This window comes from Paenibacillus cineris (assembly GCF_018333335.1).
Lineage (GTDB): Bacteria > Bacillota > Bacilli > Paenibacillales > Paenibacillaceae > Paenibacillus_AQ > Paenibacillus_AQ favisporus.
On sequence record NZ_BORU01000003.1, the window covers coordinates 460,217 to 517,887 of the forward strand.

The 57,671-nt window shown below is 48.4% G+C and carries 63 protein-coding genes (2 of these 63 running past the window's edge); 8 read left to right on the forward strand and 55 right to left on the reverse strand.

Annotation, left to right across the window (positions count from 1 at the left end; genetic code table 11):
* Together KI379_RS26270 and KI379_RS26275 are read right to left on the reverse strand one after the other, a co-directional pair.
* Positions 1-448 carry the 5' end (the start) of a WG repeat-containing protein gene (locus tag KI379_RS26270; RefSeq protein WP_212985442.1) on the reverse strand. 653 nt of this gene lie to the left of the window's left edge, so the window shows 448 of its 1,101 coding nt (coding positions 1-448); the start codon lies at positions 446-448; its stop codon lies beyond the left edge, outside the window.
* 281 nt (positions 449-729) lie between these two features.
* The gene (locus KI379_RS26275) at positions 730-1,629 is read right to left on the reverse strand and encodes a LysR family transcriptional regulator (RefSeq protein ID WP_212985443.1); all 900 of its coding nucleotides are present in this window, start codon (positions 1,627-1,629) and stop codon (positions 730-732) included.
* 195 nt (positions 1,630-1,824) lie between these two features.
* On the opposite strand from KI379_RS26275, the gene KI379_RS26280 reads away from it, so the two are divergent.
* Positions 1,825-2,295, forward strand: coding sequence for a DinB family protein (locus KI379_RS26280; RefSeq protein WP_212985444.1), 471 nt, complete (start codon positions 1,825-1,827; stop codon positions 2,293-2,295).
* A 284-nt stretch (positions 2,296-2,579) separates the two neighbouring features.
* On the opposite strand, the gene KI379_RS26285 is transcribed toward KI379_RS26280, so the two are convergent.
* The 12 genes from KI379_RS26285 to KI379_RS26340 all read right to left on the reverse strand — a co-directional run bounded on the left by KI379_RS26285 (position 2,580) and on the right by KI379_RS26340 (position 12,201).
* On the reverse strand, positions 2,580-3,116 hold the full coding sequence (locus KI379_RS26285; RefSeq protein ID WP_212985445.1) for a dihydrofolate reductase family protein: 537 nt from the start codon (positions 3,114-3,116) through the stop codon (positions 2,580-2,582).
* A gap of 175 nt (positions 3,117-3,291) precedes the next feature.
* The gene (locus KI379_RS26290) at positions 3,292-3,960 is read right to left on the reverse strand and encodes a Type 1 glutamine amidotransferase-like domain-containing protein (protein ID WP_212985446.1); all 669 of its coding nucleotides are present in this window, start codon (positions 3,958-3,960) and stop codon (positions 3,292-3,294) included.
* 24 nt (positions 3,961-3,984) lie between these two features.
* Positions 3,985-4,590, reverse strand: a complete 606-nt coding sequence (locus KI379_RS26295; protein ID WP_212985447.1) for a dihydrofolate reductase family protein — start codon at positions 4,588-4,590, stop codon at positions 3,985-3,987.
* Positions 4,591-4,818: 228 nt separating this feature from the next.
* Positions 4,819-5,433 carry a YdcF family protein gene (locus KI379_RS26300; RefSeq protein WP_212985448.1) on the reverse strand — a complete coding sequence of 205 codons (615 nt, stop codon included), beginning with the start codon at positions 5,431-5,433 and terminating at the stop codon, positions 4,819-4,821.
* 47 nt (positions 5,434-5,480) lie between these two features.
* On the reverse strand, positions 5,481-5,996 hold the full coding sequence (locus tag KI379_RS26305) for a GNAT family N-acetyltransferase (protein WP_212985449.1): 516 nt from the start codon (positions 5,994-5,996) through the stop codon (positions 5,481-5,483).
* Positions 5,997-6,044: 48 nt separating this feature from the next.
* Complete coding sequence (locus KI379_RS26310; RefSeq protein ID WP_212985450.1) at positions 6,045-7,037, reverse strand: hypothetical protein; 993 nt, start codon at positions 7,035-7,037, stop codon at positions 6,045-6,047.
* A gap of 19 nt (positions 7,038-7,056) precedes the next feature.
* Complete coding sequence (locus KI379_RS26315; protein ID WP_212985451.1) at positions 7,057-7,758, reverse strand: RNA polymerase sigma factor; 702 nt, start codon at positions 7,756-7,758, stop codon at positions 7,057-7,059.
* A 249-nt stretch (positions 7,759-8,007) separates the two neighbouring features.
* Positions 8,008-8,463, reverse strand: a complete 456-nt coding sequence (locus KI379_RS26320; RefSeq protein ID WP_212985452.1) for a ParB N-terminal domain-containing protein — start codon at positions 8,461-8,463, stop codon at positions 8,008-8,010.
* Between the two features lie 106 nt (positions 8,464-8,569).
* On the reverse strand, positions 8,570-9,073 hold the full coding sequence (locus tag KI379_RS26325; RefSeq protein WP_212985453.1) for an AAA family ATPase: 504 nt from the start codon (positions 9,071-9,073) through the stop codon (positions 8,570-8,572).
* A gap of 345 nt (positions 9,074-9,418) precedes the next feature.
* Complete coding sequence (locus KI379_RS26330; RefSeq protein ID WP_244879443.1) at positions 9,419-10,411, reverse strand: NADP-dependent oxidoreductase; 993 nt, start codon at positions 10,409-10,411, stop codon at positions 9,419-9,421.
* A 39-nt stretch (positions 10,412-10,450) separates the two neighbouring features.
* Positions 10,451-11,350 carry an oxidoreductase gene (locus KI379_RS26335; RefSeq protein WP_212985454.1) on the reverse strand — a complete coding sequence of 300 codons (900 nt, stop codon included), beginning with the start codon at positions 11,348-11,350 and terminating at the stop codon, positions 10,451-10,453.
* A 92-nt stretch (positions 11,351-11,442) separates the two neighbouring features.
* A complete protein-coding gene (locus KI379_RS26340; protein WP_212985455.1) occupies positions 11,443-12,201 on the reverse strand; it encodes a glucose 1-dehydrogenase in 759 nt (252 codons plus the stop codon).
* Positions 12,202-12,460: 259 nt separating this feature from the next.
* Between KI379_RS26340 and KI379_RS26345 the strand changes: the two genes are divergently transcribed.
* Positions 12,461-13,045: a TetR/AcrR family transcriptional regulator gene (locus KI379_RS26345; protein ID WP_076176557.1), complete on the forward strand. Its 585-nt coding sequence runs from the start codon at positions 12,461-12,463 to the stop codon at positions 13,043-13,045.
* A 188-nt stretch (positions 13,046-13,233) separates the two neighbouring features.
* Here the strand turns inward: KI379_RS26345 and KI379_RS26350 are convergent, their stop codons facing one another.
* From KI379_RS26350 to KI379_RS26440, 19 genes are all read right to left on the reverse strand, one after another.
* On the reverse strand, positions 13,234-14,034 hold the full coding sequence (locus tag KI379_RS26350; RefSeq protein ID WP_212985456.1) for an SDR family NAD(P)-dependent oxidoreductase: 801 nt from the start codon (positions 14,032-14,034) through the stop codon (positions 13,234-13,236).
* Between the two features lie 94 nt (positions 14,035-14,128).
* Complete coding sequence (gene csaA, locus KI379_RS26355; protein WP_212985457.1) at positions 14,129-14,461, reverse strand: chaperone CsaA; 333 nt, start codon at positions 14,459-14,461, stop codon at positions 14,129-14,131.
* A gap of 45 nt (positions 14,462-14,506) precedes the next feature.
* A complete protein-coding gene (locus KI379_RS26360) occupies positions 14,507-14,830 on the reverse strand; it encodes a putative quinol monooxygenase (RefSeq protein WP_212985458.1) in 324 nt (107 codons plus the stop codon).
* Positions 14,831-14,946: 116 nt separating this feature from the next.
* Positions 14,947-16,035: an FAD-dependent monooxygenase gene (locus KI379_RS26365; protein WP_212985459.1), complete on the reverse strand. Its 1,089-nt coding sequence runs from the start codon at positions 16,033-16,035 to the stop codon at positions 14,947-14,949.
* 14 nt (positions 16,036-16,049) lie between these two features.
* Positions 16,050-16,901: an SDR family NAD(P)-dependent oxidoreductase gene (locus tag KI379_RS26370; protein WP_116233630.1), complete on the reverse strand. Its 852-nt coding sequence runs from the start codon at positions 16,899-16,901 to the stop codon at positions 16,050-16,052.
* Between the two features lie 273 nt (positions 16,902-17,174).
* Positions 17,175-17,750: a TetR/AcrR family transcriptional regulator gene (locus tag KI379_RS26375; protein ID WP_089548919.1), complete on the reverse strand. Its 576-nt coding sequence runs from the start codon at positions 17,748-17,750 to the stop codon at positions 17,175-17,177.
* A 247-nt stretch (positions 17,751-17,997) separates the two neighbouring features.
* Complete coding sequence (locus KI379_RS26380) at positions 17,998-18,360, reverse strand: Rieske (2Fe-2S) protein (protein ID WP_105444790.1); 363 nt, start codon at positions 18,358-18,360, stop codon at positions 17,998-18,000.
* Positions 18,357-19,451 (reverse strand): amidohydrolase family protein, encoded by a 1,095-nt coding sequence (locus KI379_RS26385; RefSeq protein WP_212985460.1) that lies wholly within the window; start codon positions 19,449-19,451, stop codon positions 18,357-18,359. The genes KI379_RS26380 and KI379_RS26385 overlap by 4 nt, the downstream gene beginning before the upstream one ends.
* A 32-nt stretch (positions 19,452-19,483) precedes the next feature.
* Positions 19,484-21,046: an extracellular solute-binding protein gene (locus KI379_RS26390; RefSeq protein WP_244879444.1), complete on the reverse strand. Its 1,563-nt coding sequence runs from the start codon at positions 21,044-21,046 to the stop codon at positions 19,484-19,486.
* 63 nt (positions 21,047-21,109) lie between these two features.
* Positions 21,110-21,970 (reverse strand): carbohydrate ABC transporter permease, encoded by an 861-nt coding sequence (locus KI379_RS26395; protein WP_145141318.1) that lies wholly within the window; start codon positions 21,968-21,970, stop codon positions 21,110-21,112.
* A 13-nt stretch (positions 21,971-21,983) separates the two neighbouring features.
* Positions 21,984-22,841 carry an ABC transporter permease gene (locus tag KI379_RS26400; RefSeq protein ID WP_084204339.1) on the reverse strand — a complete coding sequence of 286 codons (858 nt, stop codon included), beginning with the start codon at positions 22,839-22,841 and terminating at the stop codon, positions 21,984-21,986.
* A gap of 295 nt (positions 22,842-23,136) precedes the next feature.
* Positions 23,137-25,458, reverse strand: coding sequence for a helix-turn-helix domain-containing protein (locus tag KI379_RS26405; protein ID WP_244879445.1), 2,322 nt, complete (start codon positions 25,456-25,458; stop codon positions 23,137-23,139).
* Positions 25,459-25,712: 254 nt separating this feature from the next.
* Complete coding sequence (locus tag KI379_RS26410) at positions 25,713-25,940, reverse strand: GNAT family N-acetyltransferase (protein WP_212985462.1); 228 nt, start codon at positions 25,938-25,940, stop codon at positions 25,713-25,715.
* Between the two features lie 18 nt (positions 25,941-25,958).
* Positions 25,959-26,447 (reverse strand): NUDIX hydrolase, encoded by a 489-nt coding sequence (locus tag KI379_RS26415; RefSeq protein ID WP_212985463.1) that lies wholly within the window; start codon positions 26,445-26,447, stop codon positions 25,959-25,961.
* A 59-nt stretch (positions 26,448-26,506) separates the two neighbouring features.
* Entirely contained in the window at positions 26,507-27,115 is a 609-nt protein-coding gene (locus KI379_RS26420; protein WP_212985464.1) for a peptidase E, read from the reverse strand.
* A 62-nt stretch (positions 27,116-27,177) separates the two neighbouring features.
* On the reverse strand, positions 27,178-28,002 hold the full coding sequence (locus KI379_RS26425; RefSeq protein WP_212985465.1) for a copper amine oxidase N-terminal domain-containing protein: 825 nt from the start codon (positions 28,000-28,002) through the stop codon (positions 27,178-27,180).
* 140 nt (positions 28,003-28,142) lie between these two features.
* A complete protein-coding gene (locus KI379_RS26430; protein ID WP_212985466.1) occupies positions 28,143-29,111 on the reverse strand; it encodes an SDR family oxidoreductase in 969 nt (322 codons plus the stop codon).
* A gap of 216 nt (positions 29,112-29,327) precedes the next feature.
* A complete protein-coding gene (locus tag KI379_RS26435; protein WP_145141333.1) occupies positions 29,328-30,266 on the reverse strand; it encodes an AraC family transcriptional regulator in 939 nt (312 codons plus the stop codon).
* Between the two features lie 124 nt (positions 30,267-30,390).
* Positions 30,391-30,849 (reverse strand): hypothetical protein, encoded by a 459-nt coding sequence (locus KI379_RS26440; RefSeq protein WP_212985467.1) that lies wholly within the window; start codon positions 30,847-30,849, stop codon positions 30,391-30,393.
* Positions 30,850-30,935: 86 nt separating this feature from the next.
* Between KI379_RS26440 and KI379_RS26445 the strand changes: the two genes are divergently transcribed.
* Positions 30,936-31,109, forward strand: coding sequence for a hypothetical protein (locus KI379_RS26445; RefSeq protein WP_167372965.1), 174 nt, complete (start codon positions 30,936-30,938; stop codon positions 31,107-31,109).
* A 188-nt stretch (positions 31,110-31,297) separates the two neighbouring features.
* Here KI379_RS26445 and KI379_RS26450 read toward each other — a convergent pair whose 3' ends face one another.
* Entirely contained in the window at positions 31,298-32,149 is an 852-nt protein-coding gene (locus KI379_RS26450; RefSeq protein ID WP_212985468.1) for a helix-turn-helix transcriptional regulator, read from the reverse strand.
* 143 nt (positions 32,150-32,292) lie between these two features.
* Here KI379_RS26450 and KI379_RS26455 point away from each other — a divergent pair, with 143 nt between their 5' ends.
* Positions 32,293-33,087 (forward strand): SDR family NAD(P)-dependent oxidoreductase, encoded by a 795-nt coding sequence (locus tag KI379_RS26455; protein WP_244879446.1) that lies wholly within the window; start codon positions 32,293-32,295, stop codon positions 33,085-33,087.
* A gap of 355 nt (positions 33,088-33,442) precedes the next feature.
* Here the strand turns inward: KI379_RS26455 and KI379_RS26460 are convergent, their stop codons facing one another.
* Positions 33,443-34,312 carry a phosphotransferase gene (locus tag KI379_RS26460; RefSeq protein WP_212985469.1) on the reverse strand — a complete coding sequence of 290 codons (870 nt, stop codon included), beginning with the start codon at positions 34,310-34,312 and terminating at the stop codon, positions 33,443-33,445.
* Positions 34,313-35,128: 816 nt separating this feature from the next.
* On the opposite strand from KI379_RS26460, the gene KI379_RS26465 reads away from it, so the two are divergent.
* Both KI379_RS26465 and KI379_RS26470 read left to right on the forward strand, forming a co-directional pair.
* Positions 35,129-35,890: a helix-turn-helix domain-containing protein gene (locus tag KI379_RS26465; RefSeq protein ID WP_244879447.1), complete on the forward strand. Its 762-nt coding sequence runs from the start codon at positions 35,129-35,131 to the stop codon at positions 35,888-35,890.
* Positions 35,891-36,095: 205 nt separating this feature from the next.
* Entirely contained in the window at positions 36,096-37,046 is a 951-nt protein-coding gene (locus tag KI379_RS26470) for an aldo/keto reductase (protein WP_212985471.1), read from the forward strand.
* Positions 37,047-37,105: 59 nt separating this feature from the next.
* Here KI379_RS26470 and KI379_RS26475 read toward each other — a convergent pair whose 3' ends face one another.
* From KI379_RS26475 to KI379_RS26490, 4 genes are all read right to left on the reverse strand, one after another.
* A complete protein-coding gene (locus tag KI379_RS26475) occupies positions 37,106-37,747 on the reverse strand; it encodes an HAD family hydrolase (RefSeq protein WP_212985472.1) in 642 nt (213 codons plus the stop codon).
* A gap of 205 nt (positions 37,748-37,952) precedes the next feature.
* Positions 37,953-39,137 (reverse strand): serine hydrolase domain-containing protein, encoded by a 1,185-nt coding sequence (locus KI379_RS26480; protein ID WP_212985473.1) that lies wholly within the window; start codon positions 39,135-39,137, stop codon positions 37,953-37,955.
* Positions 39,138-39,344: 207 nt separating this feature from the next.
* Positions 39,345-40,022 (reverse strand): pentapeptide repeat-containing protein, encoded by a 678-nt coding sequence (locus KI379_RS26485; protein WP_244879448.1) that lies wholly within the window; start codon positions 40,020-40,022, stop codon positions 39,345-39,347.
* 114 nt (positions 40,023-40,136) lie between these two features.
* The gene (locus tag KI379_RS26490) at positions 40,137-40,802 is read right to left on the reverse strand and encodes a TetR/AcrR family transcriptional regulator (RefSeq protein WP_089548946.1); all 666 of its coding nucleotides are present in this window, start codon (positions 40,800-40,802) and stop codon (positions 40,137-40,139) included.
* A gap of 354 nt (positions 40,803-41,156) precedes the next feature.
* Between KI379_RS26490 and KI379_RS26495 the strand changes: the two genes are divergently transcribed.
* Positions 41,157-42,518 (forward strand): DJ-1/PfpI family protein, encoded by a 1,362-nt coding sequence (locus KI379_RS26495; RefSeq protein WP_212985474.1) that lies wholly within the window; start codon positions 41,157-41,159, stop codon positions 42,516-42,518.
* Positions 42,519-42,687: 169 nt separating this feature from the next.
* Here KI379_RS26495 and KI379_RS26500 read toward each other — a convergent pair whose 3' ends face one another.
* The 14 genes from KI379_RS26500 to KI379_RS26565 all read right to left on the reverse strand — a co-directional run bounded on the left by KI379_RS26500 (position 42,688) and on the right by KI379_RS26565 (position 55,258).
* Positions 42,688-43,332 (reverse strand): HAD family hydrolase, encoded by a 645-nt coding sequence (locus tag KI379_RS26500; protein ID WP_244879460.1) that lies wholly within the window; start codon positions 43,330-43,332, stop codon positions 42,688-42,690.
* A gap of 201 nt (positions 43,333-43,533) precedes the next feature.
* On the reverse strand, positions 43,534-44,130 hold the full coding sequence (locus KI379_RS26505; RefSeq protein WP_212985476.1) for a chloramphenicol phosphotransferase CPT family protein: 597 nt from the start codon (positions 44,128-44,130) through the stop codon (positions 43,534-43,536).
* A gap of 183 nt (positions 44,131-44,313) precedes the next feature.
* A complete protein-coding gene (locus tag KI379_RS26510) occupies positions 44,314-44,847 on the reverse strand; it encodes a GNAT family N-acetyltransferase (RefSeq protein WP_212985477.1) in 534 nt (177 codons plus the stop codon).
* A 124-nt stretch (positions 44,848-44,971) separates the two neighbouring features.
* The gene (locus KI379_RS26515; protein WP_212985478.1) at positions 44,972-45,694 is read right to left on the reverse strand and encodes a nucleotidyltransferase domain-containing protein; all 723 of its coding nucleotides are present in this window, start codon (positions 45,692-45,694) and stop codon (positions 44,972-44,974) included.
* A gap of 68 nt (positions 45,695-45,762) precedes the next feature.
* Positions 45,763-46,038 (reverse strand): hypothetical protein, encoded by a 276-nt coding sequence (locus KI379_RS26520; protein ID WP_076177101.1) that lies wholly within the window; start codon positions 46,036-46,038, stop codon positions 45,763-45,765.
* A 153-nt stretch (positions 46,039-46,191) separates the two neighbouring features.
* Positions 46,192-47,175 carry a tRNA dihydrouridine synthase gene (locus tag KI379_RS26525; protein ID WP_212985479.1) on the reverse strand — a complete coding sequence of 328 codons (984 nt, stop codon included), beginning with the start codon at positions 47,173-47,175 and terminating at the stop codon, positions 46,192-46,194.
* A gap of 522 nt (positions 47,176-47,697) precedes the next feature.
* Positions 47,698-48,339 (reverse strand): peroxiredoxin-like family protein, encoded by a 642-nt coding sequence (locus KI379_RS26530; RefSeq protein ID WP_212985480.1) that lies wholly within the window; start codon positions 48,337-48,339, stop codon positions 47,698-47,700.
* A gap of 100 nt (positions 48,340-48,439) precedes the next feature.
* Positions 48,440-48,958 carry a hypothetical protein gene (locus KI379_RS26535; protein WP_244879449.1) on the reverse strand — a complete coding sequence of 173 codons (519 nt, stop codon included), beginning with the start codon at positions 48,956-48,958 and terminating at the stop codon, positions 48,440-48,442.
* 506 nt (positions 48,959-49,464) lie between these two features.
* The gene (locus tag KI379_RS26540) at positions 49,465-50,046 is read right to left on the reverse strand and encodes a TetR/AcrR family transcriptional regulator (protein WP_089548955.1); all 582 of its coding nucleotides are present in this window, start codon (positions 50,044-50,046) and stop codon (positions 49,465-49,467) included.
* Positions 50,047-50,353: 307 nt separating this feature from the next.
* The gene (gene rlmD, locus KI379_RS26545) at positions 50,354-51,904 is read right to left on the reverse strand and encodes a 23S rRNA (uracil(1939)-C(5))-methyltransferase RlmD (RefSeq protein WP_212985481.1); all 1,551 of its coding nucleotides are present in this window, start codon (positions 51,902-51,904) and stop codon (positions 50,354-50,356) included.
* Positions 51,905-52,372: 468 nt separating this feature from the next.
* Positions 52,373-53,254 carry a diacylglycerol kinase gene (locus KI379_RS26550; RefSeq protein ID WP_076176778.1) on the reverse strand — a complete coding sequence of 294 codons (882 nt, stop codon included), beginning with the start codon at positions 53,252-53,254 and terminating at the stop codon, positions 52,373-52,375.
* Between the two features lie 48 nt (positions 53,255-53,302).
* A complete protein-coding gene (locus KI379_RS26555; protein WP_212985482.1) occupies positions 53,303-54,082 on the reverse strand; it encodes a sirohydrochlorin chelatase in 780 nt (259 codons plus the stop codon).
* A gap of 1 nt (position 54,083) precedes the next feature.
* Positions 54,084-54,374, reverse strand: coding sequence for a YerC/YecD family TrpR-related protein (locus KI379_RS26560; protein WP_076176780.1), 291 nt, complete (start codon positions 54,372-54,374; stop codon positions 54,084-54,086).
* Positions 54,375-55,021: 647 nt separating this feature from the next.
* Entirely contained in the window at positions 55,022-55,258 is a 237-nt protein-coding gene (locus tag KI379_RS26565; RefSeq protein WP_212985483.1) for a hypothetical protein, read from the reverse strand.
* Between the two features lie 237 nt (positions 55,259-55,495).
* On the opposite strand from KI379_RS26565, the gene KI379_RS26570 reads away from it, so the two are divergent.
* On the forward strand, positions 55,496-56,089 hold the full coding sequence (locus KI379_RS26570; protein WP_076176782.1) for a hypothetical protein: 594 nt from the start codon (positions 55,496-55,498) through the stop codon (positions 56,087-56,089).
* Between the two features lie 383 nt (positions 56,090-56,472).
* Here KI379_RS26570 and corA read toward each other — a convergent pair whose 3' ends face one another.
* Together corA and KI379_RS26580 are read right to left on the reverse strand one after the other, a co-directional pair.
* Positions 56,473-57,432, reverse strand: a complete 960-nt coding sequence (gene corA, locus KI379_RS26575) for a magnesium/cobalt transporter CorA (protein WP_076176783.1) — start codon at positions 57,430-57,432, stop codon at positions 56,473-56,475.
* Positions 57,433-57,652: 220 nt separating this feature from the next.
* A protein-coding gene (locus tag KI379_RS26580; protein ID WP_076176784.1) for an inorganic phosphate transporter crosses the window boundary here: on the reverse strand, positions 57,653-57,671 show its end. Its footprint extends 971 nt past the window's final position; 19 of the gene's 990 nt are visible here — the last part of the coding sequence; the start codon falls outside the window, past its right edge; its stop codon occupies positions 57,653-57,655.

The following is a 57,671-nucleotide window of genomic DNA, read 5'->3' on the forward strand; positions in this document are numbered from 1 at the left end:
TATACGCATTGGCGTAGATGGGCTGTATGATCACCTTGCCATGGCTGTCTATATATCCGTACCGTGTCGCCGTACCTCCGTCAGCGTTCTGAACCTGCGTCGTATACAGCGCACGGTCATTAAAAAGAACGCTGGCACCTCTCAGCTTGTATTCGAACAGCTCACTGCCCGCCGAACTGAAGTAATATTGCTTTTTAGCCGCATGGTCCTCGACATACACCTTCCCTCCGGATACTCCTGAATATCCGTATCCGTCGTACAACGGCTCGATAATCTCCTTGCCTCTGCCGTTGATGAAACCGTATTTTCCGTTAACTTCAATCGGATACAGTTGATCGCCTGTCTGCGCCTGTATAGCGGTCGCACTGGCAGCTTGAGATTGCCCCGCCACGTTTGTACTGAATACCATCGTCGTAAATATAAGAGTAACAGCCATCTTTTTAAGCAACTGTTGTCCACGCTCCCTCAGAGACTATTTTCCATTCTTTAGTATTGACGACGCTTGTACCAGTTTTGTTGTGAGTGACTGGGAATAAATCACAAAAACATTCGCTTAATCCCACATGTCTCCCGCCCACATATTGCTGATCAGAAAATGCTGTTTCTTTCCGGAGGCTTACGGACACAGGAGCTGCTATTTGGTGAAATATGATGATTCCTTACTTATAGGACCCAGCTCTCTTAGCTGTAACTCATCGTAGGCCGGATCAGGTCAAACCCAATGCTGCATTAAGACTTCGAATCATTGATAGCGGTCTCGATGTAGGCTCTCAAAGTCTTGATGAACGTGCGCATGGCGTATCCGACATATCTGTCGTTGCGGTAAATCAGACAAAAGTCCTGAGATGGCGTAGGATGCCTCAGGTCCAAGACTTTGATGTCTGAATGGTGAAGATTGTCCAGCAGCATTTTCGGCAGAATGCAGGAGCCAAATCCGCTCTGGACCATCTGGAGGAGGGAGGATAACGTTGTCGTCACCATATGCGGCTGCAAAGTAAATCCCTGGTCCATGCAAAAGCGGTCAATCAGCATGCGGTATTGATGATCGGGCGGGAACATGACCATCTTCAAGGTCTGCAGTTTGTTTAAGGGGATGAAGCTTTCCGTGGCAAGAGGATCATTCTTGCTTACCGCCAATGAGAACTCCTCGTGATACAGGGGAATAGACGTGATACGTGTATCGATAACAGGGCCAACGGTTACGCCGAAATCGATGCTTCGGTCCAGAACTTGTTCTGTTATTTTCATGGTTTCCAAAAGGGACAGTGAGATGGTGGGATAGGTCTGATGGAAGTTCAGTATAAAGGCTTTAAACATGAATTCCGCGTCACCGGGCAAAACGCCGATGGATAACGATCCGCCTTGCATATGCTTCAAATCAACAATAGCGTCGGTCGCTTGTTGTAGATGCCCGAACATGGCAGCAGCATGTTTTTGAAGAATCGTTCCGGCTTCAGTTAGTACTATTTTTTTCCCCACGCGATCGAATAATAGCACCCCTAACTCTTCTTCCAATCTCCTGATCTGCTGGCTGATGTTGGGTGGGCTGACTCCCATCTTTTCGGCTGCTCTCGTGAAGTGAAGCTCCTCACAAATCGCCATAAAATACTGTAGTTGTTTTAACTCCATGACTAACACCCGCTCTCACATTGCATGGCTGAATGAATATTCAATGATTATTGTCTTGCCATCTTATTTGTCTGTCAATGAACAATCGTTAACTCATACTTAACGTTTCGGTAATGCCCACTGCATTGATGGTAATCTTCATGAGACCTAAACTAGGAACGTATCAAGCGTCTCACTATAAAGGAGGGAATCGACGTGTCTGAAATGATTATCAACACGGCAAAAACCGGACGTCAATTGGTGCTGCAGCAGGTAAAAGCAATCCCTGAGGAATTGTTCGACATTCAAGTGGGAGGTTTCAACAATACAATCCGTTGGAATCTCGGCCATATGATTTATTGGATGGATAAGTATTCTCCTTTGGTTTTTGGCTCCCCATCGGCCATACCGGACTCGTATGAAGCGCTGTTTAACACAGGAACAAAACCCTTGGACTGGACGTTTGATCCTCCATCGAAGGAAGAGTTGGTCGAAATGTTAACGGCGCAGTTGTCCCGCATAATATCTGATCTGACACCTGAAATGCTGGGCGAGAAGCTTTCTAATCCGTTTTCCCTGGGACCGTTCCAATTCAGCACCCCAGGCGAGCTGTTAAACTTCACTCTAATTCACGAAGCTTTTCACCTTGGAACGATATCAAGCCAGGTAAAGGTCCTGTCGCGCTAACCAAGGAATTTTCGGTCATTGGTATCCCGACTTTTGGCCCCCCTACCTTTGCTAACCTATAGGTTGTTGAACAAAAAATGTAAGGAGCACTTCACCATAGCGAAATGCTCCTTGCAGATTGAACTATCGTTTCTCGTTAGGTCAATTGTCAATTCCTTAAATAACTATGTCATTTCGCATAACTGAACAAATTTTAAAGAATAAAGGATCCTCTGACTGCCTCTACACCCGGAGAATCCCTATTTAAGTAACGTGCCCTTTAGGCCGCTGGGCCAACCTCACAACTAAACTGGAACGTAGGTCAACCTGATCACGTTCTCGCCAATTCGATCGCTTGCCACGAGGCGCAGCGGCGGACGCGGACCGGCGAAGAACGGCTTGCCGCGACCCAGCACGACTGGATGGAGATAGAGTCGATACTCATCAACGAGACCGAGCTCCGTTAGACTATGGGCCAACTCCGACCCGGCAACTTCAATCTCCCCTTCATGCTGAGCCTTCAGCCCACGTATGGCCGCTGCGAGGTCACCCTCGATCAGAGAAGCGTTCGGACTGACGGTTTTTAATGTCCTCGACACCACCCACTTCGGTTTGCTTTGCCACGCCGCTGCGTATTCCCGTTCCGGCGCATCCCATTCAAAATGGTCTCCGTCCCAATACCGCATGGTCTCGTACATGCGGCGCCCGTACAAGCAGCCCGCCAGGCCGCTTACGTCGTCGATGAAATGACGGAATAGCACGGGGTCGGGCTGAAATGCCGGGTGGTCGTGGTCGACGAATCCGTCCAGAGACTGGTTCAATGCGAAAACGATCTTTGCCATGCGACTAACTCTCCTCCCTGGTTTTCTCGCACATTCATCATCAAGATTGCACGTTCCCTATGCAGGGCTCCTTTATGTCTGCATCTTATCATCCAACAGCATGTCCGGATTCTCATGGATTGCTGATGTGTACAGGTCCTGGCCTGACCCAATACAAATTTAATTTAATGAAGGATCAGGGTGAAAACAGTTTCCAATGCCCTTCGGAGACAACTTCGACTGCTCCGTCAATCACTTTGATGGCTGTCTGGTCATCCATCGCATATGCTGGCCCTTGCATCCCGGCGGCCCATCTCTCAGCAGCAGCCATGGTGTTTCCCGGCAGCATCTCGTGATCCAGGTGCGGAAACATAGCAAAATCAACCAGTCCCAGCGTTTCATCACCACCGTTGGGTGGAGTCCAGCCAACGAAGTCTTCCCCAATGTTAGGGGCCATCACCATGCTCCCCGCACTCATTCCCACATAAACTGCGTGCAGCGACGGCAGGAGGTCTGCCAGCCCGGATTGCCGCATCCAGTGACACAGGTAGAGGGCGTCGCCGCCAGCCACCAGCAGTACGTCCGTCTCCCGGACCAGCGGCACCCAGCGGTCTTCGGCGATGCTTGGCAGCGCTGTGAGCTCCAGCACGCCGACGGACTTCCAGCCCAGTTCGACCATGGAATTCTCGGAATTCCCGCTGATGAACTGCCAGGCTTTGACGCCGGGGCCGACCCAGGGGTGTCCGTACATCGCTGTGGGAATGCAGAGGGCGCTAGACTCGGCAATGGGCTTGCCCAGCATGTCAACCAGCGCGTCCTGTATGCTGTTATTATTGATGCCTGCAGATGTGAGCAGAAATTTCATAACCCCACTCCTTTTTGTAGCATCTCACGCCATGGTGCCAAAAGACGGTTTTCCCGCAAGCGCGTAGCGCAATAGAACCGTGCCTTTGGAGAACGCTCTGGATTCAAGTAATTCCAGATTCGTCGGTATCGTTCCATCGCCGAAGAATCGTTTTCCCTCTCCGAGTATTACTGGAAACTGCCAAATGTTCACTCGGTCAATCAGCTCGTGACGCAACAATGTCTGGACCAGGTCGCTGCTGCCGACGACATGCACCTCCTCGTAACGCTCCTTCAGCAAAGGCACACTTGTGGCCACATCCGCGTCGAGCAGTTTTGTATTATTCCAATCGACACTGGTCAATGTCCGGGATGCGACATATTTCGGTTTCTCGTTCATCAGCTTGGTAAACGGGTTGGTGTCTGGTGCCTGCGGCCAGTACGACGCAAAAATTTCGTACGTTTTACGTCCGATCAACATAGCGTCAAGGCTCGCATAATCAGCCGCGATCCGTTGTCCTGTCACCGGATCCCGAAACGGTTCCTGCCATCCGCCGTAGCCGAAACCGCCTTCACGATCTTCGTTCGGCGACCCGGGAGATTGAACTACGCCGTCCAAGGTCATGAACATGTGCACAACTAGATTTCCCATTTCGCTTTTCATTCCTTTCAGATTTAAATTTGTTCACAGGTGGGTTGTCTCTTAAACTAAGTTTAGGACATTTCAGTTCGGATTGTTTCTTACAGATTGCTATCTAATCTGCCGGTGGCTTAATAAATAAAAGAAGCAGCTGCCGCCGGCAAACTGCTTCTTCATTTAGTTATTACATTAACGTTTACGTTAGTGAAATTCTCGCTCGTTTAGGTGACTTCAAAATAATCAACGATCTAACTCCACTTCGTCGTCTACGAAATATTTCCCTTTCACACCGTTGATGACTTTATGCAGTTCAGCTCTGACCCTGATAACTTCCTGCTCATCCTGCCACCAGTTGTTAGCCTGCCCTATAACTCGATCATCAGGGCACCACACATATTGATACCATGGTGGCATAAATGTTTTTAACATCAGTAGGCATCTGCGCATGTGCCCAGGCGAACTAACTAACAACAACCGATTGATGTTTTCTAAGCCGATTGCTCGATCAAGAACGGTGAGTGAACACAGTATATTTTCTTTCGTATGATTAGACTGTGTCTCTATTAAAATTGATTCATTAGGGACGCCCAGTCTTCTTGCCTCGTTCTGCAGGACAATTGCCTCTGGCGGATGTATTTGTCCAAATTTATCCCCACCAGTAAACAAAATATAAGGGGCTCGACCATTCTTAAACAATTCAACCGCCTTTACCGCTCTTGATAAATACGACCCACCAAAAACAAATATGCAATCTCCATTCGCAGCTCCGTCATCGGTGTACTTACCATCACCAAACACCACTTTGGTAATTTGATCTATAGTTAATTCTGCTGGGTTCATCTTGGAAATAAGCATAGAACTAACCCCCAATCACTTTGAGTGGTACTAATGTCTGTATGGTTTTATAACTCTTTTACTAAATATATTAGCAACTCATCATCAACCATCACTGATTTTCCAGGTTGCACTTGAACATTATTATAAGTCACACCATTTCCATCCATTATATACCCACGCTTGCCATACATTCGTTGGGCGTTTCCGTAATCTTTATACAGTCCAACACCCAACCCAATATACTTAGACGTTTTCGAGGCTCTGCTTTCAAGCTCATCTAGTATTTTGCTTGCTATCCTCTTCCTTCGAAATTCTTGAAATACATTCAAATCGTTTACTTCAGGTATATTATTTCTGATGAAATAGGGATAATGTGAGTTGTAGATCAGGTGACAACAACCAGCTAATGAGTTTCCGTAAAAAGCCATCACAGTTATGCGTTTACCTTCACGATTCTCCTCTAGGCATCTGATGAAATACTCACCTTGTTTATACCATGGAAATTGAGTGGAAAATTCATGATCTAATAAAAGGGCTTCATCTATATCAGAAAGTTGTTTTAAAGTAATAATATCCTCCACTCTCTTTTCCTCCTTGTCTCACTGCCTTAACCGTGCGCTTACCAATAATTAACCCATTAGTTTCGCCGAAAGCAGTTCACGCATAGCCTCAAGCTCCAACAAGCCCTTCTCTTCGGCTGCTTTTGCCGCATTCAGTTGAGTAATGGCTCGTTCGGCATGAACGGGATCGTTGGGAGTTCCTCCGTCCGGGAAAGGAAACATTTCATTTAATGCCGCTAGCGATTGTTCAACTTTCGCGTAATGTTCAGCCGCACATTCCGCGCGTTTCCGCACTTCTTTTTCTAAAGTGGATACTCCGTTCCAATCTATGGCTAGACCGCGCAAGAAGCGGTAAGCATGCTTACGAGCATCATAGACAACCGACGTGTTGTAAGAGTTACCAAAGGCATCTACAGTCCGGTTTGTAAAAGCTTGAATCCATGCATCATAAGCTTTTAGACCGTTTTCATATTTCGGCAATTCGTATTTGTGCTGACGCCTACGGGCATGGTCAATGATCATATCGAGCGCTCCGGAAAGCATCAATTCTTTGCTAATATCAAACGAATCTGTGAGGGTGAGCACAAAAGTCTCGGTAGCCTGCCCTCGACCAAGCTTTTCATAGGGTAGCTTTCCATCCCCCCGTGGATCCTTCACATGAAGTACACTCTCGCCGTCATCATATCCATATATGATCCCGAACTCCGGTATAAGCAAATCCCATCCGACAGCGGGTATTCCCCGATCAATGCTGTCTTGGATCATTTCAAGTGCTTCGGTAAGCATCTCTGGTGTTGGCGGTGTAAAATTTGGTGTACGCAACCATTTACAACGGAATCCTAGATTCAACAATCCCTTCGGCAAAATGTCTTCCCATTCATAACCGGTTGGACCGGCGACATCGACATTGTCTCCATTGATGTTAATGCGGAACGCATGACTCGAGTATCCCATAAATTCGGTGAGGCTTATCTCCCTTTTCTTTACTATTGCCCAATGCGCCGCCCGCCCCGCAGATGTCCACGTCCCTTGCAGTTCTGTCTTCCAATCCTCTTTGGCCATGACACAAAACTCCTTTTCGTTAAAATCGCTTTCCGAATTCGTCCAGTATCCGTTTGTTGGGCTTTCCAAGAGCTTGACGGAACTGCACGTATCCGGCAATATGGACTCGGATGCGCTCACGTTGAAGCTTGGTACGAGAACGGAAGAGATGATTGTTTACGTTCGTGACGGTCATTCCAAACAATTCGGCGATTTCTTTCGGTTTCAGCTGCCGGTAAAAATGCGCCTCGAACACACCCCGCTCTCGTGGGCTGAGACAGTGTAACATATCCCGTAGACCGCGAAGCATTTCCTCACGAACAAGACGCTCCTCTGGGCTTAGATCCCGTCTTACCGAGACCGACCGAGTCAGGTGAAGCAACACGGCTTCTGCGTCTCCCCAGTTGCTTTCACTGGTAGATGGTTTATAACTAGAAAGAGGCTGTTCTTTGCCGTAAGGACCACCACGGCGCAGGCGCATGTATGTCTGGTTCCGAACAATACGTCGCAGCCACGGCCCGAAACTTGAGGGCTCGACTAAACTGCTGAGATGTATAAATGCACCGACCAAAGCTTCCTGGACTATATCATCGGCTAAATAAGTGTCCTGCGACATCGAATATGCAAAGCCGTAGGCTTTGGCTCGGTGACGGCGTACCAGTTCACCAAAAGCTGCTTGATCGCCTTCCCTAGCGCGACAGACAAGCATATCGTCCGCTTCATTGCTTTGGCCGGCTCTCATCTTTTCATGTACATCTCCTACGCTCTCCCGCACGTTATCCCTCCATTTCCCGCACCTCTTATGCGTTCCTCACCGATGTATGTATTAATGATGCCAACCCTAACCAAAACATATCTGTCTTGTAGAAAAAAATATTCAGCTTCGTGTTCCAACTCGATTCCGTTATCCTGCCCGTTTGTTAGAAGACGGCAGTCATTTCACGGCTGCCGTCTCTTCTTTCTTATAGAGCTATCGATCTCCGTTAGCGAGTCATCCAAGATTCATTCCCATAGATGAGGTATGCTCGATCATATAACGAAAATCTTCCTCAGTATCGGTCCAAAAAATAACCGGTACTTGTTTTATGTTCATTTGTCGAAACGCTTCATTGCGGTGACGCCCATCAGCGATTTCATATTTGCCGGCGGAATAAAAGACGATTAGCGGCGGAAAGTCCCAATCACCATAGGCGATTTTCATTTTATCCACGACATGGAAAAACCATGCTATATCATTCTCCTTAGTCAGATACGATGGAGCTCCCTCTTCAATTCCAAACTCCGATATATCCATTACGACAGGACCGATATAGTATCTCTTCTTCTCCAATAACCCGTCTGCCAATGCAACATTGTCTCCGTCATTTCTAAGAAATAACTGAATCCACTCATCAATGGCACTACGTTGGGAGTATTCAATTGCACATTTTGTACTGCCGTATAGCATTAGGTTCACACTCTCCTCGATTGGGCTAGTACAACCTATTGTATACCACTTCTAAATGGGACAAAATGGTACTTAACAGATATAACTAAACTGTCCGTTACTTACTTCAAGCATATTGGAGAACCCACTCTTTTATCCGAGAAGCAACTTCGGCTACATCAGTATCCGTTGTATCAATAGTAGGCATAGGCGGGTCATAGACATCATCAGCGATTTCAAGCAATCGTTTAGCAAAGTTTTTGTGGTTTTGGATCTCTTCCTCTGACCAATTCCTTTCACGCAGACGTTTCTCGCGAGTTTCTTCATCACAATGTAGGTTCAGGTAATACACATGCTTAAAAAAAGGATAGTCCGCACATTTTTCAATATCCCAAGGCATCATGGTTCCGCATATGATAGTCATGCGTCCACTTTGAGCGATATTTCGTGCAACCCGAAGCCGAAGCCAAATATTTCGAATTCCCCCCCAATCATGCCCAAGAAATTCAACAAGATCATCAGGGTCAAAAATATCAACGTCAGGCATCATTCTCCGTAGCTCCTTAATGACATATGTTTTCCCTGACCCACTTGCACCTGTTACGATAAACAAAGGAATTTTATGATCCATTAGTTGTACCCCACCCATGCTTATTTTCTCAATTATAGCAACAATCCTGAATAAGGCTGTGGTACTTCCCGCATGCTAAACTTTGCCGCAAAAAAACCGGAAAGCCCCAATAGGGCCTTCCGGTTCATTATTCACCATATCATTCGCCTAATCCTCGGCGCCATTAAGCTTCCCGCCCCTCTACCACACGCCCGGCCAAATCCTACACATAGACTAGGTCCTTGCAGATATCAGGTTACAAACGAGACCAACTCGTACATCTTCAGCACATTTGCGCACCGACTATATCCATCAATCATGAATTCGATAAACCGAACCAGAGGTGTGGTCCCGATCTTCTCTACATCAGTTGCCGGCAGGCAGGAGGATCAGTTTGCCACGGGCATGTCCGCTCTGGCTGATGTCGAGTGCTCTACGCCAGTCCTCAAGGGCGAAAGTCTGGGCGACCGGAACGGTGAACTTGCCGTCTGCAGCATACTGGGCGAACTCGCCGAGAACATCATAGCGTAAGGTCTGGTCTTCTCCGCTGCTGGCGCGGACGCCGAGTTTGGCAGCTGCGCCGAAGTCGCTGATGGTTAGAACACGGCGGGGATCACCACCGGCGATCCGGATAAGGTCGGGCAATATGCCGCTGACCGGAGCAGTGTCCAGAACCAGGTCCACCGGATGTCCGGCCAGCTCGGTTACCCGCTCGACCATTCCGTCACCGTACGAGGTCACCGCCGCTCCCATCGAACGGAGCCGGTCGGCGTAAGTGTCACCGGCGGTAGCGATCACGTTAGCGCCGTCCATGAGGGCGATCTGGACCGCAGCGAAGCCCATCATTGTGCCTGCTCCGTGCACCAACAGAGTGTGGCCCGACTTAACACCAAGTGCTTTAAGGTGGTTGTATGCAATGGTGACCGCCATTGGAAGCGCCGCTGCTTGCACGAACTCGAGTCCTGCAGGGATGCGGATCCAATAGTCCATGATCGCCCGATCCGCAGCGCCGGCACTCGGGGCGCCGACAAAGTCGGCGGAGCCCAGGACGGCGTCACCGATAACGACATCGGTGACCCCCTCACCGACCGCTTCCACAATCCCGGACACTTCCAGCCCGATACCGCGGGGCAGCTTACCAGGATATAACCCTTTGCACAAGACCCAGTCAACCGGATTCAGTCCGCAAGCTCGCACCGTTACACGAATGCGTCCCGGGCCTGGGGAAGGGATCTCGACCTGTTCCATGCGCAGGACATCAGCCGGTTCGCCGTAGTCGTGGAGGCGGATCGCCCGCATAGTAGCAGGGCTGGACGTCTGATTGTTCCCATCTTTGCTTGACGTATCTAAATTCTCCAATTGGATATCCCCTCCCGTTTGTTATAGCAAATCGTGTTTTTACATAAGTGTATACTTCACTTGTGTCAACTCCTCGGAAACCGTCCACAACCGCCGCGCAACGGCTTCGTCATGCGAGCTCGCACTCGAAACGACCTTCTTGGGGTAGCCGCGCAATTCGAGACTCGTTGGCCCGTAGTAATCTCCACCTCGGACGCCTGGCGCAGTGGCTGCATACAGGGTCGGCAAAACACCCATTTTCGGGGACTGCGCGAAAAACGGATTCAGGCTCCGCATCATGCTGGAATGCCGCAGCGCATTGGTCGCGGACCAGCCCGGATGCGAAGCTACTGCCAGCGTTGAGTGGCCTGCTGCAACAAGCCGGCGCTGCAACTCATAGGTGAACAGCAGATTCGCCAGCTTGCTCTGAGCGTAGGCGCGCGCTGGATGGTAATTCCGCTCCCAGTTCAGATCATCAAAGCGAATCACTCCCGACCGATGCGACAAACTGCTTACGGTCACAATGCGTGCGCCCGGCGTCGCGTCGAGCATATCCAGCATCAAACCGGTCAGCGCAAAATGCCCAAGGTGATTGATCCCAAACTGCTGCTCGAAGCCCTGCGCTGTCTTCCCGAAAGGCGGCTTCGCCACGCCGGCGTTGTTGATCAGGAGATCCAGCCGATCGTAGTGCTGGCGAAAGGCCGCCGCAAAAGCGTGGACGGACTCCAGATCACCCAAATCGAGCTTCATGACTACGACCTTGCCCGACGGCTTAAGTGCTTTAATGTGGTCAGCGGCTGTGTTGGCGTTAGCGAGACTGCGGCAGGCCATAATGACCGTCGCCCCTTTGATGGCTAGCACCCGTGCTGCTTCCCAACCAATCCCGCTGTTTGATCCGGTTACAATGGCCACTCGACCGGTCTGATCTGGCATGTGGTCTTCTGTCCATGGTGTTGTCATGTGGTTTCGTCCTTCCTCTGTTCAATCCAAAAACTAGTGGCATGCTCTGATCAGGAACAACATGTTATCCAGCTGCGAGCTTGGACACGAACTTAGATCTGAGAGCCGCCTCCGTCCACGGGAATTTCGGCTCCGGTTGTGTAAGTCGCGTCGAACGCAAGGAATGCGGCTGCTTTGGCAACCTCGATGGGGTCACCGAAACGCAGCATGGGGATCTGCTGACTCATCTGTGCCTTGGTCTGTTCTGCAGCTTCCTTCGGCATCGACTTCTCCATGATGCCGGTGTCGATAGGACCTGGGCTGACCGCGTTGACGCGAATCTGCTTCGGCAACAGCTCACGGGCCAGACTGCGCGTCATGGAGCGAAGCGCTGCTTTACTGGCCCCATAAGCATTAAGCATCGGGATACCCACTGCGTTCGCGATCGAGGTGGTGAACACCACGCTGCTTCCTGCGTTTAGCAACGGGGTCAGTCTCTGCACGGTGAAGTACGGGCCTTTGGTGTTGATTGTAAATAACTCGTCGTACACTTCCTCGGTCACCGACTCGAAGGGGATAAAATGCGTGATGCCGGCGTTTATGAACAAGGCATCGATCGTTCCAAACTCAGCCTTTACCCGTTCAGCCAATTTATCGATATCCGTTAAAGACGCGGCGTCGCTCAGCACTGCGACCGCGTTGCTGCCAATTTTTTCACGAGCTGTGTCAAGCTTATCCTGGTTACGACCAGTGATCAGAACACGCGCTCCTTCATCCGCCAGCAGCTGTGCTGTTACGAGGCCGATCCCGCTGCTGCCTCCTGTGATCACTACATTTTTGCCTGCGTATTTACTTCCAGTATTGTTTGCCATCTCCCTCGTCCTCCCTTGGTTTATGTGCTAAACTAACGTCAAATGTTGGATAAGAAGCCTTTACTTTGAACCAACGATTGACCCAACAGTGTAGTAAAAGCAACACTGTCTGTGCTAATCTTATCTAAGCGGTTTGGGTTATACAACCAGTAAAATACCGTTTTTGTGGGTTATCCAACACACGTACTTATTTGTCGGCCTTTAGTTTTCCTAAACGCATGATAACCGATATATCCTGAGAGAAAGGGTGGAGCATAACATGCTGACTAACACAAACGATCCCCGTGTGAAACGGACGCGTCAACTATTGATGCAAGCTTTTATGGAATTGCTTGAGCAGAAGAGGAATGTCACTTCTATTACCGTACAAGATATTACATCTTACGCGACCGTAAATCGCTCTACGTTCTATGCGCATTTTGAAGACAAATTCGCATTTCTTGAGAGCTGGATGCGGGAAAAATTTTTAGAGAAGCTGAAGGATGAGTTGCCTAATGCTGCTTTATCCGATATAGGGAGCCTGCGAACACTTATTTTAATCGTTTTTGATTTTCTTTTCTGTACTCGTCCGTATATGACTTTAGCTGATCGTCAGTATGAACCGTTATTTGAGGTCGCGATGCAAAAGGAACTATATGACCTATTATTCACCTGGTTAAGTGAACAATCGGAACCATCCGTTTCACGAGAGACAGTGGAGACTGCCGCCCGGATTGCTAGCTGGGGCATATTTGGATCAGCTCTTGAGTGGAGCAGACATCCGGAATATCGATCGGCGGAAGACATGGCGCGAGAAGTTTTAGTGGTCGTTGCTGCAGGTATAGCACCCGTAATAGGGGAATAATTGGTGCCGCGTACAGGCGGTGCGGTCAAATAAATCGTAGATTTATCACGCGTTTATCCTTATATCAATTAAAAAAAGGACAGGCGGGCCTGTCCTTTTTGTGTTGATCCACAAAGGGTAAATTTTGTTCGTTCCTAATTGTCTATATTGACTTGAATGCACAGTACCTGTTTTTCGTCAATTTTGGTTTAAATCGTTTTAATCATATTTCCATCAATAACATAATCCGCTCCGGTAATCATTGAAGCTCGCTTCGAAGCAAGGAAAACTGCAAGGTTCGCAATATCTTCGGCTTCTGCAAATTTCCCCAATGTTATACCAGCCATTTTAGGCAGCTCTTCAAAAACTTTTTCGGAATCCATCGCTGCAACCGAACCGATTGTTTTGGCCATTCCGTTTTCAGGGTCTTGCCACAAAGGGGTTACGACCGGTCCAGGTGAGATCGAGTTAACTCTAATATGACGAGGTCCAAACTCACCAGCCAGCATTTTTGTCAAATTATTCAGTGCCGCTTTGGTGGTGCCATAAATAGGCAATAACAATTCGGGCATCCGTGCATTTACTGAAGAGATATTTACAATGGCACCCTCATTGTTCTCTAGGATATGTGGTAATGCTGCTTGAGTAAAACGAACAACGCTAAACAGGTTTAAATCATAAAGTTGTTCCCATTCCTCATTTGGCGTAGCCAAAAAACCTTCTCCTCTTCTCTTGTCAACCGCCCCGATACTATTGATTAAAATGTCGACTCTGCCGAACACTCCACCGAGTTTTTTAGAAAGTTCAGCTGTATTGCGTTCCATATTGACATCAATAGGTAGATGTTTGACTGAATTTTTTTCAACAAGATCAGCCAATTCCTCCGTTAAAGTCCGACTTACCGCGACGACACTTGCCCCTTCCTCGACAAATTTCCGAACGATTGCAAGTCCAATTCCTTTACTTGCTCCGGTAACGACAGCTACTTTGTTGTCTAATCTAAGATCCATGTATACCTCCTAAAGCTAACGCTTTTAAAATTTAAACTCCTTTATTTCCAAGCATTATTCCTTTGTTAAAAACAATTTAGGTAGATCCTTATTTTTACGCAATAGGCGTACCATTAGGCATTTCAGTATCCGGCTTTAAAAGAATAACATCTCCTTTTTCCGGGACTCCTCCCAACACTAATACCTCCGATTTGAATCCCGCAATGCGCCGAGAAGGAAAATTGACGATCCCTATAATTTGCTTCCCTACAATTTCCTCAACCTTGTATCGCTTAGTGATTTGTGCACTTGAGGATTTCATCCCCATCTCCGGTCCAAAATCAATCTTAAGCTTTATCGCAGGGACCCTTGCTTCTTCAAAAAACTCCGCTTCCTTAATCGTTCCGACACGAATATCTAGTGCTGTAAAATCATCGATCGTTGCCAAAGTTTTTCCTCCTCCACTAAAGTCTTTAACCCCTCGGTGTTGCTCTTACTGCGCTGGGCGGAACGGCTGCAGGAGTCGAATCCCTTCCTCAATGGATCCCTCCATCAACTCTAAGAGCTGGGGTACCAGTTCCTTCATTCGGGGGGCGTTCAGGTGCCGATCAAGGGCATCCCGGTTTTCCCAGCGCTCGTAGATGATGAATGTGCCAGGCTGGCCTTCTACTTCGTGAGCCTCGTAGTCAATGTTGCCCAGGTCGTTGCGCGATGGGGTGACGGCAGCAGTCATGAATGCCTTCATCTCAGCTTCTCTCCCTGCTTTAGCTTTCGCCTCCCAGAGTACAGTAACGTAACGGTTCATTGTATCGTTCATGCTAATTCCTCCTAATTTATAAATACTCGCAGTTTCTGCATTACCGTTTTCTCAAATGGGCAAATTCCCCGTTTATGCTTAAAATTCCAGTGTATCAATGGCCCAGCTTAATGCTGTTATAAGCGTCCAAAAGTACGATTAAAGCCTTGGCCCGCAAGAACATCTTGACGAACCACAACTAAACGGCGTGTTTGGTATTCACTCAAAGCTTTTGTTATCGAATTCGGATACTGTTTAATTGAGTCTATAATGGCAACCGTATCATCAAGTGAGTCATTAAAGCCTGCGCCCGTCATTGGTGACATGGTATGAGCTGCGTCGCCGATCATGGCTATTCTTCCTTTTGACAATATATTAGGGATGTATTCATTAACAGGTGCCCCGATTAAACTGCGGTCCTTAATCGCGATTTGCAAAATGGCATCATCTTCTTTGCTCCAGTGGGCTTGGCTGGTTTGTGATAGTTCTTCCAGCAGCGAATCCGGAATAGCTTCACCGTATAAGGAATGCTGGGCAACCCCGTCCTTTAACACCCCTAATTCAGACAGCAATGGATTATGCGAATGATCAAACCAGCAGAAACCTATCCATCGCTGGCCAGGATGGGTCCCCCCCTCTTTCCCTGGCATCACCGCAGTTGTCAATTTACCGGCAGCACTATCGTTGAAATAAGCGCTCGAAAGCTGCCGTTTTTTCCAGTCTTTCTTGGGCAGCAAATGTTCATCCACTTTCCCTACCCAAGCCAGATAGCCAGCATAATCTGCAAATGGTTTGTCAGGGCTTAAATAACGGCGGACAATACTGCGATATCCATCTGCGCCAATTAATAAGTCTCCTTTAAACGTCTCCTCTTCACTGGTAGCCCAAGCAGATGATTCATTTTGCCCAACACTAACAATTCGTGTTTGGTGCTGAAGGGTAATGCCAGGTTCTTTAGCGACCGCATTGCGCAAACGTTCTTGAATGGCTGACCAAGCTTCAACATGGTTGCTACCATTGGATGCCAAGTGTCTTAATTCACGTTCAATTTCACTGTTACGATAAGGCTTTGTGTGTAAACGAATAAAAGCGCCATTTCTTAATGATGAATCTGCACGTTCAAGAATGGTCACGGTATAACCAGAACGAGATAACGCAAGCCCCATCATTAGACCACCTAAAGATCCACCTACAATAATGGCATGTTCAAACTGTTTTTGTGACATTATTCATTCTCCCGTTACTGCAATTTCATCTGGCTGCGGAGCATCCGATCGAGGAGTTTGTCTGGGAGAATTCGGACCAGTCGGGTCAGCAGCGCGGAATCGCGACCGACCGTATAGCGGGTGCGCGGCTTACTTACGTGGATGGCTCGTGAAACCACTGCTGCCACTTTCTCGGGGCGGATACCGTCCGTTGCCCATGTTTCAGCCTGAGCCTTCACGGCATCAAAAAGACGATCATGGCGCCTGTGCTGATCCGGCGTCATCAATTTCGCCAGCCGCTCTGCAGTCGTAATCCCTTGCTCCGACAGGCCTGTGCTGACGCCACCCGGAGTGATCATGATGACCTTGAGGCCAAACGAGGACATCTCCCTGCGGAGACTGTCATTGATCGCTTCCATAGCATACTTTGCAGCCGAATAAATTCCGAACCCAGGCATGGAAACCTTGCCCCCAAGCGAACCGATATTGACCACGCGTCCGCCGCTGTTCAGCAAGGCCGGGGTAAGTGCCTGAATAACCGCGACCTGTCCGATCACGCTGACTTCGATCTGGCGGCGAAATTCATCCAGCGGAACCATCTCGAGAGGGGCATTAACGGCGATGCCGGCATTGTTGACCACGGCCCGCAAAGGGCGACCCAGCGGATCTTGCTCCACCCGTTCGGCCAGCGCCTTTAGTGTGTTGATATTGGTAACATCGACGATCACCGGTTCGATATTTTTGCGTTTGATTTTGTCGGCGTCTTCCTGACGACGAACCCCTGCCAAAACATGAAATCCTTCAGCGGCGAGCTGCTCCGCAGTAGCCCTGCCGATGCCGCTGGACGTACCTGTGACGACGACCAGCTCTTGAGTTTTAGATGGCATAGTAACCCTCCTAGGTTTGATAAAATGTGGATCACTGTCACGTTATAGCACTGCTATACGGGTATTATAGCACCGCTATACAGAACTGTCTATAGCGGTGCTATATATTTTCTCGAAGTGTTGTCCTGCGGTTCGAACATCGTTTGACTCGCATCCTCCAAACATAAAAAAGATCGCCATCCTCCTGGAGGTCCAGGTTGGATAGGCGATCTTTCTTATGCGTCTCTAAATTAGGGCTTTGCCTGGACTCGCCAGGCTCTGTCACCGAATTCCTCATTTTGAATCGTCTTCCGGCCTTTGGATCAAAATGATCTGCATTACGCTTTCCCGAATGAGATCAACGACGTCGGGCTGGGGTGGGGGTGTCTTACGAACCTGGGCCGTCACATACAGCCAAGAGGCCGTATTCGCAGAAGCCCAGACCAGATCTGCCGCAGCCTGGACTGACACGGCCAGTTTGCCTTCGTCGGCGACTCTCTGAATATTTTGCACCAATGCTTGGTACGACTGATCTGCCGCCGCGATATGGGCTCCCTCGAGCAACCGCCCCATCATTGCTGCATAAATCCGAGGACGGGCTGCCGCGAAGCGGACATAGTCATCCCATCCTTGACGAAGAGCCATCTCTGGAATGGCGGACTCCACAGCGGCAATCTTGCTTTCAAATAACTGTTTGAACGCTTCCACTATAGCTGCACTCAGGAGTCCATCGGCACTGCCGAAATGATGGTAGAGCGTAGGAGCCGTAACCTGTGCGATCGCCGTTACGGCTCGCGTCGAAAATTGGGCTCCGCCCTCCTCTTCGAGTACCTTAAGAGCAGCTGCCAATATTTTGTCATATGTGTTCATACGCCCATTATAGCAGTGCTATACACGAATGTCCATAAGGAAGGTTGTACGCTTAGGGCTTTTATTGTTCTAAAGATACGTCCTGCCCGTTAACTTAATGAAAAAAAGCAGCCGGCTTTTGTCGGCTGCCTTCAAATGTTTTTCTTGTTTGTTCTGCTTGTTTTTATGTCTTCTAGTTCTGACAAGTACTTATATTGTTAAAAGAAAAAACGGCTAAGGAATCATATCCCTAGCCGCAAACCAAGCTTCAATTTCTCTTACGTAACACAACATATACCCCGGTATCGTCGGTTTCCACCGGATAACCACGCAGCTTCGCGTCGCTGCCTGGAGCCAGGTGATGACCGCTCTTCAGGTCAAATTCCCATCCGTGCCATGGGCATCGCAACACCCGATCTTCCAATCCGTAACAATAATCGTAAACATCGGAAGGAAGCCGGGTCCCTCGAATCGCCCCCGCGCATACCGGCGCAGCCGCATGCGGGCAAACGTTACGCCACGCATAGTATTTACCTTCGATCCGAAACAGGCCGATTTCCATCTCTTTCACTTTTACGATAAGTTTGCCGCCGTCGCTGATCGCATCTGGCTCCGCCACTTTCACTCTCATGCGGGACCCGCCTCCTTAGGCCCCTCCGGGATCGGGAAGCCATACAGCTCTGCCGCGTTATCCCCTAGAATACGCTCTTTCAACTTCTGAGGGAGGTTTCTCAGCACGACTTTCGGATTGTCGAAGTCCCAATGCGGGTAGTCGGATGAGAACATGGCGATCTGTTCAGCATGCATCATCTGAAAGATTTGCAGCAGATGTTCCGGCTGCTTCGGTTCTTCGATCGGTTGCGTAGTTACCCGCACATGCTCCACAATATACTCCGATGGTAGACGCTTGAGCCATGGCGTGGTATCGCGCAGCGCTTTATAGTTTTTGTCCATGCGCCACATCAGATGGGGCAGCCAGGCTATACCGCCCTCGATCGCTACAAATTTAAGCTTCGGATATTTTTCGAACACCCCTTCGCATACCAGGCTATTGATATGAGTCATAAAATTCGCAGGTAGAATATTGTGCCATTCCATATACCGGGTCGGGTACCCGGCCGGTGTCGGGGCGCCGGATATCCCCTTCCCTTCCGTGCCCGGATGAATGGCGACCGGCAGTCCATTCCGTTCAGCTGCTTCGTAGATCGGATGGTAAAAGCGGTTGCCGTACGGCATACGCGCTCCGCTTCCCATAACGACCTGCACCATGCCCGGATGCGGCCCCATCCTGTCGATCTCTTTGACGGCTTCGGCCGGATCGGAATGGTTAATCTGAATGGAGCCTTTGAATTTCGGGCTGACGCTGAGCCAATGATCCGCCAGCCAATCATTGAAGGCAGCAGCTACGGCATTCGCATAGTCCGGATCGGCGTGAAGAGACAGGCCCTGTTCCCCCCCACCCGTTAGTATGCCGTAATCGATTCCGTACGGTTCCATATAATGCTGCAGGACAAACTGCGGATCGCTTCCGGGCGTGGCGCCATTGTCGGGCTTTGCATCCTGACGCAATACACCTACGGGCGAATAATACTGCCCGTGCACACCGATACCACTTTCGAGCCATTGTTGGTGCCATACTTTCGGTAAATAAGGCAGCAAGTCCTGCAGTTTGTCGATCGCATTGTGGATGTCAGCATCAACGATAAACGATGCGGATCGCATTTCACGCCCTCCTTTGATTTGAATCTTACCGCTTACTTGGAACCATACGTGCGCTTATATGCCGTATTGTACATCTCCAGCAGTTCATCAGAGCCGAGCTTCTTCAATTGATCCAAGAACTGCTGGTAGTTTGCGTCGGTAATCGGTGTCTTGCCTGTGACGAATTCGGTAATTTTCTGCTCCAGAAACTTGGTGAGCGGGGTCAGCTTTGATTTTTCGAGATCGAGCTCTTCCGTAGTCTTCACGAGTGCCTTAGGGGCGGGAATGATGAACTTTTCATAGCTGCTGTTGATCGCTTTGCTTTTGTCGTCAAGACCTCTCTCCCACGTTTGACGTGCCAATGCGTTGTTCAGCGAAATGTTGTCGTACCATACGCCGAAATCGCGGCGCAGCGGCACATAGGGGCTAGCTCCGAACTCTTTCATGTAGACCGGCTTCCCGTCCTCAAGGGTATACGATTTGCCTTCAATACCGAGCGATAAATAATTGGTGCCCTCTTCACTCACTAGATAATCAAGAAATTTGACGGCTCTTTCCTTATCTTTGACTTTCGCCGAAATGGCCCGCCCCACCGATCCTACGACCGGACGGGAAAACTGGTAAGTCTTTACGCCGTCTGCGGCAAACTCGGGAAGCGCGTCCAGATCGTAATCCGGTGTGCCAGCTTGCTTCGCTTTGTCGATCGTCGGGTTCACTTCCGCCTTCCAGTAGTAGGTTACGGACGACTTCCCTTTTAAGAACCGTTCTTCCCACTGATCCGGAGTCAACAAATAAAATTCGGGGTCGAGCAGCTGTTCTGTATACAGCTTATTCATAAATACAAGTGCATCTTTATATCCGCTATTGTACGGCGCGAACTCATACTTATCTTCCGTCGGACTTTGATTGAAAAAGCCTGTAATACCTGTGAAAATCTTTCCGAATACGGTATACATTCCGGTATCCGCCGTGACCGGAGTATTGAAGCTGAGCGGGTAACTGTCCGGCTCTTTAGCCTTCAAGTCTTTCAGGAATTGATAAAATTCATTAATATTTGTCGGGGCTTTCAAGTTATATTTATCCATCAAATCTTTGCGCGCCATCCAAATATAATTGAAGCCTTTCCCAGCAGGGTCACCTTCGAGTACAGGAACGTCGTAGATACCGCCATCCGCTCCAGTTGCCACAGCTTTCGCTTCGGGATAAGTTTCATAAAACTTTTTGAGATTGGGCGCGATATCCAAATAATCGTTCAAATTCAGAAACACGTTCTCCGGCCCGTTCTCCCTAGCCTCTTGATTTGTCGGCTGACTAAAATCCGTGACCGTGTTGGTAGCGATCATAATCTGCCGCTTCTCTGTCAGGCCTTCTTGGCTGACGACCTGCCAATCCACTTTGACGCCCGTTTTCGCTTCGATTTCCTTGAAAATCTCCCAATCATTCTTTACCTTTCCTTCCGGGCGATCGTAAACTAGCCAGGAGAACGAAATTGGCTTTTGCGAGTCTGTCCCTCCTCCATTTGCCCCTTCTTGCTTCCCGCCCTTTCCACTGCAGCCTGCGGTCAGAACGCTCAGCATAACGGCAGAAAGGATGATGGCCATCATTCTTTTACTCACTTGTTTATACCCTCCTTATATTGACATCGGATATATAGGAATAAGTTCCGGTGGAATCTACATCTATCCTTTGATTCCGCCGATCATGGTGCCTTGTACGAAATATTTTTGAATGAACGGATACACGCATAATATCGGTACCGTAGCAATCGTAATCATGGCGTATTTCAGCGTCTCTATATAGTCCGTGTTGCCTTCGCCCTGCACATTCGAGCCGGCGATAATAATGTTGCGCAGCATGATTTGCAAGGGGTACATGCTCCGATCGTTCAAATAGATCAGCGCATCGAAGAACGAGTTCCATTGATTAACGGCGGTGAACAGACCAATGGAGACGAGTACCGGAAGCGAAAGCGGAAGTACAATCTTTAGGAACACCTGCATCGTGCCACAGCCATCAATGGTGGCGGCATCTTCAAGTTCTTCCGGCAATCCTTCGAAAAAGGTGCGCATGATGAACAGATACCAAGTGCTGACTAGCGACGGCAGCACGATCGCCCACATCGTATCAAGCAGTCCCAGTTTCTGTACAACAAGGAAGGTCGGGATCATCCCTCCTCCGAACATCAGCGTGAAGGCCGCCAGGAACAGGATCAGAGGACGGCCAGGGAGCCCTTTTTTGGCAAGCGGATAAGCCATGGCAGATGTAACGGCGAGCGATAAGAAGGTTTGAACGGCGGTATAACGAATCGTGTTCCAATAGCTGATCCATAGATCCGGATTGCCGAGGAGCCGTTCATAAGCAATCAAGTTGATCGCTTTGGGCCAGAGAACGACCCGCCCGCTCATGACCATGGCGTTATCACTGATGGAAGCGGAAAACACATATACGAGTGGATAGACCATGACGATAATGAGAATGGTCATGAGGAAGATATTCACAGCATCAAACAACTTCGAGCCGAAGCTTTCCTTGATTTTCATTTATCGGCCTCCTTCACCAGAGACTAGTGTCCGAAAATTTCTTGACGACACGGTTCGCTGAGACGACTAGCACGAATCCGATCACCGACTGGAACAAACCGACAGCCGTAGCGAAGCTGAAGTCGGCGGATAGGATGCCGCGGCGATAAATGTATGTGTTGAGGACATCCGCGGTTTCATAGGTCATCGGATTGTACAGCAAAATAATTTTTTGGAAGCCGGTTTCCATAAAGTGGCTAAGCGTCAGGACAAACAGGACGATCATTACCGGAATCATGCCGATGAAGGTCACATGACGCATTTGTTGAAACCGATTGGCGCCATCAATTTTAGCAGCCTCATACAACGTCGGATCGACGCCGGCAATAGCCGCCAAGTACAAGATGGTGCCCCAGCCGATCGTCTGCCAAATTTCCGAGCCTACGTAGATCGTACGGAACCAACCTGGCTCGCCGAGAAACATAATTCGCCCGAAGCCGAGCCAGTCGAGGATATGATTGACGATTCCGGTCTGCTGCGACAAAAAGGTCACCATAATGCCGGCGATCACGACGGTAGATAAAAAGTGAGGCATGTAGCTGACGCTCTGCACGAACCATTTGAACTTCCGGCTTCGGATTTCATGGAACAGCAAGGCAAGGATGATTGGTGCCGGAAAACGAAATATCAGGTCGTATACATTGAGCATGACCGTATTTCGGACCAACTTCCAGGCATCCGGCGTGTTGAGGAAAAAATCAATAAAATGCTGCAGGCCGACAAACTTGCTGCCCATGATCCCACGGCCGATCGAGAAATTCTGAAACGCGATGATCACCCCGTACATCGGTGCGTACTTGAAGAGGATGTAATACAGGATGCCGGGCAGCATCAGCAAATATAACGTTTTGTATTTCTTCAGCTTGAATCGGAGAGAAGTGCCCTTTCCACTTTGATCTCGGGCTGGTATTTGTGCGTTCGCGGCGTCGCTTCGATCCAATGACAACGGTTTCACCTCCTTTGGCAGGCGTTTGAACGCCAGCCGAATCTTTGCTCTGACTATATGTGGTGGCACTCCGCGGGTAAAGCACCATGTTTTCGGGATGTCTCCATTTTTACAAACCGCATGACAACGCCACTCGCATGATAAGCAGGTGAAAAAAATGAGACTTCGAAAAAAAGAAGACTCATGATTGATGGATCGTGCGATATTTAGCCGGGGTAATTCCTTCGTAACGACGAAAATTACGGATGAATGAATTCCTTCCCCAATAGCCAATTTGTCCGGCAATATCGTCGATCTTCATATCCGTTTCGAGCAAAAATTGCTTCGCTTTGGAAATCCTGTACTTGGCGATGTATTCCACATACTTCTCACCCACCTCTTCCTTGAACATGCGGCTGAAATGCCCGGCGGACATGTTCATTTGCTCCGCGAAATGCTCAATGGAGAGCTCTTCGTTATAATGGGCCCGAATATAGTCCAATATTTCAGCAAACTGTTGTTTCCGATCCGGCGCTACGGTCGTCCGGAACAGTACGCCGTGTATTTCCCGGAACGTTCGTCTCATTTCTTCCCAGGTTACACAGCGGTTGATGGAGGCAAACAACTCGGAATAGACCGAGATGTCAAAATCGTTTTGCTCACTTTCGATGGCCCTGGCCCAAGTATTCAGCACATCGGTGCCCAAGTTCTTCATCTGATCTGCGTTCGCATTGCTTCGCATTCCTGCGTCCAGCAAGTCGAACACGGACTGAAGCAAGTTTTTGTAATCGCCAGCTTTGTACCTATTGAAGATCCGGTTCACTTCTTGAGCAGACAAGAAACTGTCTCCTGATGATCGCTCCTTCCACACCCTTTGTTCGCTGCAAATTTCCGCACCAGCGTGCAAACTCTTATAATGGAGCATCGAATGCGCATGGTTGTAAGACTGATGGAGGGCGGCGACGGAATGGATTGTTTCCCCGATCCCAATGGAAGCCTTGTAATAAGGATGTTCCAGGAGCAGCTTTATAACATTCGCTGTTTCCATGGGGTCGCAAAGCTGATTCTCCTCGTGATGCAACACACAGGACAATTGTTCGGAACGTGTTTGACATACCCAAATCATTGCCGGGGACAGCTTGCGAATTTTCTCCTTCAGCTCGGCCAGCATAAATGATTTGGACGTTTCAGACAGCTGTTCCGCGAATGGCGAATAGTATTGGATATCAATGCAGAGGACAGTTGCGGCTGATACCGGCTTGTACGGGAAGGCAATTTCTTTCGCGTAATATTCGATGGACAAGCTGTCGCGGTATTGACCAAACAACACTCGAACAATAAATTGCTCCTGAACGATCGGGAACATGCCGTTTACGGTCTGTGTCAGCTCTTTGTTCTTAGAGATTAGCAAATGCGAAAACCGTTTTATCGTATCGAACTCGTTGCCGCTGTGGGAGCCGGGTGCGTCGTCCAGATGCGGATGCTGCGATTCCAGCCCCGTTTTAATTTCGCGAATCGGGTTGTACAACCTTCGGCTCAAATAATAAGAAACCAAGCCGCCTACGATGATAAACATGCCAAGCAGTACGAACGTCATCGTGCGGATCGTGCTTGCCGGCTTCATTAGGGTGGGCAGATCGATCATGCTTACGTAATACCAAGTATCGTTGAACCGGGATTTGGTAAATGATAGCGCTTTCTTATTCTCGTTTAAAAATAAAGTCTGTTCCGGATTCATACGGATCATCGCTGCAAATGAATCAGGCTGTAGCTCGGACGATCCGTTCGAGATCAGGACAGAGCCGGACGAGTTGACCAGCATCGTATCCGTTACCCACTTCTCCTGAATGCCCAATCGCCCGCGAAGCTTATCTAGATCAAGATTCACGACCAAATAGACTTCGGGATTGCTATTGTTGAATGGATAGCTCATCAGCATGGCGGTGTTCGAATGGGTTGAGACAATGTCCCGAGTGAACGGCGGCCTTTCAAATACGGTATGCGGTTTTGTAAAAACCATCGATTTCTTGCCAGTAAGATTGGCAAAGTAGGATGGCATATCCGTATCTTTAATCAGATACTGTTCCCGGAAATACTCGTCTTTGTTGTTGTATGTATTGCCGTCGATGACAAGATCTTCGCTCGCAAAGTACAGGAACGATTTGTACACCAGATCTTCCGAATCCAGTTTATTCATTTGTTGCATGAGCGAGTGAATCCATTCATAGTGCTGCGTGAGGTCGGCCGGACCGCCGGACGTTCCGGGAAAGTTCTTGAGGCTTGCAGTTGACAGCATGTTCACCATATCACGTTCGAGAGAGGCGAAGGTGTCATCGGTTTGCTCCGAGAAATGCTGCATGATGGTATTGTTCAATCTTTCCGCATCATGCTCAATCAACCGGACGACAAAAAAATTGGTCAGTACGGCGGCTACGATGACTGGGATGAGAATCAGTGCGAAGTAGTTAGCGAATAACCGACAAAACAGCACAGTACGATACGTTTGCCAGAAACGGTTCACCATGACAACCCTCCAATAAAATTTCATAAAAATAACTTAAATACAAAATATTATTTCACCCCTATCTTAAACTATTTTCACTAAATTTGTACTTGTTTACTTTGCAAAATATCACCGCTTCTGCCTGAAAGGCAGCCGGACCTCGCTTTTGGGTTACATGGCCATGATTGCAACAAAAAAAGACTGGAACACTTGCCCCAGTCTATTTTTTATATATTTGATTTTCTAAAAATGATTAATCTGGCTGCCTTTTCCCTTCAGATCAACCGTAAGACCATTAAATTTTCATCGAAATATTGACATCCATTCCTTAGGGCATTCTGCTCTGTTCCGTAAGTTACAAAACCGATAGCCTCATAAAGCCGCTTTGCCGCGTTATTATTTGAGATGACAGTGAGGTTAATCTGTTCAAGTCCCTCACAATGTTTCGCCTTATTAATCAATTCTTGAATCAAAGATTTACCTATTCCCTTTTCCGGCAACATTGTGTCAGAAGAAACAATCTACTTCGATATATGTGTTTGGTATTTGATTAGGAACTCGGGATTCGTTACATACTCTATGTAATTTACGGCTCCGTTAAACTCAAAATAAGCCTGATAGCGAGTGCGAATCGCTGGATGTGTAATGAAATCAAGAACTTTATCCTTAGCCACCCAACGGCTATCGGTTGTTTCTTCAGAAACAGCTAACTCCCCTCCAACAGGCTTGCATACGAAATCAAAAATAACTTGCGTAGGAACATCAGTCACGCCATCATACCATTTAAAAATTCCTGTATTTGAATAAACACCAATTAAGCCGCTAACCGTGATGTCAATTCCGCTTTCCTCTTTAACTTCACGAACCAATGCATCCATCAAGTTTTCTCCAACTTCCACTTGTCCACCGGGGTAAACCCAACCACCGTCACGAGTTTTTACTAAAAGGATATTTCCTTGCTCATCTTCCACAAATCCACCTGCGGCTACGATGTGCGTTGGAAATGGCATATTACAACCCCCTTATGCTGAACGTTTGTATAATAAAAGGCACACTGATCTATAGAGCGTCACGTAATTATTTTTGCAACTAACTTTTCATTTATAAAGTGTAAATTCTCATTATCCAATAAAGTATAAAGCGTGCTGTTTTTTTGAGTAGAAGCCCAATGATCAAATGCAATACGACGTTCTTTATCATTATAGTGCGGACAAAGACTGCCTTTTAACAATCCTAAACCTTCAAATTCCCCGAATTCTTCTTCATTTTTTTCACTAAAACAAGTTTCAAACCAACACATGGACCCTGCACTTATACCTGCTAATACGACACCTTTTTGATAAGCATTTCTTAACACAACGTCGAAGCCTGTTTTTTTCCAAATTTCAAGCATATATTGGGTATTCCCGCCGCCTACATACACAATATCTAAATCATTAACAATTTCTTGAATGTAGGGTGAGTCAAAATCATTTATAGTAAGATGGCATGATTGTTCATTTCTAAAAGCCTTATAAAACTTATCGATATAACCCTGTGCATCATTACTGGCTGTTGCAATAAATGCAATTTTTAATGGTTCTTGCTTTCTAGGTATTTTTAATAAGTATTCATCAATATAGGCTTGATCTTCTTCGGAAAAACCGCCGCCAGAAATTGCGAGAATTGTTCTGTCCATTCTGTATCTTCTCCTTAAAACTGCTATTTTCTGAACTATGAGAATGCTGCCTCTTTGTTGCCTTATGGATTTGTATCACTGATCGTCGTCAGAAAACCGTTTTTCCCGGCAGTTTCAATGAACTTATCAATCGATTGAAATGCTGGGTAGGTAAACGAATACCATTGTTTTTCAGTCGCATCATATAACATAACACTGGGATTGCCCTCGGAATGAGATAAAGTATAGAGATAAAACTGTTTCATGCTGTTCCCTTTTTGATCCAAAAAATCAAACTTTCCACTCATGTAATAATCCCCCCTTGTAAGCTCTATAACACTCGAAGTGTAACTGGCAGGGGGATTCGACTTACTTCCTTTGTTGTCAAAAATATGATAAATCGCTTCGATATAGGCACTCCCATTAATTTCTTTTACTATGCTGCCCATTGTATAGTTAACTTCGTACTGCAATGCTTTGACTTTCACTCCATCTAGAACAAATGGGGCAGGTTCAACAGATACTGTCGAATTTCTGAATCCGACGCTGCAGTTAAACGTTTCTGCAATAAAGCGAAGCGGAACCATGATGCGATCATTCTTGATATATGGGGTTGCATCGAGTAGCGCAGGTTTACCATTTTTCATCGCCGTACGGCTCTTCAATTTTAAGATTACCAGCATATCACTTTTGGCGAGCGTAACTTCCGAACCCGACCAGGTGACCTTGGCTCCCAAATTTTCACTGATGAAACGCAAAGGCACCATCGTTCGATTGTTCTTCATTTCGGGCTTCACAGCGGAGGCAATAGTAATTCCTTCAACTTTTATTTGCATATCTGCCGCGTATGCAGGTGAAGAGATAGATAAAATGAATGCAGCGAAAATTCCTGTTAGAACCTTTTTCATAATATTATATTCCTTTCTTGGCATATTTTAGTGAACTAATATTATGACGAGAAGTGTGAAGTAATGTTGCGCTAAACTGCCCGTGATCTTTATAAATAAAAGGAGCTGCCGCCGGCAAACCGCTCCTAGCCAAGATCAAATTATCTGCGGAAGTAGTGCCCCTCATGAATGTCCTCAATAAGGGATGGATGTACGGGACGCCACCCCAGGCGCTCTTGAGTTAATGCGCTTGATACAGGATTGTCCACCGACGCGAAGGCTCCTAGCCATCCGAAATGTGAACCCGCCTTGTCCACGTCAATGCTATCTATCTTGAGGTTCAGATGTTGGCCGATGGTGACGGCGATTTCTTGAAATGGCACTCCCTCATCTCTCACCGCATGGAGTCGCGACCCTGCCGGGGCTTTCTCCAATGCAAGCTTAAACAATTGAGCCGCATCTAGGCGATGCACAGCCGGCCAGCGGTTGGTCCCCTCGCCCACATAGGCGGAGATACCTTTATCACGAGCCGTGCGAATCAGAAGCGGTAATAAGCCGTTCTTATCACCGCCAGAATCATGTACAAGCGGAGGAAGACGAACAACTGAGGAGCGGACTCCCCGTTTTGCCAATGCCAGTGTAGCGATCTCCGACGGAACCCGTCCGCTTCCTAAGGAGTTAGGATCGGGTGCATGCTCTTCTGTTGCCAGTCCACCCGGTGAGAGGCTCATAGTTGGAATAGCGACGACTAGTGGACAGTCGCGGCCCGAAAGCGCAGTACCGAATGTCTCAATGGCGCGTCTGTCAGCCTCTGCAGCAGCCTTCGTGAACCTCAAAGACGCAAGGCGGGGATTGCCCCCGAGCAAAATTCGAAGGCGTGTCCGGAGATTGGCATGCGAGAACTTATGGAAAAAGGCCAAGTGAATAACACCATCAGCCTCTGCAGCTCCTCTATGCAAGCATTCGATATCCTCTATTGAACCCATTTGCACCTTTGCACCTATAGCAGTGAGCCTCCTGCCAGCCTCTTTGGAACGAACCAGACCGACTACATGATGGTTAGCATCTATTAGTTTACGAACAACCTCTGCTCCGATGAAGCCGGCAGCTCCCGTAACAAAAACATGCATGTAAAATCCTCCTCAAATTTCTAAACAGATTTCTTGAACCTCGCTTTAACCATAGTATAGGAGTTTGTTCATCCGGAAGTTTGCCTTATTCGCTTAAGTTTTTGCTTGATTCAACGAAATCTGCTCTCCAGAAAAGGTAAAACCCGCTAAGCCTTATGGCCGCGGGTATATATGGAAAAAAGCGATGATGCCTCCCGATCCGTTCAAATACTGTGTTTATTTGCGCCATTTGGCGATATCTCTGCTTGGAGGACTTCCAAAGAAGCTGCTGTAATCCCGGCTGAATTGGGAATCGCTCACATATCCCACAGCCCGGGCCGCAGTCGTCGCATCCATTTTATTGGATAACATCCGGCGTCTTGCTTCTTGAAGGCGCAGAGCTTTCTGGTATTGTATGGGGCTCATTGCCGTAACCGACTTAAAATGCTCACGAAACGATGACTCGCTCATATGGACCATCTCTGCCAAATCTGCGATTTTTAATGGCTGGGAGTAGTTGGCCTGCAGCCAGTCAATTGCTTTCACAATCCGTTGCACACCGGAATCTGCAAAAACCGTCTCGGCAACGTTAACGCCGATGGGGCTGCGGAGAAGCCGGATGTAAATCTCGTCCATGACGAGCGGCGCAAGCAATTTTTCATCACCCGGATGGGATAGACAGTCTACAAGTCTTACCACGGCATTCATAATGGCCAAATCAGCATCAACCACGTAACCCGCACTACGATTGTGGACTTTAGGCAACCCCTGCGGAAATACTTTCGGAACCAAATCAGCGAGCCTTTGTGGATCAAGGTACAGCCCTACTCCCAAGAAGGGTTCGACAGGGCTGGCTTGTATGGTTTTCATCGCAACAGGTAAGGCAACGGGGGCAATAAAAATACGAGACCCGCCATACTCATGTACCTCCTGCCCCACGGTTAAGATTTTTTTCCCTTGCGCGGCAATACCGACGGCAGGCGAGTAGATGGTATGTAAGTAATCCGCTGCTTCTACATGTGAGTAACGAATGACATACAACCCAGGGATCCGCACACCATAGGTCCCGTCATGCGAAGTATGAGCGTAAATCAGACTTGCCAGTCGGGCCGTTTCCGCATCAAGTGATCTCTGGGCATTATCGGATACTCGTATAATCTCGTGATTATCCAGCATTTTTTCGAAAGCACCTCCTTCTTAACTTTTCATATCGAACGATGTGGCTGCCCCCCATTTCCGCTGCTTCTTCAAGTTATTTTTCTCAATTCTTTTTTGCTGGTAATCATGGTTGAAGAATTCTTTATTTATAAAGACTTGCAACAAGATTGTTTAGTTCAGCTGTGGTTTCTATATCTGTTGGATCTAGATTTAATTTTATGAAGATATTTCTTATCTTTTCAGCCTTACCTATTACTATTTCTTTCTTGTCTCCATTTATCATTGCTTTGAATAAACCATCAAGTCCTACATCTATCAAATCGTTAGTGGCTTCATAAGACGAGGGTTTAGATACAGCTGAAGCGGCAGCTACTGTACCTACACAACTTTCATAATTAGTGTTGTTTCCACCGGTAAAATCCCTACTAAAACATGCAGCTGATTCACCTAACTGATATTTAAATTCCATATCAATCATGTTTTGTTTGTATTTTAAAATCTCTTTATTGTTCATTTGTAAATTTATAGAATATATTATAAAAACTACCAGAATAATAACTACAACTGCTAATACAGTTATAATATTTTTAGATTTATTCATTTCAGGCTCCTCTACTTATGCTCTATTCAGCTTTCGGTTAACGTCTAATTCACGATCTTCGTAAATAATCCATTTGTAGGGTATTCGTGAAAAACATTGAACTCCCCTGCCCGTTAATTGAGGAAAAGGCAGCCGGCTTTTGGACAACATTATTGCTGGGCAAAGACACATATGCGGTAGCAACCGCAAAATTGGGTGACATGCTTAACGACATTGAAAATTGGAAAGAAACGACGGTGAGTACCGATTTCGAGGAATAAGAGGGGAGATTATGGCCGCAGGTTTCTCTAAATAACGATGCAAGTTCATGTCCCTAGCTGCGGGCAAGAACTTGCATCGTTAAAACAAAAAAAGCCGCGGATCCGCGACTTCTTTTGCGTGTACGTTCTTATCCTCCGACATTATACAACTCCCACATCGAAAGCCCCCCGCGCTTAGGAGAATGATGCTATCTCTTACTTTCATTTGCAGGTGATCCCTTTGACAAATATTTTTCCAGCTTTGATCTTGTTGCTGGTAGAGGCATGTAAATCATCACTCTCATATCAGGATCATTGGGGATTTGCAGGGTAATATGATCAAACTCAAGCAGCCCCATGTAGGGATGCTCCACTTCTTTAAATCCTTCAAGAGAGCCGGGCGTTTCATGCTGCAGCCATAGCCGGTCAAATTCAGGACTTATTCGTTTAAGATCTTCTATTAATTCGGCAAACGACGAGTCTTCAACGTAGCGGGCTGATGCCGTGTGGAATTCCGCAATCATTCCCGTAGCCTTTTGATCGAAATTTTTGAAGCGCCCCTTCCATACCGGGTCCGTGAAATACCGCCAGATTAAATTGAATTCATGAGGCGGTGCTGCCGAGGAAATGGAGAAAATCTCATTTGCAGCATCATTCCAGGCCACAAAATCCCAGCGTCTTCCCAGAATATATGCAGGATTCGGAGTAAGGTCATCCAGCATCCTTTGAAGTGCTGACCCGATACTTTCTTTATGAGGAGGCAAGTAAGGAGGAAGTGACTCTCCTGCAAGAAAAAAAAGATGGCGTCGTTCATTGGGATTAAGCTTTAGAGCCGTAGCTAGGCTTTCCAACACTTGTACTGACGGATGGACATCACGTCCTTGCTCCAGCCACATATACCAGGATGTGCCGATATTCGACAGCTGTGCGACCTCTTCCCTGCGCAATCCGGCTGTCCGGCGGCGCGACCCCGTCGGCAAGCCCACATCCTCTGGAGAAAGGCTTGACCTCCGTTTACGCAAAAAATCACCGAGAGCCGAACGGCGCTCGCGATCATTCATCTCAATCCCTCCTAACCTATTACTCGGAAACCTATGATTAAGCAACCTCTCGTTAAAAGTGTATTAGAAAATTATACTCAATCATAGAAATCGCTTCAACTCAGTTTGAAACGTTTCAAACCAGACTTTAAAGGAGACAGGCCATGCAATCAATAACACAGCACAAACATTACAATTCTCAGGGAATGCTTATCAATAAAGTAGCTCTGGTTACGGGGGCCAGCCGCGGCATCGGAGCAGCTGCAGCCAAACTCTTCGCAGAAGAAGGAGCGGCGGTTACTCTCGTCGCAAGAACAGAAGCAGCTCTACGCTCTGGAGTTGAGGAAATTATCGCGAAAGGCGGTAAAGCCGATTACATTGTAGCCGATCTAGCCGATTCCGCCAGCATCGAACGGGCGATTCAAACGACCGTTGAGCGTCACGGTCGCCTGGATATAGCATTCAATAATGCTGGAATTGGGGCTCCCCTTTCGCCCTTAACAGAGGTCTCAGAAGAGGATTTCGACCTTCTTCAAGCTGTAAATTACAAAGGAATCTGGGTGGCAATGAAAGCGGAAATCAAGGCAATGATCGATACTGCAGGTACCGGTGCCATTGTCAATAACAGCAGCGTCGGCAGCTTCAGAGGTAATCCGGGGTTGTCAGTCTATGGAGCCGCCAAACGGGCTGTTAATAGTCTGACCGAGACGGCTGCCATTGAATACGGGCCTTCGGGTATCCGCGTAAACGCTATTGCACCTGGCACCACCATGACCGAGATGATCGAGGGGTTAGTTGCACAAGTTCCAGATATTATTGAAAAAAGCAGCTCTGTGACGCCTCTTAGGCGTCCTGCCGATCCTCATGAGATCGCACAAGCAGCTGCCTGGTTATTGAGCGATCGCGCTTCTTACGTGACAGGCGTCGTTCTACGGGTGGACGGCGGAGCAAGAGCGTAGTCCCTAACGGAGAGAGTATCCCATAGGGTCCATTGACCCGGGGATACTCTCTCCGTATGTTATGAAACGCTCCGACAATTGCTGTCGTCCCTAAACTACAATGGAATTTCAGCCATCCCACGGCTGAGTACATTACGTTTTCCGTTAATTGAACAAAAGGGTGAAGCAGTGGTCCGCCAGCAAACTGCTCCAAGATCATTAAAATATCGCACCTCAGTGAAGTTAGTGCAATGAAGGCAGCAGGTCAATTGACTTGCTGCCTTTCTTATAATGATTGAGCTATCGTTCCCCGTTAGCTTATTAAACGACGTTAATGTCATAAAACGCTATAAAGCACAAATTGTGAGGTCAAAGATTAATTGATGGGGAGGGCCTTCCAGTACTTCCACGCTTTTAGATAGCTTTCTAAATCATGCGGATGGAATTGAATACAGATACCAATACGGCAATAAAGTTGAAAGATAACTTCTTCAATAAGCCTTGATCTCTCCAAAGGTTCATGATTCAGCAAATTGAATGCAGGCAATATGGTCTCTAGGTTTAAATCTTCTGGAGAAGAACAAAAAGCATACGTAAAATCGTATAACAAAGGGCCAATCATTGGCGAAGGGTCGATAACACCAACTAATGAGTGTTCATGAAATACAAAATTATGGACACCAGTATCTCCATGGAGGAAAAATCTTGCTTCATTCTCTGCACTTTTGGATATTCTTTCAAAAATGGATTCCAATCTATAATAATCCTCAATTGGTAAAAGACTTCCCCAATTATTTCTCGTATCTTCTAAACTCCGAATGTTCCATTCACGCCAGGATTGAACCGGTGACCCTAGTCTTCCCCACTTGTCTGTATGTAGACGTTTTTCGTAATGATTGAGGAGCTCTCTTACCAAAGTTGTCAACCAATTGATTTTTAAACCGCTGGCAGTGTGAGTTGTACCCGCAATGTATGAATATACGATATACTCTTTTGCTGGATCAGTATAGAGAATTTTAGGTAAAAGATTAATGTGCCGATGTGTATTAAGAAATTGTTCCGCCAAGATAATCTGGTTCGAGTGATCTATTTTTAAAACGTATTTCGATTCGCTGTGCTCTGAAAGAATATAAACCCGCCCATCTGTAGAACCAGTCTTATTTTTAGTTGCAATAACAGTGTTATCAATTAAGCCTTTTTCATGAAGATCTTTGAGGATACTGTTTATATCTACTTGTTCAAACATTTAATTCCCCCTTAGCAATCGATTAGGTGAATATGTGACTAAATAACTCTTGATAAAATTCCTTTTTTTATAACTTCATCTATAAGGATCGTATAGTTGACCAGGAGGAAGTTCAAGGTAAAATTTTGTTTAAATCAACTATCCTGCCCGTTAGTTTATTGCCTGAAGCCAGTTTAGCTCTGTAACTCCGTTAGGTTCTAATCGTTACCCTTATAATACGGTTCACTTTAACGGTCATAACAGCGAAAATTACGAAAGGAGCTGGCGCTGCCAACTCCTTCGCTTTTTATCGATTTCTAGTCTAAACGTAGTAATTTACTTCTAATCAGTCAACAGGCACGAGTCAATCTTTCGTAGTAACCCCCGGTCATCTTCATAGTCGAAAACAGTATCCAGGAAAACTTGCTCGTTTGGAGCTAAATGAACAAGTCGTTTGAGCTTTTCAGCAAAGTATTCACGCCGGGTTCCAGTTATACTAAACGTATAAGTGTTGAGAAGTTTGTTAAGAAACATAGAGGATGGTTCCTTTGAACATCGGGCAAAGCACATCGTTATCAGGTACCGTCCAAACGGCTTCTAATTATTCTACAGGTAAGCGCAGACGGGCATATCCGAAAGGATGATTATGAAATGGAAACTAGAGCAATCTCAGGAACAAGTAAGGCGGGGACGTCCACGACTATGAGATCAAGCAAAATGGTCAGGGTGCCTCATGAACTGGTAAAGTCTCCGAATAAAAAAGGGAGCTTGAAGCTGGATGGGATGTCCGTTATCGAATTCTGTTTTTACACGCAAGGCATAAAAGGAAGCTTTTTTTTGCAGGATCATCTTCTGCTAATCGTCAAGTCAGGTGTCTATACCATTCGCTTCGGTGATCGAGAATACAAGATACGGAGCAACGAAATGATGTTTATTCATAAATCAACTGGAGTCGAGTACGAGAAAACGGGTGAACCCGATTCCGATTATATTCTCGACTATACGATGTTTTTCCTGAACGAGAAGATCGTAGATGAATTCCTCAAGTTCGCCGGTTTAAAACCCATTTATCTCGTGAATGATGTTGTTCCGATAACCGTCTTTCCGATCAATGACCGCATTGGAAGCTATATTGAGTCGTTAAAACCCTTTTTCGAGAACTCTGACGAAGTCAAAGAAGGACTCGTTCGTGTGAAGCTGATGGAATTGCTGTTTCACATCGCCGATTCGAATGATCGTTTGCTGCATCAAATGATGCAACCTATAAGCAAGGAAAGAGGCAGCATTGCAAAAATCATGGAGGAGAACTTCATGAATCCCGTTTCCCTTAACGACCTGGCCTATTTGTCCGGCAGAAGCCTGGCGGCGTTCAAAAGGGATTTTCAAGCAATATACAACACCTCCCCGCTCAAATGGGTTCGCAATCGAAGGCTGGATAAAGCCAAGGAACTGCTAGCGGAAACCGTGTTATCTGTTACGGATGTCTGTTTTTCGACCGGATTCGAAAATATCGCTCACTTTTCCAAAGTATTCAAGGAAAGATTCGGACTCCCACCCTCAGAGTTTAGACGGCAGCTGAGGTTGAAGGAGGATGCCTAAAGGGGCTACAAAATGGCTGCACAGGCACTTGATTTGAAGATACCGTTTCGCGGACAGCGGAACGGTATCTTGTTATGTACAGAAACCAAAATGAGCTAAATAAACAAATAGAAATGAGCTTGTAGGCAAAGAAATTCATTCGTCTCCCTGATATTCTTATCTCATGCGGTAAACGTTTCACTAATATAGAAAGGTGTTGAAACCAATGAAAAAAGTAAAATTGCAAAATGAAATGATTCCTCCGATCGCTCTTGGTACCTGGTCATGGGGAACCGGTCAAGGCGGTGGGGATGCTATTTTCGGGAATCATCTTACCGCGGAAGACTTAAAACCGGTTTTTGATGCGGCGATGAAAGTTGGACTCCATTTATGGGACACCGCGACGGTGTACGGAATGGGAGCCTCCGAAAGCATTTTGGGCGAGTTTACCAAAGGCCGCGACGATGTGCTGCTCTCAACGAAATTTACTCCGCAGCTTGGCGGGCCTGTTGAAGACCGCTTGAACAGCAGCCTGAACCGGCTCGGCGCAGACCAGACGGATATTTATTGGATCCACAATCCTCTTGATGTAAAAAGATGGACTCCAGAGCTGATTCCGCTCATGAAAAGCGGAAAAGTAAAATATGCAGGCGTCTCCAACCACACTCTGGAGGAAATCCAGCTAGCACAAAGTATTTTGGCTGAAGAAGGGCTGAAAATCTCTGCTGTACAAAATCATTACAGCCTACTGTACCGTTCGTCCGAAGAAGCCGGAATTATGGATTACTGCAACGAAAACAACATTGTGTTCTTCTCCTATATGGTATTGGAACAGGGCGCATTAACTGACAAATACAGCGCGAAAAATCCTCTCCCCAGCGGCACCAGAAGAGGCGAGGCGTTTGATGAAGACGTGCTTGCGAAACTGGAAGGCCTGATTCATGTTATGAAGGAAGTCGGCCATCATCACAATGCGAATTCTGCACAAGTTGCCATCGCTTGGGCCATTGCAAAAGGAACCGTTCCGATCATCGGCGTTACGAGAACTTCCCAAATTGCTGATGCTGTAAAAGCCGCCGAAATCACGCTGACAGCACAGGAAATCCATAATCTTGAAGCAGCGGCGAAAGAGACAGGAATAGTCATCAAAGGTGAATGGGAAAAGCCGATGCATTAAATCACTATAATCCTTCTTGTGCCGGCCTTATCAGGCCCAAACGAAGGTTCTAGGGTCTCTCAGGTTACTTTCAGGATAATTTCCTTTAGTTCAATTAGCGTCTTGATTCGATAGCTGGCCTGTGAGAAGTCATGTGTTTTGGTGAAGTCGTTATGGACAATAGCACAGTCGATCCCAGCCGCCACGGCTGAGTTCAACCCTCTGTTTGAATCCTCTACAACCAGGGTCTCTTCTTTGGTAGCCCCGAAGCGCTTTAGGCCGGTCAAGTATGGTTCCGGGTGCGGCTTGGTGTGCTCGTAGTCTTCACGAACAAGGACGAATTCCATGAATTGTATGATCTGGCGCTTTTCATGTATAAGCTGAAAATCCGCACGTTTTGCAGTTGTCACGATAGCCATACGGACGTACTTTGACAATTCGGCTAGAGTTTCAACTACACCTTCAATCTCTATGGCTTCTGTTCTTAGATACTCTTGATAATAGACGTTGCGGACCTCACGCTGCTTGCTGATGGTCTGTTCATCAATACCTGCCGCCCTAGCTTGGGACCAAGTGCCCAATGACTGGGTCATGTCGCGGAGGTACTGATCTTTATCCAAGGTAAATCCAATGTCAGCCAGAGCGCGTTCTCCCGCTTTGTAATACCAGAATTCAGTATCTACCAGAACACCATCATGATCGAAAAGTATGTACTTCTTCATTGTTTGGTTCTCCTTTGGCAGCTGTGGCAACCATTCGTGCCATCACGCGATGTCGATCACCCTAAATAGACGGGCCAGATGTGTTACTGAAGAAATAAGTTATTAAATAATTCGGTTCTACAATTACTCTATCCTGCCCGTTAGTTGAATAAAGCCAGCCGATCAAAGTAATCGGCTGGCTTCTTGTTCGTACGTGCCACAGTGCTCAGTCCTGTTTACTGGCTGGCTCGGCCACGTCAGCCGACCCGGCCTGCCCGCCGCCGAACACCTCCTCGAGGAGCCTCTGCGTCGCCTTCTGGAACGCCACTGCCAGGGACATGGCGACGTCGTCCACATAGTTCAAGGAGGCGGTCAGGGTCTTGCTGCCGTCGGGCGTGCTGTACATCAATGCCGCGTAGCCCGAAATGCCGCCGTTGTGGGTGATGATGGTAACGTCGCCGTTCGGTCCGGCGTTCTGCACGAACACCCCCAGGCCATAGCCGATTTTGGGATACGGCTTGCACATCTCGGCCAGCAGCGGGGCCGGGAGGAGCTTGCCGCCCATCAGCGCGGAGATGAACGTGTGGAGATCCTGGGTGGTCGAGATCATGTCGCCGCCGGTGGAGATCCAGGAGGGGTTCTGGCGGGTGATGTCGACCGTCTTCTGCTCGCCGGCCTCCTCGTACCGGTAGTAGGCGTGGGCGTGCGGTTCGGGGATCTCCGGCTGGGTGTCTGGTACCACGGTACCCGACAGCCCAAGCGGCCCCAGAATCAGCCGCTGCATCTCCTCGGCGAGCGAGCTGCCGGTGACCTTCTCGATCAGCAGCCTGGCCAGCACGTAGTTGGTGTTGGAATAGCTCCAGTCCGTTCCCGGCTCGAATCGCGCCGGCTTGGATAAAGCCAGCCGTACCAGCTCCTCCGGCCGGTAGGTCTTGAACCGGTTATCTACCCACTCCTGGCCCTGCCAGGGGATCCCCGGCACGACTGTCCCGTCTTCGTAGTACTCGCCGGTGAAGTTGAACACCCCGCTGGTGTGTTGCAGCAGCATCCGCACCGTGATCCGCGGGTCCATCCCGAACTCAGGCAGGTAGTCTACCACCGAGTCGTCCAGCCCAATCCTGCCCTCGGCAACCAATTGCAGCACCACGGTCGCGGTGAAGGTCTTGGTGTTGCTGCCTATCCGGAAGTGCCCGTTTGTAGGCGGCTTCGTCTCCTCGTCCAACCTGCTCACCCCGGCGCTGCCGACCCACTCGCCCTGCTCATCGTGCACGCGCAGCTGCACCCCGAGGAAACCGGAATCGACGATCTCCTGGATGGCCTTCTGCAGCTCCGGTCGATCCTGCCCGGCAGCGATTCCTTTTTCCTTCATATTTTCTGACGAACTAAAATTTTCTGTTGTTTTCTTTTCCATTTCGTTTCCCTCACTTTACTTTTTTATCAGTCCAATTGGTTCAAACTACAAACTCTCTCCCGGCTTGGCGTTCTCCTTTATCAAAGGATCCGCTTGTGTTCTTTCACTAGAAGGCTCCGAAACGTCACCTTTCAGCACTTGGAGCTGCTTGTTGGATTTTTGCAGTCCTTTGCTTGAATGGTCTTGGTTTGCATCGGATCCCTTCCATTAAATGACGGTGACTTTTGACAAATGGGCATCCATGCCTTTGAGAGCAGCAAATGTCAGTTTATCCATCATCGCGCCGTCAAAGCAGATCGTTTTGATCATGCGATAGTACTTCCTCGTAAAGGTAAACCCCGGTTGGAAAGAAACATTATTTAATGTAGCGCCCTTGAACGAAGCGTTGCTTAAATCCGCTCTGTCAAACTTCACGCCGATAAACGTCTGTCCGTCGAAACGCTGCCCGCTCAGATCGGAGTACTTGAAGTCAACCCCGTCAAACCAACAGCCCTCAAATATCGTTGTTTTCAGATCCGTTGTCGTTAACGTGACGTCGGTCATCCTTACGCCCGTGAATTTGACTCCGTTAAGATTCGCGCTGCTGAAGTTGGTTCGTACAAGAATCGACTTATTGAAGCTTGCATTGGTCAGGTCAAGCGCAGACAGGCTGCAGTCCGTCAGATTCGTGCCGTCAAAGTTGGCTTCGCGTACGTCGCTTCTATTAAACGTACTGCCGGTCAAATCCGAGCCCGAAAAGTCGGAACCGGCGAGCGCGCTGCCCTTAAACTGTCCTTTATGGGCCGTAACGCGCGCTAAGTCACTCTTCACCAGATTGCTTCCACTAAAGTTGGTCACGACTTGCTGTTCCAGCGAGCGGATGGTCATTGTCAATTTCTGATTCATTACATTCACATCTCCTTATAATTAAGTTCTCTAACAAGCACTTTGAATCCGGATCACCTATTCATACCAACCGTTGGTATGAATAGGCTTAAAAATAAGCTGCCTCTCGGCAGTTTAGTTTTCTTTGCTGACTTCTCTAGCTGACATACGCAACAGTTCCTCGTACCGTTGAATCATTTGCTCATCGAACAGGTCAAGCCCCAGGCCTTTCAATATTTCATCGAAAAACTTTACCTTGCGCAACACTACCTCGGGCGAAGCTGGAATGATCGCCGGGTTTAGCCAAATGTTGGTGAGTACCATCAGCACTTCGCTAAGCTCCCTAGGATAGTCAGTTTGGATCGATCCGTCTCGCATACCCTGTTCGATAATGGGCTGGATATAGATGGGTACGGCTTTATCGATGATGTTCTCGATCAGTGCCGCCAGCATCTTCGGATTGCGCAAGAGGTTCGGTGCCACCGATGCCAATTCGTCTTGGGCGGGATTGTCGAGAGAGACGAGGGAAATCTTGCGAAGCTTTTCCCGTCCGTTCAGCTCCTTGTCGTCCCGGACACTGGACAGCATATCATCAACACCTTGGAACAAATGATCGGTGACAGCCTGCAGGATCTCCTCCTTCGACTTGAAGTGATGGTAAATTGCCCCTTTTGTCAGCCCGCCCAGCTCGTTGATGATATCCTGAACGGAAGTCTGCTCGTATCCCTTTTGAATGAACAGGTTAAGAGCCACGGTTAAGATCTGGTTGATTGTTTCTTCAGGATATTTATTCCTTGCCATACGCTTCCTCTTTTCATACATTCGGTTGGTATGTAACAAATATATCCGATCATCCTTTTAATGTCAACACCAAAAACAAAATCATTTGACTACTTATTTACAACTTTATTTTTTCGGTCTAACATCATGCATCGGCAGCGTTGTCGTATAGCCCTTTTGAGTCATATTCAGAAAAGGTCCGGTCAGCTATTATTGTAATGTAACGACATGCGTTATCCGGATATAAACTCTGCCTGGACCTAAGTCGGGGAAAATAACCGTCTTCAGATGGTTTTTCAATTTTTCTTTTCTTAGTATCCTTTAATTGGGAAAGTTAATAACAAATATTTACTTACTGATTAAAGGAGAGAGAAAATGAAGAAAGTATGGCGTTTCGTTGTATATGCATGCGTTACGATTCTCGTAGTAGGAGGAACCGGAGCGGTCGGTTACATGCGTACGATGCAGGAGTCTATGTCGGTTTACGATAAGCCGGTTCCTACTTCTTTACAAAGCGTCCAAGCTCCTGCCTATGATTCGAAAAAGCCGACAGTTGCCGTGATGTTGGCGAATGAAGTGACCGAGGTGTTCGATTTCCTTGTACCTTACGAAATGTTCTCCATGACAGGCTCGTACAATGTGTTTGCAGCTGCGCCCGACAAAAACGTCAAATCGTTGACAGGCGGTCTTGATATCGTGCCCCATTATACTTTTGATGAATTAGATCAATTGACGAGTAAAGGTCCGGATATTATCGTCATCCCTTTCATGCCGATTTTGGATGAAGCGAAATACAAGCCTGTCCGCGATTGGATAAGGAAGCACTCGGGCAAAGAAACGACATTACTGTCCATCTGCAATGGTGCCGAGAATTTGGCCGATACCGGCCTGCTGGATGGAAAATCTGCAGCAACGCACTGGGGAGATATCGGCAGGTTAGAAAAGAAATATAGCGAGGTTACTTGGAAGAGAGACCAGCGTTATGTGGCTGACAGCAATTTGGTCTCGTCTGCCGGATTGACATCGGGGATCGATGCAACCCTGTACGTCATCTCCCAGCAAATGGGTGAGCCGACTGCTGAGAAAGTGGCGAAGGATATGAATTACCCTTCCTACCATTTTGTTCAACATCCGCAAATGAAGCCTTTCACAGCCGGATTGAGCGATGTCGTATATATTCTGAACAACGCCTTTCAATGGAGCAAGAAAAAAGACGGGATCCTACTGTATGACGGTGCCGACGAACTCATGTTATCCTCTGCTTTTGACACTTATGGAGCTTCTGGAACGACGACAACAATAACGGTATCAAGTAAACGCGAACCGGTCGTGACCCGGCATGGTCTCAATCTCATCGCCCGATATCAAATTGCAGATGCTCCGAAACTCGACAGAATGATTTTCGTAGGCCCGGACGTAAAGACGGTCGCTGCGGGCGATATACGAAACTGGAACGAAAACGGTGGAAAGGCTGAACAGCTTTACCTGCACACCGATTCGCCCGGGCGGTTCGCGATGGAACCAGCGTTTGAAGATCTGGCAAGGCAGGAAGATGTCCGGACGGCCAAATTCGCCGCTAAGCGGCTCGAGTACCGTGCCACGAGCCACTTTAAACTTGAAGGAGCTCCTTTTTCATATGAAGCGTTCGGCATTCCGATCGGTGTCGGCATGGTGTCTCTGTTCGTTCTTTATTTAGCAGACAGACGTTTCATAAGAAGAAAGAAACTTTCCGCATAAATTGGGATGCAAAAGAAGCATTTAAGACGTCAGGTCTGGATGCTTCTTTTGCGTTATAGAGAATTGTTTTAGTTAAACTATCCTGCCCGTTAACTTAATGAATAAGAGCAGTGAAATATTACTTAGATACTTATCTAATCGGCAATCGGTACAGAGGTTTTGTCCTTGGCTAGATTAACTTCATATGGATATTGGGCAGAAAGTTAAGTACATCCATCGGGGTATGGGCAAACATTGTTGGACATATCGGCTTAAGTCGTTCATAATTGCCATCTCCCCAAAGTGCCGCAATACTCCTCATTCGTGCTGCATGAGCTGCTCTTATATCTGAGGGTTGGTCTCCGATATACAGACAATTTTCAGGGAGTGAATTAAAGTGACTTGCAGCGAGAACTAGAGGATCAGGATGAGGTTTATGTTGTAGGGTGTCTTCCTGGGCTACGATAACGTCAAACAAGATGTCCAATGATTTGTTTTGTAATTCTTTTAAGACATGAAATCGCCGTTTAGAAGATACGATTCCCATCCGATAACCTCTCTGCTTCAATTCGTCCAGAAGCTCGGGTACATCTGGGTAGCAAAGGATCTGTTCCGCACGTTCTTGGTAGTAACGTGTTCCCGTATCTAGAATTTGTTTTGCCAAATTGTCATCGAACCATTCTTTATAGACTACAGGAACGGGGCGTCCAACCAGCTGAGAAAATTCGTCGTCTGTCGGCTCCCTTCCAAGCACCTGTTTAAATCCATAACGTGTACCTTCCTTCGCCAACGAATCACTATCTTGAATTGTCCCATCCAAGTCCCACAGAACCACTCTGATCAAAAGTGCCACCACCTCAACTCGATTCCTTCGCAAAATCACTCCATTATCCTTGCCCGTTAGCTTAACGACGACAGCCTATTATTTTGTCCGGCTGACGTCATGATTGAGCCATTGGGTTTATTCCAAATCTCCCGCCAGACAGAGGAAATAGCCCCTATCTTGAAATATGTTGTTATCTGATGGATTCGCCTTCTATGAAACACTGACCTCTCTTTTACTTAATTTCTTAAATGCAGCATAATCCTGATCGGACTTAATAAAACTTAATATTTTTTCGGCACATTCTGTTGCGCTCAACTCTTCAGTATTTACTTCAAGGTCATATTCATTAAAGGAATATACTTTGTCGAACTGGGAAGCTGCTAGTCCAATCTTGCGATCTCCTCTGATTTGTTCTCTTCTTGCAAGTTCTTCTTTCGAGCATATGACACCTACAAATAATGTAGGATAATCAAAAAGTGCATCAAGATAATCATTAAACCACTTATCATTTTCGATTACGGTATCGACGATTACATTCAGTCCCATTTCGGAAAACAATTTAATTGTCGCGTAGTACATAGAGATTATGGGATCAAATATGATTTGTCCGATACCTTCATCATCCAATTTTCTTACAGGTTTTAAATCTGGAAATTTATTATTAATAAAATCATTGTAATTATGATAAAAATCATCAATGGATAAATGATGAAAAAGAATCTCTTTCTGGTTGGTCAGTTCCATGGAAATACTCGTCTTTCCTGCACTTGAAGTTCCGTTCAACAACACAATAAGTCCTTGCTCCAAACGAACCACCCTTACCTATAAGATTTGCGTATCTTTCAGATAAACGTTATCTTCACAAAGTTCAATAAATTATCCAGCTGATCAAATATTCGAGAAACAATTGAATGATCCTGGCCTTTAGGTTAATGAAAATAACGTTTCCCATTAGCGTAATTGCTAATGAAATAAATTGGATTCCATCAATTATTTTATCGACCAAGGAATAGGTGTAACCTGATTGTTCTCCCAGTCTTCCCTAATCACCGCGTAACCGACGGAGTCAAACAATAGCCCGGCTTGTCTCCAAGATTTACGATGATACGCTTCCAACACGAACAACGATTTAGCAAATAGAGCTTGCATAGCCGTGTTATCCACTCGGGTATGTCCTTCAATGCGGATCGCTTCCGGGTATTCAGAGAACACGTGCGAGACGATCCAACTCAAAGCTGACTTTCCAATACCCTTGCCCCGATACTCGCTTCGGATTCTCAGATCAAACATAACAATCGGATCGGAGACGTCAAACAATCGGATCAGTCCGATTTTCTGATGGCCGCCTTGATCAATGATCCAGAACGTTCGAGTATTCTCATTGTGATAGGCGCCATTTTCATAAGCCTTTCTGATATCGGATTCAGTAGGGTTCTCAACTCCATGATAAGGCCAGCTATCTGATGTGAGGAACTGTACGAGCTCCTCAACTTCCTGTTTAACAGATTCAAAAGTGATACTCACGGTAATAACCCCTTTCTGTGGCTATGTGATATTCCACAATTCCAAAAAAATTCCTTTTATGCCGTCCGCTGCAAAGAGGCTCATTTCATATCACTCAATCATTTACTTCCTAACGGACTCATCTTCAGCCGTCCCAGTAATTCACTTCATTTTCCAGCTGGTCTCCCCATGCCTCATACACTTGATTAAAATCAAAAGATCTCAGCAATTTTTCGGTAGCTCTAAACAATATGATTTGATCCTTGGGGTTAGCGGTTTTGGATATCGCTGCAAACCGTTCACTTAAAGCTGTCTTCTGCATTGGAAGATGCTCCAAACGAACGAGTAAGATATCGACTCTATCCAAATAAGGGGGAATAAGCTTATTCATGCTAAACAAGCAATTGATTAAGCACATGATAGACGAAGAAGCCTGCAGTAAAGCCCCAAGTTCATTATTTCTTCTTACTGCCTTCATAGATCGGTAAAAAGCATTCAGATAGGCATCCAACCATTCCGTGACTTGTCTTTCAGATTCTTGATCAGATAGTGTACAGATTTCATGAATAACCGATGGCAGCCATGTGGTATGGTCAACGATGATTTGAGCAGTTAAAAAAGCGTTCGCTCGCCAATCCGAACATTTTTGAAGCCCTTTAATCTCCTCTTCGCTTATGTAGGATACATCCCATTTCCAAGCCGCGTTGGGAAGACGCAACACGGGCTCGGACTGTTGATAGACGACAAGTAAATCGACATCTGAGAGCTGGTCATGGGCGTCAGCTGAAACCGAACCCATTAAAAGTACACCTAATACATTGGGCTGACTACAATTTTCATATACTACCTGTTTGATTTGATCAATCATACGAACACCCCCACGATTGTATACTTTTTGTTGTCACTATAAATACAAGTTCTTCTCCATTCCTGCGGCTACATATCCCGAAGCAGTGAAGTATTCAGCTCCGCTCTTCCCAGGTAACCGCTGCAGATGACAGGGCGGTTAATGATTTCATAGAGTTTTTTAAGGTCCGTAATGTACTCCTGGCTCCAAGTTTCAAACGATTCGAATTCCTCCTTGGAAATTTGGTGGTACTCCGGGGTGTCGGCGATCCCCGTTAAGACCTCATATGCGTAGATATCGCCGCCAAACTTTCCTGCAGATTGGTACCTGCCTGTTTTCAGACGGATGTAATCGGTGTATCTCAAAGTCATCACTCCATAGGGATCATGATTATCGTACAATTATCATAATCTGCCTTTCAATACAACACAATCGCAATCGAATAAGACTAAATTCGTCTATCGTAGAACGCAAAAAAACTCCATCCCCGAAGGGACGGAGTACTTCGCATATCTTATTTAACTGTCTGCACCCTCATCCATACGCTGTGCAAATTCGTCCAGAAGCGCACGCACTTCATCGGTAGACGCCGTGCTCATCAATTGATTTCTGAGTTCGCTTGCCCCTCTGAACCCTTTGACATAAATTTTGAAAAAGCGATGAAGAGCTTTGAATGGACGTGCCTCTAATTGTTGGGAATACTGATCATGAAGATCCAGCTGCAATCTTAAAAGATCAAGGTATTCGGCGCTGCTATGTTCCCTCGGCTCTTTTTCAAAGGCAAACGGATTTTTAAAAATACCACGCCCGATCATGATCCCGTCCACACCATATTGTTCTGCCAGCTTCAGGCCCGTTTGACGGTCAGGAATATCGCCATTAATCGTGAGCAGCGTATGTGGCGCCACACGATCCCGAAGTGCCTTAATTTCAGGAATCAGCTCCCAATGCGCATCGACTTGGCTCATTTCCTCTCGTGTACGCAAATGGATCGAAAGATTAGCGATGTCCTGCTTCAAAATATGGGTCAGCCAGTCCTGCCATTCATCCACCCTGGTAAAACCAAGTCTGGTCTTTACACTTACAGGCAAACCTCCTGCTTTGGCGGCTTGGATGATTTCAGCGGCAACCTCTGGGCGGAGAATTAATCCGCTTCCCTTCCCATTGGATGCTACATTAGGAACAGGACAACCCATATTGATATCGATCCCTTTAAAGCCTGCCTTCGCCATCCCGATACTCATCTTTTCAAAATACTCCGGCTTATCGCCCCATATATGTGCAACCATCGGTTGTTCATCCTCGGTAAATAGCAAACGGCCGCGCACACTATGATTGCCTTCTGGATGACAGTAGCTCTCCGTATTCGCAAACTCGGTAAAAAACACATCCGGTCTTCCTGCTTTACTCACGACATGACGAAAAACAACATGCGTCACATCTTCCATTGGTGCAAGTATAAAAAAAGGCCGGGGTAAATCAAGCCAAAAATTATCGTTCACTTCAAACTCAATCCTCTCGTAATAATAAAGCTTCAGCAGATATCCAAAAATATTACGCCTATATGCAATTTCTTATCCACTTAAATCATGCTTCATAACTTAATGATTAAACCAAAGTACACTTGGACTTCCAACCCTTCTGACCCTATTATATATCAAATTACTCCGGAATTTTTATATTGTCAGATATAAGAAAAACTCTATCGACGTACCTTCCCAGAAGACAGACCGCGTTTAAAGGAAGTTTTTCTTGCAATATCAGGAAGCCGCCATGGCTCTGGAGTTTATACTTTCTGATATTATAAGAAAAACTCTATCGACGTACCTTCCAAGAAGACAGACCGCGTTTAAAGGAAGTTTTTCTTGCAATATCAGGAAGCCATGGCTCTGGAGTTTATACTTTCTGATATTATAAGAAAAAGAACGAATTCCCCCATCAGAGAAATTCGTTCTTTATTCCAATCATTTAATCATGCCACTCCTATGAAACCCAGAGGTATAGCACAATTATTATCGTAGGGTTTACAGCTTTCTCAATTCATGCAAAATATTGTCCGGATCCAACCGCTGCATAAAGTCCGGATTCACGTAGGCAGAACGGATGATGCCGGATTCGTCGATCATAAAGGTGGAAGGAATCGGCAGGATCCAACGGTTCGTCGCATTGTATTCCGCCAGGTCCATGCCCATTTGTTTCATCATGTTCTGGATATAATCCGGAACGTCGTAAAGGATGTTATAGAAAGCAGCCACGAGACCGTTGGTGTCGCTCAGTACTTGGAAGGTCAGCTCTTCTTTCTCCTGCTGGGAAAGCGTGTTGTCGGGGCTTTGCGGGCTGACCGCGATCAACTGGCCCCCAAGGGCTTCGATGTCCGGCAGTAGCTTCTGATAAGCCTTCAGCTGACTGTTGCAGAAAGGGCACCATCCGCCCCGGTAGAAAGTGAGGACAACAGGTCCTCTGGACAGTTCATCATAAAGATTCACCGTTTCTCCCAAAGCATTCTTGAGTGTAAAATCTTTGGCCTTTTCCCCCTCCTGCCGGCCGTAAGGAATACCGGATTCCTGCTGCTCCCGGATCTGACGGAACATCTCTGTTTGAATCTCTATAGGGGTATGCGCGATAAATTGCTGTTTGGTTTCCGCTAAAGCTTGAGTTAATGACATGTTTCGCTCTCCTTTTTAATTAAAACTTTCTCATAAAAGCGGCTATAAATTAGATAGACTTGCTGGTTATTTATCAGGCTAAATCTCAATTCATGAAGCTTCATTCCGCAGAAATCTCGGCTGGTGAGGCGAATGCCGCGCGCTTGCCTTGCCTGCGCAAATGGATGATTTGGGCTGTCAAGCCAACAATAAGAATGACGAAAAGAATGCCTTGAGCGCCGCGGAGAATGGGCGAACTCAGATCGGTGACGAAGGGATGGCCGTTAGGAACACGGGTCAGGGTTTCGGTAATGGTCGGCAACATCAGCAGAAACGCCGTCAGGCTCAGGAAGATGGTTTCGAGGTATTTGCCCGCACGCCCAATGCTCGAAATACGCCCGACGCCGTATCCGGCGAGCAGCAGCAGGATCGTTGCGGTACCAATGGCATAGCTAGCCGACTGATGTGCGATGGGGAATACGGTGATCGCGCCAATCAGCATCGAAATGAAGTAGACGATACCGGGCTTTGACCAGGGCACAATCCGTCCGTAACGAGCAAACATATAGATAGCCAGCGGAATGGCGGGCAAGCTGCTGAGTGTATGCACCCAGCCGAGTGATGAAATTCCAAACATCATTGTCTCCTTCCAGTCCATAAGGACAAGGTTGATTTGTTTTGTCTTGGCGCGAGCCGATACTAGCGGCTGACAGCACTCCTGATCAAAAATTCATTTGGTCGTAAACCACTACCTACTAATAGGTAGGTTAAAAAGACAAGACTCCGCCGGCTGCTTTAAACGTCCCCCGTGCCTGTCGTGAAAAAACATCACGCGCGGACCACTCGACGGGACCGGCCACAACCGATATCCCATACTCAGCAGCTCTGGAGGTATGTCTGATCAATCGACGGGCAGCAGGGGCCATTTAGCAATCATTCAGCGACAAGAATACGCCGTTCTCACTGTAGACTGACGTTATGTAGACGGCATGCCTCGTATCTGCAATTGGCGGATGAGATGCGACTCGTTCGTAATATAGCGGGCTAATCCTCATTAGAATATAGCCTGCTCTCAAAGTGGGTAAAGCTAAAGGATTCACCTCTTTTCTTCTAGATTATGACTACAAACCATCTCCATCGCGGCTTTCATCGCGAAGAGAATCGCTCCAAGAGCGAGCTTGTCACGACGCCGAATATTTTCGGATCGCCATAGGCCCGCGCCGAGAGCATCGCGCCGTGAACCGTCGCCATGAACGCTTCGGCCTCATCATGAGGAGTACCCATCAGTTGAAGCTCCCCTTGCCGTGCACCGCGCTCCAGCACAGCTGTCAACCAAGCCGACAGGGAGCGGAAATGCGCCCGGACCTCTAGGCCAACTTCCTCGGGCAGAACGGGGAGCTGGCTTGCCAACAGCGCGCAGACACAAAACGGAGCGCTGTCGTCCATGATGCAGGCTTCCCAATAACCCGTGTAGAACCGAAGCAGTTCGAACGGATCGGATACCTGATGCTCGAGATTCGCCATCCCCTCTTCGGCCTCTTTCCGATACCGCGCAACCAGCGTTCGGACCAGATCTACCTTGCTTGGGAAATGGTGATGGATGCTCGCCTTACGAATCCCAACCACATCAGCGATGTCGGCATAACTGAAACCGTTGTAGCCACCAGCGATGATCAGAGAACGCGCACAAGCCAGGATTTCGTCATAGGTGTTAGATAAATTGTTCATATCGTCATTCTACCTTCTGGTAGGTAGTTTGTCAAATGGTGGGATAGGGGTAAAGCTGGATGGACTCATCAGTAGGCAAAATGCAGGCGGGGCAAGGGTCTTAGCGGGTTCTCGGTTCAGGATTGAGGGGAAACGGTATGCATGTATCCTGTCCCGCTCCCTAAAAATAATATTCCCTGCCCCTGGGTTCCCCCGGCGGATATCGATTGGGTTTAAAAAAGCCGAGAAAATCAGGAGTGAGTACCTGAATTTCGTTCGGCTCTTAGGCAGACTATTTATGCTTTATGCAGACTAGTTAGGCTTTGGCTTAACTTTGAGTGCTATTTACAGCACCATCCCTCACCAACCAAGCCACTGATTCAACGTGAACGGTATGCGGGAACATATCCACCGGCGTCACTTCCACCGTCTTGTACCCGCCGTCCTCCAGCATCCGCAAATCCCGCGCCAATGTAGATGGATTACAGCTCACGTAAACCACCCGCTCCGGCTTCATCTCCAGGATCGTCTCCAGCAGCTTTGGATCGCAGCCCTTGCGCGGCGGGTCGACGACGATGACGTCCGCTTCGATGCCCTGCTCCTTCCAGGCAGGAATGACATCCTCGGACGCTCCGACCTCGAACGTGACGTTGCTCATCCCGTTCAGTTCCGCGTTGCGGCGTGCATCCTCAATCGCCTCCGGCACGATCTCAACGCCGTACACCTTGCCCGCATGCTGGGCAAGAAACAGCGAAATCGTCCCGATACCACAGTACGCGTCGATGACCGTTTCCTTACCGGTCAGCTGCGCATACTCGACCGTCTTTCCGTACAGCACCTCGGTCTGTGCCGGGTTCACCTGATAGAATGACCGCGCCGAGATGGCGAATTTCACGTCGCCGATATAATCATAAATGACCTCACTGCCCCACAGGACGCGAGTCACGTCACCGAAAATCACATTCGTCTGCTTCGTGTTGACGTTCTGGCAGATGCTGACGACCGACGGCAGCTGCTCTCGGATCTCCGAGATCCATTCATCCTTATGCGGTATCTTGTCTCCGTTCGTAACAAGAACGATCATCATCTCACCGGTGCGGAAGGCCACCTTCACGACAACGTGACGAAGCAGGCCTTGGCCGGTTTCTTCGTCGTACGCGGTGATGCCGAGCTTCCGCCCGATGGCCTTCACACGGGCAACGACCTCGTCGTTGTGCTCGTGCTGAATGAGGCAGGTCTCCATGTCGATGATGCGGTGGCTGCCCCGGGCGTAGAAGCCGCCCACCAGGCCGCCTTCGGTGACGCCGATCGGCACCTGGGCCTTGTTGCGGTAGCGCCACGGCTCGTTCATGCCCAGCGTGGCATGAACCTGGATGCCCTGCTGCGCTGCACCGCCCGCTGCGATGGACGCCGGCGCAGCAGCCGCCGCGCCTTCCGCCCCATCGGTAGCCTGCTGCCCGCGCAGCTCGGGCTCGCCGAGCACCTGCAGCTTGCCGATGCGCGTCAGGTTGTCCACGACCAGCTGGCGCTTCCACGCGAGCTGGGCGGCGTAGTCCATATGCTGCAGCTGGCAGCCGCCGCACTGGTCATAGATCGGGCAGGGCGCCGCGATCCGGTTGGGGCTTGCCTGCACGATGTCGAGCAGCTTGGCGTAGCCGTACTGCTTCTTGGTCTTGAGCACCTTCACGCGGACCTTCTCGCCGGGAAGGGCGCCCGCGACGAACAGGGTATAGCCTTCGGCGCGGCCTACTCCTTCTCCGTCATGGTTCATGCCGATGATGTCGATGACGGCCTCATCGTTTTTCGCTACCGGCAGGCCGGCAATCGCTGCAGGCGTGCTGCGGCGGCCGGAATTCCGGCGGCTGTGTCGCTTGTTCATGCTGCTTGAGTCACTTCTTTCGAGTATATTTTGAAAGGGACAGCCCCGATGCACGGCGGCCTGTCCACTTGTATTCGTCAAAGTTATATGAGGAATGATATTCCGTTACTTGCTCTGCAAACTGATCCATGACTATCCTTGTACCGCATATACTGCTCTATGATTCATCCATGTTCCGCATACTAATCCTTGCTCATTCCTTGCTCTACACACTAATCCATCTTTAACCCGCGGGTCATAAGCCCCACAACCCTCTGGCTTCATTTCTTCCCCGCATCCTTCCCATTATAACAGAAAAGCGCACAAAAAAAGTCAAGATGCCCTGCCCCCATCCCTGGCGGATGAGCCGCATGCCGACACCTTAACTCTCCTGCGATGATCCACCGCCTGCCCAGCTTCCCTACGGCAGGGTGAACCATTCTGTTCCTATCCCTGTTGTCTATATCGAATGGGTTGTAAAAGCAAGCCTTACGCAAAAATCCGCAAATGCTGCGGCAGCACCGAAAACTGCCCTGGCAGCGTTCCGCCAAGCTCCCCGTCCAGGTTCAGCAGCACCTTGCCCGGGGACGTCACTTCCATCGACCTCGTGCGGAAGTAGACGACCTTCTTGTCGTTGAAATGCTCGCCGCGCAGCGCGAGGCTGACCAGCCGCACGAATTCGGCCAGGTTGCATTTCTTGAGGGCGATCACATCGAGCAGGCCGTCGTCGATCCGCGCGCCCGGCGCGAGCTTCTCGAAGCCGCCAACGGAATTCGTGTTCGTGATCAGGAAGATCATGAACTCGTCATGGATCGTCTCCTGGCCCTCGGCATTGATGATCAGCTCCTGCGGAGACAGGCTGACCATCTTCTCCACGCCTTTAATATAATAAGCGAGCTGGCCGATCATCGTCTTCAGCCGGCTGGGCACGTCGTAAGTCAGCTCTGTGAGCGTGCCTCCCCCGGCGATGTTGATGAAATACCGGTCGTTCGCCTTGCCCACGTCGATCGGGCGGGTCTGCTGGCGGATGACCAGATCGCAGTAGTCTTCCCAGTTCCTCGGAATGCCGAGTCCCCGCGCAAAATCGTTTGTCGTTCCGACCGGGAACACGCCGAGCGGCGGCAGGTTATCCCGCTCCGCCATGCCGTTGACGACCTCGTACAGCGTGCCGTCCCCGCCGGCGGCGATGATCATGTCGTACCCCCGCTCCACGGCGTCGATGGCCGCCTTCGTGGCGTCCCCTTCGCCCATCGTGGCATGGCAGGAAGCCTCGATGCCGCCCTGATCGAGCCGGTGCAGAATGTCCGGCAGACGCCGGCGCATTTCCTCCCGGCCTGAGGTGGGATTATAAATCAAACGTGCTCTTTTCATACATACGCCACCTAATAAGTTGATAATTTCCGAATAAGCGCCTGTTCCTTACAATGACGCATCAGCAACACGCGCAAGCCAGCTCCGGATCTGCCGTTCCATCCAATGGGTCAGCAGCGGGTGCGGCAGCAGCGCTTCACCTGAATACCGGTAATTTAACCCGTCCAGCCGCTGCGGAATCACCGTCCGGGTGAAATAGCCGTCACTCAAAAAGAGCGGAGCTGCAATCACCTGCATTCCGCGTTCCTTCTGCCAGTATTCCACCTTCGCCCGCACGCTGTCGGGCCGAAGCAGGGCATAGTCCGCCGCGGCCAGGCCGCCGATCGCCCGGGCGCTCTCCGCCAGGCGCGAGAGGCCTTCCTCCCAGCGCTCGCGGAAGCCGTCGTGGCTGCTGCCGTGACCAACAAGAATAAGAACCTCCTCGCCGGGGTTCTTCGATTCCGTCTTCACTTTATCCCACACCATGCGGGCCACGTCCGGATCGTTGTCGATCGGCTCTCCGTACAGAATATTCGCCCGGATGCGAAATGGCTCCAGGTCCGTGTCGATGGCCGGGGCGTCAATGACGCCGAGCGCATATGCGATTTCATTCACATGGGTGCTGCCCGAAGAGACAAACAGCGGAATCACCAGTATATCCGTAACGCCCTGACGCTCCAGATCATCGATCCCGTCCTGAATCAAGCGGCCTTCCACGATCTCCAAGAACGAAGCCGCCACAGGGAGTTCTCCCCGCAGCGGCAGCTGCCCAACGGCATCGTCGACCAGTTGGACCCAGGAGGATTCCCTGGAGCCGTGACTGATAACAAGTACCCCCGGTTTGCGCATATTAACGCCCGAGACGCTCTAACGTCATTTTATACCCTTCGTTGCCATAATTCAAACAGCGCTTCACCCGCGAAATGGTGGCCGTGCTGGCTCCCGTCTCCGCCTCGATCTGATTGTACGTGCTGCCCTTGCCGAGCATGCGCGCCACTTCCAGACGCTGGGAGAGGGATTGGATTTCGTTGACAGTACACAGATCGTCGAAAAATACGTAGCATTCCTCTACATCTTTAAGAGTTAAAATGGCTTCAAATAGTTGGTCGATGCTTTTATCATTAAGTTTCTTCAGCTGCACTGAAATATCATCCCCTATTGTAACTATTGCCTATTCAGGATTTTGCTCCCGTCACAGGGTCTTTCCACATTTAATATCGGTCAATCCGTGTTCAAATGATAGTCCTCTATGTACTCCCATTGTACCGAGCCGGTATGAACTTTTCAAGCGTTAACGGATTCACGCACTGAAGAGTTGCATGGCAGCAGGCCAAATAAAGCGACATGGATCCGCCGCCCGGTCCCCGATGCCCTTCCACGGTTAAAATGCATAGAACACCACCTTCCACTTGAAAGCGCTTAAATTATACATCATCCAGACGGGCTTGTACATGTTTTGGTGGATCATTTCCAATTCCCGGCACTGGACTCCGGGTTGTGATCACAAGTTAGCGATATTCCTTCTCCCGGATCCTCCCCCACGCACCAACTGGGCCTCCGCTGAATCTTGTAGGGTAAGAGGTCTGGGATCCTTGAATGCCGGCTTTTGTGCAAAAGAAAAACCGCCCGATATGGCGGCATGGCGCGTCGCTCTGATGTTGGTGTCCACTCATTCCGAACTCGATGGTCGTTCTCTATGTCGTGCCCATTCATTCCAGACCCGAAGCTCCTTCTCTATGTCGGCCCATTCATTCCAGACCCGAAGCTCCTTCTCTATGTCGTGTCCATTCATTCCAGATCCGAAGCTCCATCATCGGCTTGTGCGTTCTTCTCCTTATGATAATCCTCCCAGAGCGGGGCGATGTATTGTTCCAACGTGCTTACGATCTCATTTCTCCGGCCTTCTTCGATATTGACCGTGTCACTTAAAATATCGTTCCGAATCCGGATGAGCACAAATAGTGGAGGTAGTGCCACCTCACGCAGCGCCTGAATCATGTGTTCTTCTTGGGACGAAATATCCATCACGGCATCTTCCTTTTCTGTTTGGGATGAGCTCATTATAAACCGTGACATTAGTGTCAGGGTCAAGCAAAAATAAGCCGCATTCCAACGTTGCCGACCGTTTCATCCGCTGCTTCCGCGCCGGCTGGGCATCCGCCCGTTTCCGCTCCTATCCCTGTCTACCGGGCTAACGTCCATACATTATGTTTGCCCAGCACATACAGTATAGTAAATCATTCCAAAAAGGAAAGTGATATCATGCCTGAGCATTACTACCATAAGTCAAAGGCAAAGCCCAAAGCTGACCACCGCTCGCTGAACGAATTTGCCTCCCCATATCCACCGTCCCCGTATCCCGGCATTCAAGGCTATCCGGACTTTGGAGCACCCGGCGGATTACCCGGAGGCGCTCCCGGGTTTGCGCCTTATTACGGACCTGAAGGGTTGGCAGGTACGGCGGAGATCATCCCGCCAGTATCCGCAGCCGCCTCGGCTGCTCCCGCGGCCGCCGCAGCCGCAGCCGCCGCACCGGTCGCTGCCGCAGCCGAAACCGCCAAAACCGGCTTCTCCCTCGCCCAGCTCGGCGACCTCAAGGGACTGATCGATCGGGTGGGCGGCATCGACGGCATTGTGAACTCCGTCGGCAAATTCCAGAAGGTGATGACCGGTATGCAGCAGATTGCCCCGATGTTTAAACTGTTCGCGGGTCTCGGTAAAGGCAAAACCAACAGCAGCAATGATGGCGAGTACAGACCGCGCCGGAGAAAGAAGTCCAAGAAATCGTCTTCCAAGAAAAAATCGTCTTCGAAGAAGAGCACGTCGAAAAAAACATCCAAGAAGAAGCGCAGCTGACGCTTAAAAATCCACTACCATTGCCGTTTAAGTGTCGAACGAAGCCTTCGTTGGTGCGATGAGCCGGTGTCATGAACCGGTGCCATATCGTACCTCTTGCCCTATCGTACTCACCATTCACAGTATCGATACCCTCATGTCGCCCATTTTACCGGAAGAATAACGATGATTCCCTCTTCGCCACCATATCATGCCCAAAGAACATACAAGCGCCAGGTCCCGGCTCAGAAGTCTCTCCACTTCCGTGCTTGGCCTGGCGCATTCCGTTCTTCCATACGTTCTCTTGTCCTGCCGCCCGTTCTACTTTATCCTGCTCTTGGCCGATTGCCCCGTTCTACCCTGCCACACTCTTGGCCTGACGCAATCCCAGATAGTCCTTCCCCCTATTTGAACCATCCGCGCTTCGTGAACCACAGCACCATGCCCGCCCCCAGCAAGAACATGAGCAGCATGACGGCGGGGTAGCCGTACTTCCAGTTGAGTTCGGGCATATTGACGAAGTTCATGCCATAGATGCCGGCGATGAGCGTCAGCGGCATGAAGATGACGGTAATGACCGTCAGCGTCTTCATGATCGCGTTTGCCCGGTTGGAGTTGAGCGAGATGTAGCTGTCTCGCAGGTCGGCAGTCATTTCGCGGTCGGCCTCGATCATGTCGGTCAGCTTGAGCAGATGGTCGTAAATATCGGCAAAATACACTTTGTGCTCGCTGTTGTTCTGGACATGCTGGGAGTTGACGACCCGGTACAGCAGATCGCGCATCGGCACGATCGTCCGCCGCAGCTTCAGCAGCCGGCCGCGCAGGTCGAACACCTGGTTCATCAGTTCCTCGACCGACTCTTTGCCGCCGCGGTTCTCCAGGTCGGCCAGCTCATCCTCGATTTTGTACAAACTCGGAAAATAGCGGTCCACCAGGTGGTCCATGATCGTATAGGCGCAGGATACCGGGCCGCGCGCCCAGATTTTGCGGTCATGGGCATGCTGGAGGATCTGCTCCCAGGCGTCGTCGACGACCGGCAGCTCTTTGAGATGAAAGGACACGAGCAGGTCGTGCCCGAGGAAAAGGTCCACCTCATCCACCCCGAGCGTATCGGGATCGAGCGCATGCAGAACGAAGAACTGCAGATCCTCGTACATATCCAGCTTCGGCCGCTGCAGCACATGCATACAGTCCTCGACCGCCAGCGGGTGAAAATGAAAATACGTATGTAAAAGGGCGGATTCCTCTTCGGTCGGACCGTTAAAATCCACCCACATCCAGGCATAGTCCTCCATCCGGGCTTCTTCCAGCGAAATTCCCGTCAGCACCTCATGGGTATGGGTAATGGCAAGCGTGCGTATCATCGGCGTTCAGCGAAACTCCCCTCTAGCGGCTTATGTTCCGGCTCCAGCGGAAGCGGAGCACTTCTATATGTATGTTCTGATCTATCTTAGTATTGTACAGCATCCGTTCGAACGAAGTCACGCCGGCGATGTTTTTGCGCAACAAAAAAGCCAACCCTTTGACGATTGGCCCCCACTCTACTCCAAATGTGTACATCTATATATATGAGATTAACCAAGATTAGAAAAAGATTTTAAAG

Coding starts and splice junctions, on each gene's coding strand:
- KI379_RS26375 (WP_089548919.1), bottom strand. CDS start 17,750: ATGAACACATATGACAAAATATTGGCAGCTGCTCTTAAGGTACTCGAA.
- KI379_RS26365 (WP_212985459.1), bottom strand. CDS start 16,035: ATGTCACAAAAACAGTTTGAACATGCCATTATTGTAGGTGGATCTTTA.
- KI379_RS26550 (WP_076176778.1), bottom strand. CDS start 53,254: ATGAAAAGAGCACGTTTGATTTATAATCCCACCTCAGGCCGGGAGGAA.
- KI379_RS26335 (WP_212985454.1), bottom strand. CDS start 11,350: ATGACAACACCATGGACAGAAGACCACATGCCAGATCAGACCGGTCGA.
- KI379_RS26380 (WP_105444790.1), bottom strand. CDS start 18,360: ATGAGAGTGAAAGTGGCGGAGCCAGATGCGATCAGCGACGGCGGCAAA.
- KI379_RS26495 (WP_212985474.1), top strand. CDS start 41,157: ATGAAGAAAGTATGGCGTTTCGTTGTATATGCATGCGTTACGATTCTC.
- KI379_RS26450 (WP_212985468.1), bottom strand. CDS start 32,149: ATGAATGATCGCGAGCGCCGTTCGGCTCTCGGTGATTTTTTGCGTAAA.
- KI379_RS26535 (WP_244879449.1), bottom strand. CDS start 48,958: ATGATGTTTGGAATTTCATCACTCGGCTGGGTGCATACACTCAGCAGC.
- KI379_RS26320 (WP_212985452.1), bottom strand. CDS start 8,463: ATGCTATACGGCAGTACAAAATGTGCAATTGAATACTCCCAACGTAGT.
- KI379_RS26340 (WP_212985455.1), bottom strand. CDS start 12,201: ATGGCAAACAATACTGGAAGTAAATACGCAGGCAAAAATGTAGTGATC.
- KI379_RS26490 (WP_089548946.1), bottom strand. CDS start 40,802: ATGGCAAGGAATAAATATCCTGAAGAAACAATCAACCAGATCTTAACC.
- KI379_RS26475 (WP_212985472.1), bottom strand. CDS start 37,747: ATGAAGAAGTACATACTTTTCGATCATGATGGTGTTCTGGTAGATACT.
- KI379_RS26425 (WP_212985465.1), bottom strand. CDS start 28,002: ATGAAAAAGGTTCTAACAGGAATTTTCGCTGCATTCATTTTATCTATC.
- KI379_RS26480 (WP_212985473.1), bottom strand. CDS start 39,137: ATGGAAAAGAAAACAACAGAAAATTTTAGTTCGTCAGAAAATATGAAG.
- KI379_RS26430 (WP_212985466.1), bottom strand. CDS start 29,111: ATGCATGTTTTTGTTACGGGAGCTGCCGGCTTCATCGGAGCAGAGGTT.
- KI379_RS26370 (WP_116233630.1), bottom strand. CDS start 16,901: ATGCCATCTAAAACTCAAGAGCTGGTCGTCGTCACAGGTACGTCCAGC.
- KI379_RS26325 (WP_212985453.1), bottom strand. CDS start 9,073: ATGGATCATAAAATTCCTTTGTTTATCGTAACAGGTGCAAGTGGGTCA.
- KI379_RS26400 (WP_084204339.1), bottom strand. CDS start 22,841: ATGCTGCCCGGCATCCTGTATTACATCCTCTTCAAGTACGCACCGATG.
- KI379_RS26460 (WP_212985469.1), bottom strand. CDS start 34,312: ATGTTTGAACAAGTAGATATAAACAGTATCCTCAAAGATCTTCATGAA.
- KI379_RS26410 (WP_212985462.1), bottom strand. CDS start 25,940: ATGTTGCCGGAAAAGGGAATAGGTAAATCTTTGATTCAAGAATTGATT.
- KI379_RS26405 (WP_244879445.1), bottom strand. CDS start 25,458: ATGGTGAACCGTTTCTGGCAAACGTATCGTACTGTGCTGTTTTGTCGG.
- KI379_RS26485 (WP_244879448.1), bottom strand. CDS start 40,022: ATGAATCAGAAATTGACAATGACCATCCGCTCGCTGGAACAGCAAGTC.
- KI379_RS26470 (WP_212985471.1), top strand. CDS start 36,096: ATGAAAAAAGTAAAATTGCAAAATGAAATGATTCCTCCGATCGCTCTT.
- KI379_RS26300 (WP_212985448.1), bottom strand. CDS start 5,433: ATGCTTATTTCCAAGATGAACCCAGCAGAATTAACTATAGATCAAATT.
- rlmD (WP_212985481.1), bottom strand. CDS start 51,904: ATGAACAAGCGACACAGCCGCCGGAATTCCGGCCGCCGCAGCACGCCT.
- KI379_RS26565 (WP_212985483.1), bottom strand. CDS start 55,258: ATGGATATTTCGTCCCAAGAAGAACACATGATTCAGGCGCTGCGTGAG.
- KI379_RS26290 (WP_212985446.1), bottom strand. CDS start 3,960: ATGAAATTTCTGCTCACATCTGCAGGCATCAATAATAACAGCATACAG.
- KI379_RS26295 (WP_212985447.1), bottom strand. CDS start 4,590: ATGGGAAATCTAGTTGTGCACATGTTCATGACCTTGGACGGCGTAGTT.
- KI379_RS26310 (WP_212985450.1), bottom strand. CDS start 7,037: ATGGCCAAAGAGGATTGGAAGACAGAACTGCAAGGGACGTGGACATCT.
- KI379_RS26385 (WP_212985460.1), bottom strand. CDS start 19,451: ATGCGATCCGCATCGTTTATCGTTGATGCTGACATCCACAATGCGATC.
- KI379_RS26555 (WP_212985482.1), bottom strand. CDS start 54,082: ATGCGCAAACCGGGGGTACTTGTTATCAGTCACGGCTCCAGGGAATCC.
- KI379_RS26570 (WP_076176782.1), top strand. CDS start 55,496: ATGCCTGAGCATTACTACCATAAGTCAAAGGCAAAGCCCAAAGCTGAC.
- KI379_RS26515 (WP_212985478.1), bottom strand. CDS start 45,694: ATGATTGATCAAATCAAACAGGTAGTATATGAAAATTGTAGTCAGCCC.
- KI379_RS26350 (WP_212985456.1), bottom strand. CDS start 14,034: ATGGATCTTAGATTAGACAACAAAGTAGCTGTCGTTACCGGAGCAAGT.
- KI379_RS26345 (WP_076176557.1), top strand. CDS start 12,461: ATGCTGACTAACACAAACGATCCCCGTGTGAAACGGACGCGTCAACTA.
- KI379_RS26455 (WP_244879446.1), top strand. CDS start 32,293: ATGCAATCAATAACACAGCACAAACATTACAATTCTCAGGGAATGCTT.
- KI379_RS26415 (WP_212985463.1), bottom strand. CDS start 26,447: ATGCCATTTCCAACGCACATCGTAGCCGCAGGTGGATTTGTGGAAGAT.
- KI379_RS26530 (WP_212985480.1), bottom strand. CDS start 48,339: ATGTCATTAACTCAAGCTTTAGCGGAAACCAAACAGCAATTTATCGCG.
- corA (WP_076176783.1), bottom strand. CDS start 57,432: ATGATACGCACGCTTGCCATTACCCATACCCATGAGGTGCTGACGGGA.
- KI379_RS26420 (WP_212985464.1), bottom strand. CDS start 27,115: ATGGACAGAACAATTCTCGCAATTTCTGGCGGCGGTTTTTCCGAAGAA.
- KI379_RS26540 (WP_089548955.1), bottom strand. CDS start 50,046: ATGAACAATTTATCTAACACCTATGACGAAATCCTGGCTTGTGCGCGT.
- KI379_RS26275 (WP_212985443.1), bottom strand. CDS start 1,629: ATGGAGTTAAAACAACTACAGTATTTTATGGCGATTTGTGAGGAGCTT.
- KI379_RS26360 (WP_212985458.1), bottom strand. CDS start 14,830: ATGAACGATACAATGAACCGTTACGTTACTGTACTCTGGGAGGCGAAA.
- KI379_RS26285 (WP_212985445.1), bottom strand. CDS start 3,116: ATGGCAAAGATCGTTTTCGCATTGAACCAGTCTCTGGACGGATTCGTC.
- KI379_RS26315 (WP_212985451.1), bottom strand. CDS start 7,758: ATGAGAGCCGGCCAAAGCAATGAAGCGGACGATATGCTTGTCTGTCGC.
- KI379_RS26395 (WP_145141318.1), bottom strand. CDS start 21,970: ATGAAAATCAAGGAAAGCTTCGGCTCGAAGTTGTTTGATGCTGTGAAT.
- KI379_RS26440 (WP_212985467.1), bottom strand. CDS start 30,849: ATGAATAAATCTAAAAATATTATAACTGTATTAGCAGTTGTAGTTATT.
- KI379_RS26435 (WP_145141333.1), bottom strand. CDS start 30,266: ATGCTGGATAATCACGAGATTATACGAGTATCCGATAATGCCCAGAGA.